Below are 53,641 nucleotides of genomic sequence, written 5' to 3' on the forward strand. Positions count from 1 at the left end.
GGGGGGAGGCAGGGCACCGGGGGCCGGAACATCCGGGCCGATAGAATTCATGACGATTTTAAGGGCCGCCGCGCCCTTCACCATGAACCCCCTATTTGTGCCCACCTTGCCACGGCTGCCGCCCGCTTCGCTCCAGGGATGAAGCAGCTCGTGCTCGACATCGGTCTTTCGACCGTCCCCAGTCTGTCCGGCTTCTTCGCCGGACCGAATGAGGCGGCCGTGCGTCACCTGCGTGTCTGGCTTGGCGAGGCGCATGTGCCGACCCTGCATTCCCCGGTGCCGACCTACCTGTGGGGCGAAAGTGGCAGCGGCAAGACCCACCTGCTCGAATCGGTGCACAGCGCCTTGCGCGAGCAGGGCGCGCTGGTCGGCTGGATGAGCGCGACCACGCTGCATCCGCCCGAGTTCGACGAGCGCTGGGGCGCGGTGGTGCTCGACGACGTGCACCTCTACACCGCGGTGCAGCAGCATGCGGCCTTCAACTGGTTCGTGAATGCGCAGTCCCTGCAGCGGGGCGTGGTGGCGGCCGGGGCGCTGCCGCCGGCCGACCTGGCGCTGCGCGAAGACCTGCGCACCCGGCTCGGCTGGGGCCACGTGTTCCACTTGCAGCTGCTCGACGAGGCCGAACGCCGCTCCGTGCTGCGCCAGGCCGCCGATGCGCGCGGCGTGCTGCTGAGCGACGAGGTGCTGGATTACATGCTGCACCGCTTCAGCCGCGATCTGGGCAGCCTGATGGAGCTGCTCGATCATCTCGACGGCTATGCGCTGCAGACGCAGCGCGCGGTGACGATCCCGTTGATCCGATCGATGCTCGAAAACGAATGAAGCCAACTGGGGCGCCATCCCGCGCCCGGACCCTCTCCCCATGATCAAGACATTCATCGACAAACTGCTGGGCAAGTCGGCCGGCGCGGGCGCCAGCGCCAAGTCGCGCTTCGGCAAGCGGCAGGAAGTGCCGGCCAGCGTGCACGGCATCGACCCGGCGCTGGTCGACGAGCGCGCCAAGAACGTGGTCACCACGCTGCAGCAGGCCGGCTACGAGGCCTATGTGGTGGGTGGCGCGGTGCGCGACCTGCTGCTGGGCCTGCGGCCCAAGGACTTCGACGTGGCGACCAACGCCACGCCCGAACAGGTCAAGGGCCTGTTCCGCCGCGCCTTCATCATCGGCCGGCGCTTCCGCATCGTGCACGTGGTCTACGGCCGCGGCCGCGAACACGAGGTGATCGAGGTCTCGACCTTCCGCGCCTACATGGACAACGCGGCGGCCGAGCAGGTCAAGGGCAACGAGCGCACCAGCAAGGGCGAGCTCGCGGGCATGACCCACGCGGTCGATTCGAGCGGCCGGGTGCTGCGCGACAACGTCTGGGGCCCGCAGGAGGAAGACGCGGCGCGCCGCGACTTCAGCGTGAACGCCATGTACTACGACCCGGCCAGCCAGATCGTGGTCGACTATCACAACGGCATCAAGGACGCCAAGAAGCTGGTGCTGCGCATGATCGGCGACCCGGTCACGCGCTACCGCGAAGACCCGGTGCGCATCATTCGCGCGATCCGCTTCTCGGCCAAGCTGGCCGCGCTGGGCTTCGAGATCGAGCCCAAGACGGCCGCGCCGCTGATCGCCTCGAGCAAGCTCTTGGCCGACGTGCCGCAGAGCCGCCTGTTCGACGAGATGCTCAAGCTGCTGCAGACCGGCCATGCCATCGCCACCATCGCCCAGCTGCGCAAGCTGGGCCTGGCCACCGGCATCTACCCGCTGCTCGACGTGGTGGTGGAGCGCGCCGACCAGCCCTTCGTCAAGGCGGCCCTGGCCGACACCGACCGCCGCGTGGCCGAAGGCAAGCCGGTGGCGCCCAGCTTCCTGCTGGCCTGCGTGCTGTGGGCCGACGTGCGCGACGGCTGGGCCCAGCGCCTCGAGGGCCGCCATGGCCAGCGCGGCCAGCCGGCCTTCCCGGCGCTGCAGGACGCGATCGACGACGTGTTCAACACCCGCATCGGCGACGTCTCGGGCCGCGGCAAGCTCGGCGGCGACATGCGCGAGATCTGGATGATGCAGCCGCGCTTCGACAAGCGCGTGGGCTCCACGCCCTACAGCCTGGTCGAGCAGGCGCGCTTCCGCGCCGCCTTCGACTTCATGCGGCTGCGCGCCGACGTGGGCGAGGTCGGCGAGGCGATTGCCGAGTGGTGGCAGGAATTCAGCACCGCCGACGACCTGCGCCGCCAGGACCTGCTCGACCAGGTGCGCGAGGAGGCCAAGGCGCCGGTGCGCACCCGCGTGCGGGCCCGCGCGCCGGCCGCGGCCGATGCACCGGCCCCGCGCGAGGCGCCGGAGGCCGACGAGGCCGAGGCCGATGAGCGCTCGGCCGTGCCGCCCGATGGCGAGGCGCCGCGCAAGCGCCGCCGCCGCCGCAAGCCGCGTCCCGCCGGCGCGGGCGAAGGCGGCTCGGGCGCCGCCGACGCATGACCCTGGCCTTCGTCGCCATCGGTGCCAACCTGGGCGACGCGCAGGCCACGGTGCGCCAGGCGATGGCCGATCTCGCGGGCCTGCCGCACAGCCGTGTGAGCGCCCGCTCCTCGCTCTACCGCAGCGCGCCAGTCGACGCTAGCGGTCCGGACTTCATCAACGCGGTCGTGGCGCTCGAGACCGACCTGGCGCCCGAGGCGCTGCTGGACGCGCTCCAGCAGCTGGAGCTGCGCGCCGGGCGCGAGCGCCCCTACCGCAACGCCCCGCGCACGCTCGACCTGGACCTGCTGCGCCATGGCGACACCGTGATGCACAGCGCCACGCTGACGCTGCCGCATCCCCGCCTCGAGGAGCGCGCCTTCGTGCTGCTGCCGCTGGCCGAGGTGGCGCCAGGGCAGGTGAGCGCGGCCGCGCTGGCCCGGGTGGCCGACCAGGCGATCCAGCGGCTCTGAAGCGTTTCGTGCACGTCCGTGCACAGCTGCACAGTGACTTACGCCACTTTCTAGTCCGAAAGTTCGCAAGCTGTTCAGGTAGCGTTAAGATAAGTAACCACAGACCGCGCGATCGGCAGTCAGGGCCCGCCCTTGACTTTGAAGTATTCCTAAAACAGTTGTCGAGCAGTTGCGTACGGGGTGCCAGGCAACCAGGAATAACTGTCGAATGAAGATCTTGATTTACAGCTCGGTGTTTCATCCTGCCATCGGCGGCATCGAGAACCTCACGCTGTCGCTGGCCCAGGAGTTCGTGAAGTCCGGCCACGAGGTCAAGGTGGTCACCGAACAGGTCCAGAAGAAGAATGCCCCGCTGCCGGGCATCGAGGTCGTGCATGCTTCCAGCAAGTGGGCGCAGCTCAAGCTTTTCTTCTGGAGCGACGTGGTCTACATGCCCAACATCACCCTCAAGGGGGTCTGGCTGTTCCTGTTCAACCCCTTCAAGAAGTGGGTGGTGTCGCACAACGACTTCCACCTGATCAACTCCCATGGCCCCAAGGCCCGCCTGAAGAACATCGCGATCAAGGCCGCGGCGACCAACATCGCGGTGAGCCACAGCGTGGCGCGCGCCCTGACCGTCGATTCGACGGTGGTCTACAACTGCTACAAGGACGAGGTGTTCCGCCTCTACCCCGACGAGCCCCGGAACATCGACTTCCTGTTCGTGGGCCGCCTGGTCTCGCAGAAGGGCTGCGAAATGCTGATCGAGGCCTGCAGCCGACTGCGCAAGCCTTTCCGGCTGAACATCGTCGGCCATGGCTTCGAGTACGAGGCACTGAACGCCAAGGTCCAGCGCCTGGGCCTGGACGACAGCATCGGCTTCCTGGGCTTCATGCGGGACGAGGAACTGGCCAGGACCATGAACCGCCACCGCGTGATGATCGTGCCGTCGATGGGACCGGAAGGCTTCGGCATCGTCGCGCTCGAGGGCCTGGCCTGCGGCTGCAAGATGGTGGTGGCCGATGCGGGCGGGCTGGCGGAAGCGGTCGACGGCTTCGGCGAGGTCTTCCCCATGGGCGACGTCGATGCGCTCACCAAGCTTTTGCAGCAGGCGCTGGACGAGCGCGACAGCGACCCGATGTCGAACGCCAAGGCCGCGTACCTGCGCGACCGTTCCACCCGGAACGTGGCGCAGAAGTACCTGAACCTGTTCGCCTGAGCGGCGCCGCCGCGCTGCTCGTCACCCGGGACACGGACACATGTTTGCGCTCAAGAGCATCGAGGGCCTCCGCCTGCCGGAGAAGACGCTGTGCCTGACCTACGACGACGGCCCCGGGCCCGACAGCGCCGAGATCGGGCACTTCCTCCACGAACGGGGCGTTCGCGCGACCTTCTTCGTGGTGGGCAAGTTCGCGGTCGAGCACCCGGAGATCCTGGACCGGCTGCATGCCGACGGCCATCTGATCGGCAACCACACCTACGAGCATCCCGACCTGCCGTACTACGTCTCGGTGAACGGCGACGTGCGCGACCAGATCATCCGCACCAACACCGTCATCCAGAAGTACAACGCGGGCAAGCCGATCTATTTCCGGGCCACCTACGGCAAATGGTCGCCCGAGGTGGCGAAGGAGCTCAACGTCGACATCCGCAGTTCGTATCGGCACGTGGGCCCCATCTACTGGGACATCGCAGGCATCGACTGCCATTACTGGAACCTGGGCAAATCGGTGGAGGAGACCGCCGAGGCCTACCTGGCGGACATCCAACAGAAGGGCCGGGGCGTGGTCGTGATGCACGACGGCACGGCCGACATGGACACCGTCGCGGCCAAGAGCCGCACGCTGGCGCTGACGCGGCTGCTCATCCCGCAGTTGCAGGCGCTGGGCTACCGCTTCGTCGGCCTCGACGAGATCGACGATCCGCAGCTGACCTCGCCGGCCGCCGACACCTTCGGCCTCAAGGGGCAGAACGGCCGCTTCCTGCACTACGAGGATGCGGACACGGCCACCCTGAGCTGGTCGGGCGGCAGCGCCGGCGCGGACGGCAGCCAGTTCGTGCTCGAGCAGCGGCCCCGCGGCAAGGTGGCACTGCGCACGGCCCAGGGCCGCTACCTGCGTGTGGACCCCGATGCCGACGAGACGGTGCGGCTCAGCGAGAAGGCCGACGTCTATGCGCTGTTCGACAGCATTCCGGTCAGCGCGTCGGAGCTGATGCTGCGCTCCCACAACGGCAACTACCTGGCGGCGGAGAACCAGCGCGGCGGCCTGCTGCGGGCGAACGCGCCCTTCATGCGCCAGGCCTGGCGCATGGCCTACGTGCCCGGCACCGGCGCGCACATCCCGCCGGTGAGCCTGGCGCGCAGGCTGCAGAACTTCAAGAAGGCGGCCCTGTTCGTCAAGTCCAAAGTGCTCCAGTCCTGAGCCTGCGGTGCGCCTGCAACAGGCCTCCCGGCGCGGCCCTTACACTCCCGGGTGTCACAAAATCGTCATCACAGTGACATCCGTACTGTTTAAGGAGCCAACGTCATGTTCGGCAAGCTGCTGCCCCGAGAGGGCAATTTTTTTGAGATGTTCAACCAGCACGCCGAGCGCATCGTCGAGGCCGCGCGTGCATTCGAGAACCTGGTCACCAACTACAACGACGTCCATCTGCGCGAGCAGTACAACCGCGACGTGGACAACGCCGAGCGCGCGGCCGACCGCGTCACGCACGACGTCAACCGGCTGATCCACAAGACCTTCATCACGCCCATCGACCGCGAGCAGATCCACAAGCTCATCAACACGATGGACGACGTGGCCGACCTGATCCAGGACTCGGCCGAGACCATGGCGCTGTACGACGTCCGCCACATGACCGACGAGATCGTGCGCCTCACCACGCTGAGCGTGAAGTGCTGCGACCGCCTCAAGGACGCCGTCAAGTTCCTCGGCAAGATCGCCGATCCGGCGGTGGCCGAGGCCGTGCTCAAGACCTGCGAGGAGATCGACCGCCTCGAGTCCGATGCCGACCGCGTGATGCGCAGCGCCATGAGCAAGCTGTTCCGCGAGGAGCCCGACGTGCGCGAGGTCATCAAGCTCAAGGCCATCTACGAGCTGCTCGAGACCATCACCGACAAGTGCGAGGACGTCGCCAACGTGATCGAGGGCATCGTCCTCGAGAACTCCTGACACGCGGGGGCTCATGGCAACCGTACAGGTAGGCCTGTGGGTCGTGGTGCTGCTGGTGCTGCTGGCAATCGCCTTCGACTTCATGAACGGCTTCCACGACGCGGCGAACTCGATCGCCACCGTGGTCTCGACAGGGGTGCTCAAACCCGCGCAGGCGGTGGCTTTCGCCGCCTTCTTCAATCTGCTGGCGATCTTCGTCTTCCACCTGAGCGTGGCGGCGACCGTGGGCAAGGGCATCGTGCAGCCGGGCGTCGTCGACGTGCACGTGGTGTTCGGCGCGCTCATCGGCGCGATCACCTGGAACCTCGTGACCTGGTACTACGGCATCCCCAGCAGCTCCTCGCATGCGCTGATCGGCGGCATCGTGGGCGCGGTGATGGCCAAGTCCGGCGCCAGCGCGCTGGTGGCCGGCGGCATCTGGAAGACCGTGGCCTTCATCTTCGTGTCGCCACTGCTGGGCTTCCTGCTCGGCTCGCTGATGATGGTGGTGGTGGCCTGGGTCTGCCGGCGCGCCACGCCCTCGCGCGTGGACCGCTGGTTCCGCCGGCTGCAGCTGGTGTCCGCGGGGGCCTACAGCCTGGGCCACGGCGGCAACGACGCGCAGAAGACCATCGGCATCATCTGGATGCTGCTGATCGCGACCGGCCATTCGGCCACCGACGCGCCGCCCACCTGGACCATCATCAGCTGCTATGCGGCGATCGCGCTGGGCACCATGTTCGGCGGCTGGCGCATCGTGAAGACCATGGGCCAGAAGATCACCAAGCTCAAGCCCGTGGGCGGCTTCTGTGCCGAGACCGGCGGCGCGCTGACGCTGTTCCTGGCCACCGGCCTGGGCATCCCGGTGTCGACCACCCACACCATCACCGGCGCCATCGTCGGCGTGGGCTCGGTGCAGCGCGCGAGCGCGGTGCGCTGGGGCGTGGCGGGCAACATCGTCTGGGCCTGGATCTTCACCATCCCGGCCGCGGCCTTCGTGGCGGCGATCGCCTACTGGGTGAGCCTGCAGATCTTCTGAGGCCCGTCCGCGCCGCGCCGACCGCCGCGTCGGCGCGATGCGCCTTCAGCCCTTCGCGCCGCGCAAGGACCTGAACCCCGCGCGCAACTCCGCCGCGAAGACCGCCGGCTGCTCCCACGCGGCGAAGTGGCCGCCCTTGCCGAGCCTGTTGTAGTAGGCGAGCCGGGGGTAGGCGCGCTCGGTCCAGCTGCGCGGCGCGGTGTAGATCTCGTCGGGGAAGGCGCTCACCGCGACGGGAATGGCGACCCCCTTCGGCGCGAAGAAGGGCAGCTTGCTTTCCCAGTACAGGCGCGCGGAGGACACGCCGGTGTTCGTGAACCAGTAGAGCGAGATGTTGTCCAGGATGTCGTTGCGCGTCAGCCCTTCGGACTGGCCCGCGAAGACGCGCGAGATGAGGCCGTAGCTGCGCGCATCGTGGTCCAGCATCCAGGCCGCGAGGCCGATCGGCGAATCGTCGATGGCATAGAGCGTCTGCGGGCGCTTGCTCATCTCCTGCGCATAGGCCAGGCCGTGCTGGTAGAAGAAGGCGAGCTGCTCGTAGGCATTGCGCTCGTCGGCCGACAGGCCCGCCGGCGCGGGCGCCGCGGCCTGCAGCGCCGCGGCGATCTCTTCCGGGATCGTGGCGGGCATGTTGGTGTGGATGCCGGCCAGCGCCGGCGGCGCCAGCAAGGCCATCTGCTCGGTGACCGCATTGCCCCAGTCGCCACCCTGCGCCGCATAGCGCGTGTAGCCCAGTCGCTCCATCAGCACGATCCAGGCGCGCGCGATGCGGACCGGGTCCCAGCCGAGGGTGGTCGGCTTGCCCGAGAAGCCATGGCCGGGCAGCGAGGGGATCACCACGTCGAACGCGTCCGAGGCCTCGCCGCCGTGCGCGGTCGGGTCGGTCAACGGGCCGATGATCTTCAACTGCTCGACGATCGAGCCAGGCCACCCGTGCGTGACGATGACCGGCAACGCGTTCGGATGCTTCGAGCGCACGTGGATGAAATGGATGTCCACCCCGTCGATCGTGGTCATGAACTGGGGCAGGGCGTTGAGCTTCGCCTCGAACTGGCGCCAGTCGTGGTTGGCGTGCCAATGGCGCGCGAGTTCGCGCATGGTCGCGAGCTGCACGCCCTGCGTCGCATCCGCCACCAGTTCCGGCGAAGGCCACTTGGTCGCGGCGATCCGGCGGTGCAGGTCGGCGATCTCGGCCTGCGGAACATGCACGCTGAACGGGCGGATGCGCGCATCGGCGCCGGCTTCCCGGTGGGCATAGGCACCGGCCGAGGCCGTTGCCTGTGCCGGAAGGGCGAAGGCCGCGGGGCCGGCGGCAAGCACGGACGCGGCAAGGAAACGGCGCCGGGACGGCACGGACGTTTGCGGATGATCGAGGGGCATGGCGAGCTTCCTGTCTGGAGATACGGTGGGAATGCATGGATTAGATGCAGTCGATGTATCTGCCATGTGTGAAAACCCGGCCGATTTGCGTTCGCGTGTACCCCGGCCGCCATGCGATACGCGGCGACACAAATCCGCAGGCCGGTCGACCGGCCGCTTCAGTCGACGCGGATGTTCTTGGCCTTGACGATGCGGCTGTAGATCTCGCTGTCGCGGCGCACCATGGCCGTCATCCCGGCCTGCGTGAGGCCCAGCGGTTCGCTGTTGAGGTCGCGGATGCGCTTCTGGAGCTCCGGGTCCCGGCTCGCCTGGATCATCAGTGCGTTGAGGCGCGTGACGACCGGTGCCGGCGTCGCGGCCGGAGCCCACAGGCCGTGCCAGGACATCATCGTCAGCCCCGGCACCACCTCCGACAGCGTCGGCACGTCGGGCATGGCGGGGTGGCGGGTCTCGCCGGAGTAGGCCAGCGCCCGCACGCGGCCGCCGCTGATCAACGGGTACCCGGTGGCGATGGGTTCCATCAAGGTGTCGACCTGGCCGCCGATCAGGTCGGCCACCGGGCTGGCGCGGTAGGGCACGTGCAGCATCTCGGTGTGGGTCTCGTCCTTGAGCCACTCGACGATCAGGTGCGAGGGGCTGCCGGCGCCGTACGACGCGTGCGAGATGGTGCCGGGCTTGGCCTTGGCCGCGTCCACCAGCTCCTTCACCGACTTCGCCGGAAAGGTCGGCGGGGCGATGAGCACCAGCCCCTGCCGCATCGTGGTGGCGACCGGCACGAAGTCCTTCTGCGGGTCGTACGGCAGCTTGCCGTAGATGTACGGGTTGATGGTGAAGCCGGTCGACAGGTTGTAGAGGTAGGTGTAGCCGTCGGCCGGGGCCTTGGCCACGGTATCGGCGGCCAGGTTGCCCGCGGTGCCCGGCTTGTTGTCGATCACGACCGGCACGCCCAGCTGCCCCGACACGTAGTTGCCGTAGAGCCGCGCGAAGATGTCCGGTGGCGTGCCCGGCGCGAAGCCGACCACGATCCGGATGGGCTTGCTCGGCCAGGCCGCGCCCTGCGCCGCCGCGAGGCTGCACGCCAGGCCCAGGCAGAGGCCCGCCAAAGCTTGAATTCTTGAACGCATGTCTGTCTCCTTTTGCAGGCGCTGCCTGCTTGTTTGAAAAGTCACTTCGGCGCGTGGCCGGCCGGATCCGCTGCGTGGGTGTGCGGGCTCCTTTCCGTCACGGCATCGCCGGCTGGCCGGTCGTGTCCATGGGCATCGCGGGCCGCGCCTCAGTCGACCTGCGCGCCGGAGCGCTGCACCGCTTCGCCCCACTTGGCGATCTCCGCGCTGGCGAAAGCCGAGAGTTCGGCGGCGTTCATGTCGGTGCGCTCGATGCCTTGGAGCGACAGCTTCTCGCGCACCTCGGGCTGTGCCAGCACGAGGCGGGTGGCTTCGCGCAGGCGATCCTGTTGCTCGGCCGGCATGGTGGCCGGCGCGTAGAGCATGAACCAGGCGACGAGGTCGAAGCCGGGCACGCCCTGCTCGATCAGCGTGGGGACCTCCGGTGCCGCGAGGCTGCGCCGGGCGCTGGACGCGCCCAGCGCGCGCAGCCGGCCCGCGCGCACATGCGGCAGCACGGCGGCCGGGTGGTAGAACATGAACTGCACGTTGCCCGCGACCAGTTCGGTCAGCGCCTGCGCGCCGTCGCGGTAGGGCACGTGCACGAAGCGCTTAGACAGGCGCACGTTGAGCAGTTCGCCCGCCAGGTGGCCGGAGGTGCCGTTGCCGGCGGAAGCGAAGTTGACCGAGGCGTCGGCCGCCTGCCGCAGGTCGGCCACGCGGGTCCAGGGCGAGGCGGCCGGCACCACCAGCAGCGTGGGCGTGGCGCCGACGAAGCCCAGCGGCGCGAAGTCGCGCAGCGGCTGGTAGCCGAGGCGCTTGTAGAGCGAGGGATTGATCGCATGCGTGCCCACGGTGCCCAGCAGCAGGGTCTGGCCGTCGCTGCCGGACTTGGCGACCTGTTCGCTGCCGATGGCGCCGCCGGCACCGGGCTTGTTCTCGACGATCACGACCTGGCCGAGCTGCCGGCCCAGCGCGTCCGCCACGATGCGCCCGACGATGTCGGTCGAGGTGCCCGCGCCGAAGGGCACGACCAGCTTGAGCGGGCGCGACGAGGTCTGCGCGAGCGCCGCGCCGGCCGCCATCAGCAGGCCGGCGAGCAGCACGCGCCGCGTGAGGTCGCGCTTCATGCCGCGCTCTCGAAGCCCGCGGGCACGTCGCCTTCGTACTGCAGTTCGCGCGTGGCCTGGTAGGACAGCGCGAAGCCGCTCGGCGCTTCGGCCTCTTCCGCCAGGTGCGCGATCAGGCCCGCGGTGCGCGCGAGGATCGGCACCCCGCGCAGCGACGCGACCGGGAAGCCCACGCCCAGCAGCACGGCCGGGATCGCGGCCGAGACGTTGAGCCGAAGCGCCTTGCCGACGATGTCGGGAATGACGCGTTCGATCGCCTGCGCGATGTGCACGTAGCGCAGGTCGGCGCCGGCTTCGGTCGCGACCGCGATCAGGCGGTCGACCCGCGGGTCGTTGCGCTTGTGCAGCGGATGGCCGTAGCCCGGGATGGCGCGCCGGTTTTCCTTCAGCGTGCGGATGGCATCGGCCGCCACGTCGTCGAGCGCCTCGCCCGCGTCGACGCGGGCCGCGACCTCGCTGAAGAGCCGGCCGGCGGTTTCCGACGCGCCGAGGATGACCGAGCCGCAGCCCAGGATGCCCGCGGCCACCGCGCCCTGCAGGGCGTCCGGCGCAGCGGCGTAGGTCATGCGCGCCGCCTGCACGCTGGGCACGAGGCCGTGCTCGGCGATGGCGACCAGCGTGGCGTTGAGCACGGCACTGCAGGCCCGGTCGGGGCGCTTGCCGGTGAGCAGCAGGAAGAAGTAGTCGGCGAAGGACACGTGGCCGATCAGGTCCTGGCACAGGTCCTCCCCGCGCACGACGATGGTCTCTTCGTTCGACGTGCAGATGGCGGTGCGCGGGACGGTGGATTTTCCGATTTTCATGGTGCGTGCGGGCTCAGGCGGCCGTGGGTTGCAGGTGGAAGTCGTAGTGCGCGGACCAGTAGGGCTGGTCCATGACGCGGCCGTCCGGCGCGCGGCCGGCGGGGTGCGGCTCGAAGGCGACGATCAGGCTCGGGCGCACCCCGTACACCACGTCGGAATCGATGTAGGGCGTGCCGGCCACGAACAGGTGCGTGGTGACCGGCGCATGCGCCGGGGCCGACACCATCATGTGGATGTGGCCCGGCCGGTTCGGGTGGTGGCGGATGCCGGCCAGCATGCGGCCCACCGGGCCGTCCACCGGCACCGGGTAGTAAGACGGCTTGATGGACCAGAACCAGTAGCGGCCTTCGGCGTCGGTGCGGATGCGTGCGCGTGCCGACATGCCGGCGCCTTCGACCTGCATGTCGTATACGCCCTCGCCGTCGCCGGACCAGATGTCGAGCAGCGCGCCCGCGAGGGGTTGGCCCTGCGTGTCGGTGACCCGCCCGCTGTAGAAGGTCGGCTCGCCCGGCGTGCCCGGCGCGATGTCGGCGCCACACGGCAGCTCCGGCGCGCCGGCCCAGTAGTACGGGCCCTGGACCGTGGCCTCGGTGGCCGGCGTCACCGAACGCCCGTCGGGCCGGCCCGGTGGGCCGCCGCGGCCCGACGCGCGCAACTGGTCGAGCATCACCACCATCATCGACGCGCCGAGCGTGTCCGACAGCAGGATGAACTCCTGGCGTTTGTCGGTGCAGGTCTGGCCGGTCGCGGTGAGGAACTCGATGCCGGCCATCCATTCCTCGGGCCGCAGGTCCACTTCGCGGACGAAGGCATGCAGGTGCGTGATCAGCGAACGCATGATCTGCGCGAAGCGGGGATCGGGGGCGCCGTCGAGCCGCTGCAGCGCGGCCTGGGTCAGTTCGTCTTCGTTCGATGGGGTCATGGGCCTTGTCTCCTTCGTTGTTTTGGGATGCCGATCGGTCGCGGGCTCAGCCGCGCAATCGGCGCCGCAGCGGCTCGACGATGGCGTCGTTGTCGGCCCCCAGCGTGGGGGGCGCCGTGACCTGCAGCGAGCGCTCGCCGTCGAAGCTCACGGGCGAGCGGATGGTGCGCCATTCACCGCCTTGCGGATGCGGCGCGCTCACCTCCAGCTCGAGATGGCGGGCCTGCGGATCGGCCATCGCTTCGCGCGTGTCGTACATCGGGGCGTGCGGCACGTCCTCGGCCTCCAGCCGTGCGCACCAGTCGGCGCGGGCGCGCCCGCGAAACAGGGTGTCGAGCAGCGCGATCAGCGCGTCCTGGTGGGCGATGCGGCCTTCGCGGCTCGCGAAGCGCGGGTCGTCGAACATGTCGGGCCGTTCGATGGCGTTGGCCAGCCCCTGCCAGAACTTCTCGGGCGAGGACATGTGCAGCGCGATCCAAAGCCCGTCGGCGCACTCGAGCACGTACGACTGCGACACGCTGGGCCGGCTGAAGGGGCCCATGATCTCGTTCTCGGAGAAGTAGTGCGTGAAGGCGTCGAGGTTGAAGTGGCACATGGCCTCGAGCATCGACACCTCGACCGTGCGGCCGACGCCGGTGCGGCCACGCTCCACCAGTGCGCCCATCACGCCATAGGCCGCATAGAAGCCGGTCATCGCATCGGCCACCGCCGGGCCGACCACGCGCGGGTTGGCCGGGTTCACCAGCAACTTGAGAAACGCGCTGGCCGCCTGGGCCACGGTGTCGTAGGCCGGACGGCCCGCCGCCGGGCCGGTCTGGCCGAAGCCGCTGATGGCGCAGTACACCAGGCGCGGGTTCAGGCCGCGCAGCCGCGCGGCGCCCGCGCCCAGGCGCTCGGCGGCGCCGGGCCGGAAGTTCTGGATGTACACGTCAGAGTCCCTGACCAGCTCGTCGAACACCGCGGCGTCCTCGGGCAGCTTCGGATTGAGGGTGATGCTGCGCTTGTTGCGGTTGTAGGTCTGGAAATGCGGGCTGTAGAGGCCGCCGCGGAAGGAACGGAACGGGTCGCCGCTGCCGGGCTGCTCGACCTTGATCACCTCGGCCCCGAGGTCTGCGAGGTACATGCCCGCGGCCGGCCCCGTGATGAACGTGCCTTGCTCCAGCACCTTGATGCCGCTGAGGACTTTTTGCACCGTGTCGTCTCCTGCTCGTGGTCGTTGTCGCCCTGCACATGCCGGGCTGGATGCGAACTCTAGGGTTCCTCAACGATTCCTCACAATGATGGTTTCTCATGGATACCATCGACAGCATCGATCGATCATCTGGACGAGGGCTTCATGGAACTTCGGCATCTGCGCTACTTCAGCGCGCTGGCGGACTCGCTCAACTTCACCCGTGCCGCGGAGCGGCTGCATGTCACGCAATCCACGCTGTCGCACCAGATCAAGCAGCTGGAGGACGAGGTCGGCACCCTGCTGTTCGACCGCACCGGCAAGCGCGTGGCGCTGACCGAGGCGGGCGAGGCCTTCCTGCACCACGCGACCCGCGCGCTGCGCGAGATCGACCGCGGCCTGGGGGCGCTGCGAGAGAACCCTCAGGAGGCCGTGGGCGAACTGCGCATCGGCTCGACGCCCACCTTCAACGTCGCCTTCATCCCCGACTGCATCGCGAGCTTCCAGACGCGCTACCCGGGCGTGCGCGTGGTGGTGGAGGAACTGGCGGCGGACCTGATCGTCGCGCGGCTCCAGGACGGCTCGCTCGACCTCGGCATCGCCTACCGCCCCGGCGAGCCCGGGCCCTTGCAGTTCGAGCCGCTGTACAACGAGGAGATGGTGCTGGTGGTGGCGCACGGCCATCCGCTGGCGCGACGCAAGCGGGTGCGGATGGTGGAGCTGCACCGTCTGCCGATGGTGCTGCTGCCCGCCAGCTTCGCCACCCGGCAGATGCTCGACGAGTGCTTTCGCACCTGCGGCGCCGAGCCCTATGTCGCGGCCGAGATCAACGCGCTGGCACCGATCATGGGCCTGGTCGCCAAGACCCAGCTCGCGTCCATCGTGGCGGCCAATGCGGTGCTGCCGAACTCGGGGCTGGACATCGTGCGGCTCGAAAGCCCGACGCCCGTGCGCACGCCGGGCATGCTGTGGTCGCCGCCAGCGCGTGAGTCCGAGGCGACGCGCGCCTTCTCGTCGATCGTGCGCAAGGTGGCGTTCCGGACCCGCATGCTCGAGCGAGACGACGGAAAGCCGAGAGCGGCCACAGCGGCGAAAGCGCGTGCGTAGGCCGCAGGCGATGGGCGCCTGCCGCCGCGGCGCCGACGCGCGCGCCCATGAGGTGGGCGCCGCATCGGCGGCCGTTCAGCGCACGTCGGTCGAATGGATCTGCAACGCCTCGAGGAAGCGCGAGACCATGTTGTAGGCGGCGATGGTCGCGGTCAGCTCCACCAACTGCTGCGGCGCGTAGGCCTCGGCCACGCTGGCGAAGACCGCGTCGTCGACCTGCACGTCGCGGGTCATGGCGTCGGTATAGGCCAGCACCGCGCGCTCGGTGGCGTCGAACAGCGGGCTGTCGGCCCAGTGTTCCAGCGCGTCCAGCTTCTCGGCGGGTACGCCTTCCTTCAGCGCGATCGGGATGTGCTGGTCGGCTTCGTAAGGTGCGCGGTTGATCTGCGCCACCCGGATAATGACCATCTCGCGGACCGCGCCCGACAGCGTGGACTGCTGCCGGATCGCGGTCAGGTAGCCCAGCCAGCCTTGCGCCACGGGCGGGCTGTGCAGCAGCATCTGGTAGAGATGGAGGATGCTGCCGCGCTCGGCCACGATGCGCTGGGCCAGCGGGCGCGTGGCCTCGTTGTCTGTGTCGGCGTAGGGGATGCGTGCCATGGGGGTCTTTCGGTGGAGGGGTCAGTCGGCCGAGACGATCTTGCGTTTCACGAGGTCGGCCATGATGTCCGAATCCTTGCGCACGCGCGCGGCGAAGGCCTCGGGGCTGCTGTTGACGATGTCGAAGGCGTTGTCGGCGAAGCGGCGCTCCACCTGCGGGTCGTGCATCACCTCGCGCATCGCCTTGAGGATCTTCTCGCGCACCGGCTCGGGCAGGCCCTTGGGGCCGACCAGGCCGATCCAGGTCGGGAACTCGAAGCCCGGGATCGATTCGTTCATCGCCGGCACCTCGGGCAGCTGCTTCGACCGGCCGGGCGAGCTGACCGCGATGGCCTTGACCTTGCCCGCCTTGACGTGCGGCAGCATCACCGACAGGCCGGCGAAGGCGAAGTCGATGTGCCCGCCCAGCAGGTCGGTCAGCAGCGGCGCGGCGCCCTTGTACGGGATGTGCGTGGTCTGCAACTGCTTGAGGATCGACAGCTGGGCGCTGTTGACGTGGCCGGCCGAGGCGGTGCCCGCCGAACCGTAGGCCGTGCCCGGATGGGTTTTCAGGTAGGTCACGAACGCGTCGAGCGTCTTGGGCGGCAGGTCGTTGCGCGTGACCAGGATCTGCGGCGTGGTCACCAGCAGGCTCAGGTAGTCGAAGTCCTTGAAGGTGTCGAAGGACAGGTTCTTCACCGTGTGGTGGTTCACCGCCTGCGAATCGAGCGCCAGCATCAGCGTGTAGCCGTCGGGCTTGGCGCGGTAGAGCTCGCCCGCGCCCAGCGTGCCGCTGGCGCCCGGCTTGTTCTCCACCACGATGGCCTGGCCGAGCCGCTCGCCCAGCGCGTTGCTGATGGTGCGTGCGGTCTGGTCGACCGCGCCGCCTGGCGCGAAGGGCACGATCAGGCGGATCGGCTGGCTGGGGTAGGGCGCTTGCGCCCAGCCCGGGAGCGGTGCGGCCAGGGTGGTGGCCATGGCGGCGGCGATGAGCAGTCTGCGGTGGATCATGTGTTGTCTCTGGTGAATCTTGTTTTGTGCAAAGGGGGCGTCGTGCTTCAGCGCGTGGCGGCCACCAGGCCGCCGTCCACGACGATTTCGGTGCCGGTGATGTAGCGGCTCTCGTCCGCGGCGAGGAACAGCGTGGCGTGGGCCGTGTCCCAGCCGGTGCCCATGTGCTTCATCGGCACCTGGTTGTCGCGGTGCGCGGCGAAGCCCACGGCATCGCCCTGGGCGTACTTCGCGGCCAGGCCCTCGAACAGCGGCGTGTGCATCAGGCCCGGCACCACGCAGTTCATGCGGATGCGTTCGGGCGCATGGATGACCGCGCTGGTGCGCGTGAAGTGCATCAGCGCCGCCTTGGCCGCCGCATAGCCGACCTGCGGCTTGCCCACGTAGCGCAGGCCCGCCACCGAGGAGATGCTGACGATCGAGCCGCCGCCCTGGCGCTGCATGTGCGGGATCACGTGCTTGCAGGCGAGGAAGGCGCCTTTGACGTTGACCTGGAACTGCGCGTCCCACACGTCCTCGTCCATGTCGACCGGCCCGCCCGGCTGCGACACGCCCACGTTGTTGACCAGGATGTCGATACGGCCGAAGCGCGCGATACAGTCGGCCACGGCCTGCGCCACCTGGTCCGAGCGGGTGGCATCGCAGGCCTGCACCACGCCTTCGTGGCCTTCGGCTTCGATGATGTCCAGCGTGGCCTGCGCGGCCGCCAGCTTGAGGTCGGTGCCGAACACCTTGGCGCCCTGGCGCGCGAACAGCACCGCGGTGGCGCGCCCATTGCCCCAGCCTTCGGCCACGGCCCCGCAGCCCATCACCAGGGCCACCTTGTTCTTCAGATCCAGCACGTCGTCTCCTTGTCGGTCCGCGGGGCGGCATTGCCCCGCGCCGGGCCATCCTAGGGAGCCCGCATTGATCTGTGAAATTCTTTCGATCTATGGATTGATAGACTGAAGGAATGAATGTCTCTCCCCGGCAGCTGCGCATGTTCCTGGCGCTCACGGCCTCGCTGAACTTCAGCCGGACCGCCGAGCAGTTCTTCGTCACCCAGCCCTCGCTGAGCAAGGCCATCCGCGATCTCGAAGAAGAGCTGGGTTTGCGCCTGTTCGAGCGCAGCACCCGCAGCGTCAAGCTGACCGAGAGCGGGGAGCGGCTGGCGGGGTTGGCGCGCGGCGTGATCGGGGAGTTCGATGCGGGACTGGAGCGCCTGCGCACGAGCGCCGAGCGCGCGTCGAAGCAGGTGGCCATCGCATCGCTGCCCTCGCTGGCCAACGTGCTGCTGCCCGCTGCCTGCAGCGCGCTCGAGGCGCGCTATGGCGACCCGCGGATCACCATCCACGACTGCTCCAACGCCGCCTCGATCGAGCGGCTGATCGACGGCCAGGTCGACTTCTCGATCGCCTCGGTGGCGCCTTCGCACCCCGACGTGCGCTACGAGGAGATCCTGCGCGACCGCTTCGTGCTGCTGTCCTCGGCGCGCTGGCATGCCCGGGTGGCCGAGCGCATGCGCCTGGACGACCTGGTCGAGCTGCCGCTGATCAGCATGACCGACTCCAGCACCGCGATGCGCTACATGAGCGCGGCCTACCTGCAGCGCGGCATCGAGTTCCGTCCCAAGATGCAGTTCGACCAGGTCGGCACCATCGCCGGCTTCGTCAAGCAGGGCCTGGGCATCGCGGTGCTGCCCTACCTGGGCACCACGCCGCTGCTCACCCTGCGCGGCCTGCGCGTCAGCGAGATCGTCGACGGGCCGGTGCGCTCCGTGGGCATCGTCACGCGCCGCGCCGGCACCTCGACGGCCATCGCGCAGCAGGCGATGCAGGAGGTGCGCACCGTGGCGGGCGCGCTGATCGCGCGGCAGGCCGAATGGGTGCTGCCGCCGTCGGCGCGCCGCACGCGCCCCAGGTCGCCCTGATGGCGCTTGCGGCGTTCGATGCCTTGCCGTAGAGTGAAAAGTCGATCGGCACCGTGGCCAAGGGGCGTGCGGAATCCGCCCGCCGGCCGAGATGCCCACACGCATCTGGCATTTGCATTGCGACATGCCTTTGGAGGAGATCGCATGATCACCGTCACCGCCATGAAGTGGGCCCCGCCCTTCGCGTCCGGCCAGGTTCGCGACCACCGCGTCCGCTGGATCCTGAACGAGGTCGGCTGGCCTTACGAGGTCCGGCTGGTCGATGCACCGACGATGAAGTCGCCGCCCTACCTGGGCAGCCTGCAGCCCTTCGGACAGCTGCCCGTGCTCGAAGAGGAAGGCCGGCCGCCGATGTTCGAGAGCGGCGCCATCGTGCTCGACGTCGCCATGCGTTCCGGGCGCTGCATCGGTGGCGAAGGAACGCCGGAGCGTGCAGCGGCCATCCAATGGGTCGTCGCCGGCCTGAACTCCGTCGAGCCGTTTCTCTTCAACGTCGCGGAGGTCGAGTACTTCATGGAGGACGAGGCCGCGAAGGCCACCCGAAAACCCGTCGTCGTGGCGCTGGCGAAGGAGCGCCTTGCGATGCTGGACAAGGCGCGAAACGGACGCGCGTGCTTCGTCGGCGACGCGTTCTCGGTCGCCGATCTCATGTTCGCCTCCATCCTCAAGATCGCCCACAGGCTCGAGCTGTTGGGCGAACTGCCGGCGCTGGCCGCATGGCAGCAGTCGGTCCTGGCCCGCCCGGCCCATGCCAAGGCCGAGCAGGACCAGATGGCAGAAATCGCCCGCCACTCGGCAGCCGACATGCGCTACGACGCGCTGCGGCGCTGAGGCCGTCAAGGGCTACCGCGGAACCGGCTTCGCCGGGCCGCTGGTAGCGCCCCCGGTAGGGGGGGAGGAGCGACACGCAGTGCGCGGAGCCTGGGGGCGAGCCCGACTACTGCGAGATCTTGCGGCCCTCTTCGACCTGGTGCTCGAAGTAGCGCTGGAAGCTGAAGGCGATGCTGGCCATCAGCACCGTGCTGCCGATCAGCAGCGAGATCACCACCGCGCCGATGGTGACCCAGCCGGTGCGGCCGGGCGCGGCGTCGGCCGGGGCCGCGGCGTTGAAGCGGGTGTTCCACTTCTCCGGCGTCGTCAGGCCGTAGACGATGGCCGTGAGCGCACAGCCGGCGATGGTGAAGCCCAGCAGCGGCACCAGCGCCCAGCTCAGGCCGTCGTCCAGGCCGTACATGCGCGCCCGCTCGATGCCGTAGAGGCCCAGCGCGGTCGGGATCGGCAGCAGCCAGCCCAGGGTGTCGCCCAGCCCGTGCAGGTAGAAGCGGTGCAGGCCGAAGGGCCCGCCCAGGAAGGCGAGCCAGGCGGCCAGGGTCTTGTTCTTCATTCGGTCTTTCGTTTATTCGGGTGCGGTGCTGCTGCCCAGGCCCAGCGACTTTTCCATCAGCACCACGTCCAGCCAGCGGCCGAACTTCCAGCCGCAGTCCTTGAGCACGCCCACCTGGGTGAAGCCCTGCGCGCGGTGCACGCCGATCGAGCCGGCGTTGGCCGAGTCGCCGATCACCGCGATCAGCTTGCGCACGCCCACGGCCTCGGCCGCCTGCGACAGCGCGGTCAGCAGCTGCGAGCCCACGCCCTGGCCGCGCGCGGCCTCGGCCAGGTAGATCGAGTCCTCGGCCGAGAAGCGGTAGGCGGGGCGCGGCTTGAACCAGTTGCAGTAGGCGAAGCCCAGCACCTGGCCTTCGCGTTCGGCGACCAGGTAGGGCAGGCCCTTGGCCAGCACGTCGGCGCGGCGCGCGGCCATGTCGGCCTCGCTCGGGGCTTCGGTCTCGAAGGTGCCGGTGCCGGTGAGCACGTGGTGGGCGTAGATGGCGGCGATGGCGGCGACGTCTTCGTCGCGGCTGGGGCGGAGGATCAGGGTCATGGGGAGGCGCGGGCGTTGCGCGGACGGGACGGGAAGGGCGAAAGCATACGCAAAAGCACCTGACTGCAGCCCATGGGCACAGATAACTGCCGGCAAAAAAAGCCTGCGCGCTATAATCGTGGGCTTTTCAGCGTGTCGCTGGCCGGGTGGCCATGTCGCGTGTCTCGACGCTGGAAGAACTCTGTGGGCGACCCTTTCGGGTTTGCTGCACCACCCGAAGGATAAATCATGGTCGTCATTCGACTCTCCCGCGGCGGCTCCAAGGGCCGTCCGTTCTTCAACATCGTCGTGTCGGACAAGCGCGTTCGCCGCGATGGCCGTTTCATCGAGCGTCTGGGTTTCTACAACCCGACCGCGAAGGAAAACGAAGAAAGCATCCGTATCGCTCAGGACCGCCTGACGTACTGGAAGAGCGTTGGCGCCCAAGCGTCGCCGACGGTCGACCGCCTGATCAAGCAAGCTGCTGCCGCGGCGCCCAAGGCTGCGGCCTAAGCTGCAAGCCAAGGCGATGCTGCCCACACTCGAAGCCGCCGATCTGCCGGCGGATGCGATCGAGGTCGGACGCATCGCCGATGCCTGGGGCATCAAGGGCTGGTTCAAGGTCCTGCCCCACAGCGCCCAACCCGAGGCGCTCTTCTCTTCGAAGCGCTGGTTCATCCAGCCTTCCGGACCGGTGAATGCGCCTGCGCGCGCCGGCGCCTTCCGCCTCGCGATCCGCGAGGCCAAGGAACATTCCGACTGCATCGTCGCGACCTCGCCCGACGTGCCCGACCGCAATGCGGCCGAGGCGCTGCGCGGCGCGCGCGTGTTCGTTCCGCGTTCGAGCTTCCCCTCGGCCGGTGACGACGAGTACTACTGGGTCGACCTGATCGGCCTGGACGTGGTCAACCGCGAAGGCGTGGCGCTGGGCACGGTGCGCGAGCTGCTCTCGGGCGGATCGCAGACCACGCTGGTGCTCGAGTACGAGCAAGACGGCAAGCCCGTCGAGCGCATGGTGCCTTTCGTCTCCGCCTTCGTCGACAAGGTCGACCTGGCGGGTCGTCTGATCACGGTCGACTGGCAGCCCGACTACTGAGTGCGTCGTCGCCATGCGCTTCGACATCCTCACGCTGTTCCCCGAACTGTTCGCGCCGCTGCTCACCAGCGGCGTGACGCGGCGCGCCTACGAATCGAAGCAGGTCGAGGTGGTGTTCTGGAACCCGCGCGACTTCGCCGAAGGCAACTACCGCCGTGTCGACGACCGTCCCTTCGGCGGCGGCCCGGGCATGGTGATGATGGCCGAGCCCCTGTCGGCCTGCCTCGACGCGGCGCTGGCCGCGCGCGGCGCGCCCGCGCCGGTCGTGCTGTTCTCGCCCATCGGCGAGACGCTGCGCCACGCGGCCGTCGAGACCTGGGCGGCGGGCGAGGGCGCGGTGCTGGTGTGCGGGCGCTACGAAGGCATCGACCAGCGCTTCATCGACGCCCGCGTCACCCACCAGATCAGCCTCGGCGACTTCGTGCTCTCGGGTGGCGAGATCGCCGCGATGGCGCTGCTGGATGCGGTTACGCGGCTGCAGCCGGGCGTGCTGGGCGACCAGGCCAGCCATGTGCAGGACAGCTTCAATCCCGCGCTCGACGGCCTGCTCGACTGCCCGCACTACACGCGGCCCGAGCACTGGAACGGCCAGGCCGTGCCGGCTCCGTTGCTGTCGGGCCACCACCTGCAGATCGAGCGCTGGCGGCGCGACCAGCGGCTGGCCATCACGTCGGCGCGGCGGCCCGAACTGGTCGAGGCGGCGCGCGATGCCGGCCGGCTGAGCAAGGCCGATTTGGCAGCGCTGCAAAAAAAGCTATAATCCGCGGTTCCCCGATCCTCTGTCTGGCCGCGCTTCGGCATTCATCCGGTTCCTTCGTGAATCCGCGACAGCCAAAAGCGCCTTTTGTGCAGCCCACACGATCGACTATCAGGAAATCATGAACCTCATCGAAACCCTCGAGCAGGAAGAGATTGCCCGCCTCGGCAAGACCATTCCTTCCTTCATGCCCGGTGACACGGTCATCGTCAGCGTCAACGTCGTCGAAGGCAGCCGCAAGCGCGTGCAGGCTTACGAAGGCGTCGTGATCGCCAAGCGCAACCGCGGCCTCAACAGCGGCTTCACGGTGCGCAAGATCTCCAGCGGCGAAGGCGTGGAACGTACGTTCCAGACCTACAGCCCGCTGATCGCCGGCATCGAAGTCAAGCGTCGCGGCGACGTCCGTCGTGCGAAGCTGTACTACCTGCGCGAGCGCAGCGGTCGTTCGGCACGCATCAAGGAAAAGCTGCCGGGCAAGCGCAACACGCCGGCCGCTGCTGCACAGTAAGCAGTCGCCTTGTCGTGAGAAAAGCCGCCATTCCTGGCGGCTTTTTGCATTGGCGCGCGGCTTGCATGCAGTACATGGCCTATGTTCGATGGACGCACCTCCATCGCCTCTTTCGTCCCGTCCCGGAGAAGCTTTTTGACCCCTCCCTCAGTCGCCCTGGAAACCGTCGATCCCGTCGAGCCGATCAATGCCGTGTCGCGGGCCGCCTTCGAGCCCCGTGATGTGCCGGTGATCCGCGTCGACCGGGATCTGCCGGCGGTGGCGGCGGAGCGGTTCACGGCGCAGGCGCTGCGCGCACGCTTCGCGCGCCCGCCGGTCTGGGAGCCCGAGCTGCGCCGCGAGCCGCGCATGGGCAACCGCGCGCCCGCGCAGGCGGCCGTGCTGGTGCCGATCGTGATGCGCGAGAAGGAGCCCATGGTGCTGCTGACCGAGCGCGCGACGCAGATGTCCACGCACTCGGGTCAGGTGGCGTTTCCGGGCGGCCGGGTCGATCCGGAAGACGCCAACATCGCGGCCGCGGCCTTGCGCGAGGCCTGGGAAGAGGTGGGCCTGTCGGCCGACTACATCGAGGTCCTGGGCAGCCTGCCGACCTACACCACCGTCACCTCCTTCATCGTCACGCCGGTGATCGCGCTGGTGCAGCCGGGCTTCCAGCTCACGCTGAGCCCGTCGGAAGTGGCCGATGCCTTCGAGGTGCCGCTGTCGCACCTGATGAACCCGGCCAACCACCGGCGCCATGCGATGGTGGGCGAAGGCCTGAATGCACGCCAGTGGTTCTCGATGCCCTACCAGGACGGTGCGCAGGAGCGCTTCGTCTGGGGCGCGACGGCGGGCATGCTGCGCAACCTCTATCGCTTCCTCGTGGCTTGAGCTCGGGGAGCGCAACAAGCCTTCAGAACGCGTGAAGGAACCGTCGCGAGCGCCCCGAGCCTGCATTGAGGAGCGGAGCCGCACTCGCGTGCGGTGAGCACCGCAGATGCGGGATCGGGGTGCGCAGCAGGTTCATGCATGCGTTCTCAGCCTTGTTTGGCCTGGTGGAAGCGCTCGAGGAACGAAACCAGCTTCGCGTCCTGCGGCCGGTTCATGATGGCTTCGGCCGGGCCGATCTCCGCCATCACGCCGTCGCGCATGAAGCCGATGCGGTCCGACACGTTGGCCGCGAAGGCCATCTCGTGCGTGACCAGCACCATCGTCATGCCCTCGGCCGCGAGTTCGCGGATCACCGACAGCACCTCGCCGACCAGTTCGGGGTCGAGTGCCGAGGTGGGTTCGTCGAACAGCATCACGGCCGGCTGCATCGCCAGCGCGCGGGCGATCGCCACGCGCTGCTTCTGCCCGCCCGACAGCCGCGCCGGATGCTGCTGCGCCTTCTCGGCCAGGCCCACCTTGCCCAGCAAGGTCATGGCCAGGGCCTTGGCCTCTTCGACGCTCTTGCCCTGCACCTGCACCGGGCCTTCGATGATGTTCTGCAGCACCGTCATGTGCGGGAACAGGTTGAAGTGCTGGAACACCATGCCGATGTTGGCGCGCAGCGCCGCCAGCTGCTCGTCCTTGGGCGGGCGGGCGCCGCCGGTGAAGGCGAAGCGGTGGCCGCTCACCTCGAGCTGCCCGTCCTCGGGCATCTCGAGCAGGTTCATGCAGCGCAGGAAGGTCGACTTGCCCGAGCCGCTGGCGCCGATCAGCGTGACCACTTCGCCCGGCTGCACCGCGAGCGACACGCCCTTGAGCACATGGTGGTCGCCGAAGGACTTGTGGATCGCCGTGGCCTGCAGGATCGGCGAGCCGCCGGTGGAGGAGGGTGGGTGCATTTTCGACATCACTTGGAGGCGCCCAGGCGGCGCTCGACGCGGGTGGCGATCAGGGTCAGCGGGAACAGCACCGCGAAGTAGATGACCGCGATGGTGGTGTAGACCTCGAGCGGCCGGTAGCTCGCGCCGGTGATGACCGAGCCCTGGTAGAGCAGATCGCCCACCGCCACGGCCGACACCAGCGAGGTGTTCTTGAGCTGCATGATGGTCTGGTTGATCAGCGACGGGATCATCAGCGGGAAGGCCTGCGGCAGGATGATGCGGCGGAAGATCTTGCCGCGGCGCATGCCGATCGCGCGGCCGGCTTCCCACTGGCCGCGGTCCACGGCCTCGATGCCGCCGCGGAAGATCTCGCTGTAGAAGGCGCCCGCATAGAAGGACAGCGCCAGGAAGCAGGCGGTGGTCGCCGACATGTCGACGCCGATCAACACCGGCAGCGCGTAGTAGGCCCAGACCAGCTGCACCAGCAGCGGCGTGCAGCGGAAGATCTCGGTCCAGATCTGCAGCGGCACCGTGACCCAGCGCGTCATGGTCGGGTTGCGCAGCACGCCGGTGATCAGGCCCAGCACGAGGCCGACCAGCACCGTGCTCACGGTGAAGGCCAGCGTCACGCCCAGGCCGCGCCAGATCAGCGGCAGGTACGGAACGAGGGACCCGAAGTCCCAGGCGTAGGAAGCGTTGTCCATGCGGTCGCGCTCAGAACTGGATTTCGCTCGGGATGTCTTCTGGCTTGATGTTCAGCGCCTGGAAGCCCTTGAGCATCCACTCGCGCGTCTGGCCGCTGAAGCGGTTGTTGTCGGCCCACACGCTCAGGAAGTTCTTGAAGCGCGGATCGGTTTCCATGCGGATGCCCAGGTTGGTCGGCATCGTCAGCGTGGGCTTGGGGATCACCAGCGTGCCCAGCGTCGGGTTCTTCTTCATGGTCGAGATCGCCAGCACGGCCAGCACCACGGTGCAGTCGGCGCGGCCCGTGGCCACGGCCAGCACCGCTTCGTCGCGGGTCTTGAAGCCCAGGATGTTGGCCTTGGGGCAGTAGCGGCGGGCGATGGTTTCGTGGGTCGAGCCGATGTCCACGGCGATCTTCACGCTCGGCTTGTTGAGCTCTTCCCAGGTGGTGGTCTTGGCGAAGCCCTTGCGCGTGATCGCGGTGTACGAGTGCACCAGGATGGGCGTGGAGAAGTCGATCACCAGCGCGCGCTGCGGCGTCGGGCTGACGGCAAACGCCAGGTCCACCTTGCCGGACTGCAGGTCCAGGATCTGGTTGCCCCAGCTCGACTCGACCGTCTCCACCTTGGCGCGCAGCAGCGTCGCGATGTCGGTCGCCATGTCGATGCAGGCGCCGGTCCAGGCGTTGGTCACCAGGTCCTTGTGGAAGTAGGGCTCCTGGCCGGGGATCACGGCCACGCGCAGCACGCCGCTCTTCTGGACCTTGTCCAGCGTGGAGCCGCTCGCGGGCGTCGATGCAGCGGGTTGGGCCAGCGCCTGGGTGGCGGTGGCTGCGGTAACGGCGACGGCGGCGCCGGCGACGGCCAATTGATTGAACATGGCTCTGCGTTGCATGAAGAACTCCTTCGGGGACGAATTAAAGAGAGCGTGTCCCCGCTAAAAAGGAACAGCGCAGCACATCGGCAATTCAGCCGAATTGAATTGAATGAATGAGCGTAGAAATCTATGGGCACCCGCCACGGCGGACCGTGGATCATAAACGTCGAACGCTGGGTTGCAACTATTTTCCGGGCGTTTCTACCTAGGGGTTGCACCTATTGTTCAGGTCCATTGTTGTGCGGATTCGACGATTCACGCCAATGGATGCACGGTACTGGTGCATCTCGAGGCTGGGGCAACAGAAATGGGCGGATGGCGAAGGTCATGACCGAAGTTGAGTGCAATAAGCAGGCCAGGTTTTCTGGTGGTCGATGCCAAAGGTGCAACCGTGAATGGCGACGAGGGATGGGTTGCACCTTTTAATTGCAAAAGCGGTTGCGCCTCATCCGGCGTTGATTTAACATCCGCCGCAATTCAATCTCCTAGCCTTAAAGCGATTCAATGTCCCTGACCACACTCGGCGTGAAGCTGGACGACAGCGTGCGTGAGCGCCTCAAGAAGGCCGCGCTCAAGGTCGACCGCACCACCCACTGGCTGATCAAGCAGTCCATCTATGCGCACCTCGAACGTCTCGAGCGCGGCCTGCCGCTCGACGAGGTGTTCGGCGCCGCGCCATCCGCGCTCAACGGCGCGGAGCACCCGTCCGTCGCGGCCGAGCCCGAAGCCGCGCACCAGCCCTTCCTCGATTTCGCCGAGAACGTGCTGCCGCAGAGCGTGCTGCGTGCCGCCATCACCGCGGCCTACCGCCGGCCCGAGGCCGAACAGGTCGCGATGCTGCTGCCGCAGGCGCGCCTGCCCGACGACATGGCCGCCGCCACGCACCGCCTGGCCTGCCAGCTGTCGGAGAAGCTGCGCGGCCACCAGGCCGGCGGCCGCGCGGGCGTGGTGCAGAACCTGCTGCAGGAGTTCTCGCTGTCCTCGCAGGAAGGGGTGGCGCTGATGTGCCTGGCCGAGGCGCTGCTGCGCATTCCCGACAAGGGCACGCGCGATGCGCTCATCCGCGACAAGATCAGCAACGGCAACTGGCAGCCGCACCTGGGCAAGAGCACCTCGTTGTTCGTCAACGCCGCGACCTGGGGGCTGATGCTCACCGGCAAGCTGGTGTCCACGCACAACGAATCGGGCCTGAGCCATTCGCTGGGCCGGGTGCTCACGCGCGGCGGCGAGCCCGTGGTGCGCAAGGGCGTGGACATGGCGATGCGCCTGATGGGCGAGCAGTTCGTCACCGGCGAGACCATCGGCAAGGCGCTGGCCAACGCGGGCAAGCTCGAGGCGCGCGGCTTCCGCTACTCCTACGACATGCTGGGCGAGGCCGCGCTCACCGACGCCGATGCGCTGCGCTACATGGCCTCCTACGAGCAGGCCATCCACGCCATCGGCATGGCGGCTTCGGGCGCGGGCATCTACCGCGGCCCGGGCATTTCGATCAAGCTGTCGGCGCTGCATCCGCGCTACAGCCGCGCGCAGTACCCGCGCGTGATGGACGAGCTCTACCCGCGCCTGCTCACGCTCACGCTGCTGGCGCGCAAGTACGACATCGGCCTCAACATCGACGCCGAGGAGGCCGACCGGCTCGAGCTCTCGCTCGACCTGCTCGAGCGCCTGTGCCACGAGCCCGGCCTGGCCGGCTGGAACGGCATCGGCTTCGTGATCCAGGCCTACCAGAAGCGCTGCGCGGGCGTGATCGCCTACCTGATCGACCTGGCACGCCGCAGCCGCCACCGGCTGATGATCCGGCTGGTCAAGGGCGCCTACTGGGACAGCGAGATCAAGCGCGCCCAGATCGACGGCCTCGAAGACTACCCGGTCTATACGCGCAAGGTGCACACCGACGTGTCCTACCTGGCCTGCGCGCGCCAGCTGCTGGCCGCGCCCGAGGCGGTGTACCCGCAGTTCGCCACCCACAACGCGCACACGCTGGCCGCGATCTACCACCTCGCGGGACAGAACTACTACGAAGGCCAGTACGAGTTCCAGTGCCTGCACGGCATGGGCGAGCCGCTGTACGACCAGGTCGTGGGCCCGCTCGACGAGGGCCGTCTCGGCCGCCCCTGCCGCATCTACGCGCCCGTGGGCAGCCACCAGACGCTGCTGGCCTACCTGGTGCGCCGGCTGCTGGAGAACGGCGCCAACACCTCCTTCGTCAACCGCATCGCCGACAAGAGCCTGTCGATCGAAGCGCTGGTCGCCGATCCGGTGAAGGCGGTCGAGGCACAGGGCAAGGCCGATGGCTGCACCGGCCTGCCGCACCCGCGCATCCCGCTGCCGCGCGACCTCTACCCGGGCCGCGCCAACGCACCCGGACTCGACCTGTCGAACGAACAGCGCCTGGCCTCGCTCTCGAGCGCGCTGCTGCACACGGCCAACGGCGACTGGCTCGCGCAGCCGATGCTCGCGCAACCGGTGGCGCCCGCAGTGCGCCAGCCGGTGCGCAACCCGGCGCGCCACGACGACGTGGTGGGCCAGGTGCAAGAGGCCACGGCCGAGGACGTGGAGCGCGCGCTGCAGGCTGCGCAGGACGCCTTCCAGATCTGGCAGGCCACGCCCGCCATCGAGCGCGCCGACATGCTCGAGCGCAGCGCCGAGATGCTCGAAGGCCGCATGCAGCCGCTGCTGGGCCTGCTGGTGCGCGAGTCCGGCAAGACCTTGCCCAACGCCATCGCCGAGGTGCGCGAGGCGGTCGACTTCCTGCGCTATTACGCGGCCCAGGTGCGCACCGGCTTCAGCAACAAGACCCACCGCCCGCTGGGCCCGGTGGTCTGCATCAGCCCCTGGAATTTCCCGCTGGCCATCTTCATCGGCCAGATCGCCGCGGCGCTGGCCGCCGGCAACACGGTGCTGGCCAAGCCGGCCGAGCAGACCCCGCTGATCGCGGCGCAGGCGGTGCAGATCCTGCACGCGGCCGGCCTGCCGCCGGGCGTGCTGCAGCTGCTGCCGGGCACGGGCGAAATCGTCGGTGCCGCGCTGGTGGCCGATGCGCGGGTGCAGGCGGTGCTGTTCACCGGCTCCACGCAGGTCGCGCGCATCCTGCAGCGCGTGATCGCCGGGCGCCTCGACGCGCTGGGCCATCCGATCCCGCTGATCGCCGAGACCGGCGGTCAGAACGCGATGATCGTGGACTCGTCCGCGCTGGTCGAGCAGGTCGTGACCGACGTGGTCGCCTCGGCCTTCGACAGCGCCGGCCAGCGCTGTTCGGCGCTGCGCATCCTGTGCGTGCAGGAGGACATCGCCGAGCGCACCATCGAGATGCTGCAGGGCGCGATGAGCGAATGCACGCTGGGCAACCCCGAGCACTTCAGCGTCGACATCGGCCCGGTGATCGACCGCGAGGCGCAGCAGTCGCTGCTGCAGCACATCGAGGCCATGCGGGCCAAGGGCCGGCCGGTGTCCCAGGTCGCGCGCGCCCATGGCGACGACGCGGCGCGCGGCACCTTCGTCACGCCCACGCTGATCGAGATCGAGCGCATCGACGAGCTCGAGCGCGAGGTCTTCGGCCCGGTGCTGCACGTGCTGCGCTACGCCCGCAACGAGCTCGACGCGCTGCTCGAGCAGGTCAACGCCAGCGGCTACGGCCTGACGCTGGGCGTGCACTCGCGCATCGACGAGACCATCCAGAAGATCGTGGCGCGGGCCAAGGTCGGCAACCTCTACGTCAACCGCAACATGGTGGGCGCGGTGGTGGGCGTGCAGCCCTTCGGCGGCGAAGGCCTGTCGGGCACCGGCCCCAAGGCCGGCGGCCCGCTCTACCTCTACCGGCTGCTGTCGAGCGCCCCCGCGCAGTCGGCGCTGGCGAGCCTGCGCCCGGCCGCGGGCACCGCGGTCGAAGGCCATGCGGCCGATGCCGTGCGCAGCCCGTTGCTGGCGGCCTTGGCGCAATGGCGCGACCCGGCCCAGCCTGAACTCGCCGCGCTCTGCGCGCAGTACGCGGCCCAGTCGCTGGCCGGCACCGAGCTGCTGCTCGACGGCCCGACCGGCGAGCGCAACGCCTACCGGCTGTCGGCGCGCGAAGCGGTGCTGTGCCTGGCCGCTTCCGAGGCCGACCTGCTGTGCCAGCTCGCGGCCGTGCTGGCCGTGGGTGCGCGCCCCGTCTGGCCCGACACGGCGGCCGCGCGTGCCCTGGCCGCGCGCCTGCCGAAGCCGGTGCGCGAGGCGATCGACTGGCGCAGCGACTGGACCCGCGGCGGCGAGAGCGAAGGCGACTTCAGCGCCGTGATCTACCACGGCGACTCCGACCAGCTGCGCGGCGTGAGCGAGCAGCTGGCGCAACGCGCGGGCCCGATCGTCAACCTGCAGGGCCTGGCGCCCGGCGAGACCGAGATCGTGCTCGAGCGCCTGTTGATCGAGCGCAGCCTGAGCGTCAACACAGCGGCGGCGGGCGGCAATGCCAGCCTGATGAGCGTCGGCTGACGCACGCACCGTCCATCCCTTCTTCCACCACATCACCGAAGAGAAGAGTTCAAAGCATGAAAGTCCTGTTCCTGGGCTACGGCCACATGGGCGGCGCACTGGGCGAAGCCTGGAAGCGCAGCGGCCTCGCCACGCAGGTGCTGGCGGTCGATCCGGCCAGCACGTCCGACCAAGCGGACCGCTACCCGAGCGTCGATGCGCTGGTCGCGGCCGGTGCCGCCGACGGCATCGCGCTGATCGTGCTGGCCGTCAAGCCGGCCAAGGCGCTCGACGCATTGCGCGCGCTGCCGCCGGCGGTGCTGGCCGGCGCGGCCGTGGTCTCGATCGCGGCCGGCGTGCCGATCGCCGCCTTGTCGTCCGCGCTGCCCGCCGGCACGCCCGTGGTGCGCGCCATGCCCAACACGCCGGTGATCCTCGATGCCGGCTGCACCGGCCTGTTCGCGGGCGCCACCGTCGATGCGGCGCTGCGCGCCAGCGTCGACCGCCTGTTCGCCACCGTGGGCTCGGCCCACTGGGTCGATGCCGAGCCCCTGCTCGACGCCGTGACCGCGCTCAGCGGCAGCGGCCCGGCCTACTACCACCTGTTCAGTGAAGCCCTGGCCGCGGCCGGCGTCGCGCTGGGCCTGGACGCCGCGCTGGCGCGCAAGCTCGCGGCCGACACCGCCTGGGGCGCGGCCGCGCTGCAGCACGCGCCCGGGGCCGACTTCGCCGCGCTGCGCCAGGCCGTGACCTCGCCCAACGGCACCACCGCCGCCGCCATCGCGGTGTTCGAGGAAGAGGGCGCGCTGCGCACGCTGATCGAACGCGCCGCACTCGCCGCGCGCGACCGCGCGGTCGAACTCTCCACCTCCTGATCGTCTCCCACCTCCCTCCCTTTGTTGACAAGGATTCGCCATGTCGGAACCCACCCCCGCCCCCGCCAGCACCACCTACTTCGACGCCAGGAAGGTCGATGAGGCCTACATCCCCGTGATCGACATCTCGGGCCTGATCGACGACCGCCCCGGCGCGCTCGAAGACGTGGCGGCGCGCATCATGGACGCCTCGCAGCGCATCGGCTTCTTCTACATCCAGGGCCACGGCATTCCGCAGGCCGTGATCGACGGCGCGAGCCGCGCGATGCGCGACTACTTCGCGCTGCCGCCCGAGGTCAAGGGCCTGCACCCGGTCAACACCAGCCAGCGCGGCTGGATGGCCACCGGCATGACGCGCCTCGAAGGCTCGAAGACGCACGACCTCAAGGAGATCTTCTTCTGGGGCCCCGAGCAGTGGTCGGAGCACCTGGCCGCGCAGAAGGGCGCCGACTCGCTGATCGCCGACAACGTCTGGCCCGACGCCGAGTTCCCGGCCCTGCGCGCCGACCTGCTGCCCTACTACGACGCGGTCTGCCGCATCGGCCATCGGCTGCTGTCGGCCGTGGCCCTGGGCCTCAAGCGCGACCCGGCCTTCTTCGCCAGCAAGTACACCAGCCCGATGGCGCGCGGCCAGCTCGTCTACTACCCGGTGTCGAGCGCCAAGGACGAGAGCGAAGAGCGCTTCGGCTCGGCCCCGCACACCGACTTCGGCGTGCTCACGCTGCTGCTGCAGGACTCGAACGGCGGCCTGCAGGTGCGCAACCGCGAAGGCGAATGGGTGGCGGCGCAGCCGATTCCCGGCACGCTGGTCTGCAACATCGGCGACCTGCTCCACCGCTGGTCGAACGAGACGCTGAGCTCCAACCTGCACCGCGTGATCAACCGCTCGGGCAACGAGCGCCATTCGATCGCCATCTTCTTCGACCCAACCCCGGACGCCGTGATCGACCCGACCGACCTCGGCTTCCCCGAGGGCGTCGAGAAGTACCCGCCGATCACCGCATCGGGCTACATCCACGGCAAGAACAAGAAGAACTTCTCGCAGTACAAGTAGCCGAACGACGAAGGCCGATCCTCGAGCGCAGAGGTCGGCCCTCGGCAGGTCGGGGGGGCGCGGGCGGCGCGCGGCACAGGGCGCCACCGCAGCCGCCTGTGCTGCTTCCGCGTCCTGTCCGCGCACCGATCTTTTGCGGTTTGCATCACGCTGCGGACTGACATGTGGCGCCCGGATCCTGGGCCGCATGCGCCTCTGCCCTAGACTCGGCCGGCCCTCCATGCCGTCCTGATGTCCACCCATCTGCACCAAATGCCACGCCGCGTCTATCCGCTGCGGGTGCTGGGCATGGGGCTGGGGGGCGTGGTCACGGCGGTGGTCCTGCAAAGCAGGGACGCGTCTCTTGCTGCCTGGCTCGGCGTGCTGCTGCCCGCCTTTGTCTGGCCCCACGTGGCCTACTGGATTGCCGTCCGCAGCGCCGATCCCTATCGCGCCGAGATCCGCAACCTGCTCGTCGATTCGGCGATCACCGGCGCCTGGGTGCCGCTGATGCACTACGGCCTGTTGCCCTCCGTCCTGCTGTGCACCTTGACCATGGTCGACAAGATCACGACCGGCATCAAGGGCCTGTGGGCCCGCTCGGTGCCCGGGATGCTCGGCGCGGGCCTGGTCACCGGCCTGATCACCGGCGCCCCGGTCGTCCTGGAGAGTTCGCTGACGGTGGTAATCGCCTGCATGCCGGTGCTCATGCTGCACACCCTGTCGGTGAGCGTGGTCAGCTACCGGCTGATCCGCAAGGTGTCGCGCCAGAACCAGGAACTGGAGGTGCTGCGGCGCATCGATGCCGTGACGGGGCTCTACGACCGCGCACACTGGGAGGCCCAGGCGCAGGAAGCGTTGCGCCGGCACGTGTCCACCGGCGCGCCGGCCAGTTTGCTGATGCTCGATATCGACCAATTCAAGATGGTGAACGATTCGCGCGGTCACACGACCGGTGACGAGGTGATTCGCGTCGTGGCCGCGGTCGTGCGCGACTGCTTGCGTGCGGGCGACTGCGCGGGCCGCTACGGTGGTGACGAGTTCGCCGTCGTGCTGCCTGGCGCGTCGGGGGAGGAGGCCGCGCAGCTGGCAACGCGCATCCGGGAAAAGGTGGAGCACAGCCGCTTCCGCGATTTTGCGGATCTGCGCGTGACCAGCAGCATCGGCGTGGCTGCGCTGGACAGCCGTCATGCGACCTTGCTGGACTGGCTGAATTCCGCCGACGCGGCCCTGTACGAAGCCAAGGCCACCGGCCGCAACCGGGTCGTCACGGCGAAATGAGATCAATGCGGTGTTGGGCTGACGCCTCGTCCGGCCGTTCAAGGATGCCGTGGGCAGACGGGGCAGCAGGGCGCGCTTGGGGCCAGCCTGATTTCGCCCAGGTATGAGCCTTGATAACCCTTAGATCTGGTCTCGTCGGCGTGTGATCGTCGCCCCTGTATTCGCTGCCGACAACGTTGGGCGTCGACGCGGTGACTGCGAAGCCGCGCCTCGTTGCACCGCAGGCGCAACGTCGGCGCAAGGGTTGCACGGAAGTGCGCGAGACGTCCGTCCGGCGGATGCAGCCGGAGCGGACGGGCATGACTGTTAAGAGGCTGCGAGTCCATCAGGGGCCCATCTGTTGTTGCCGTGCGTGAGCGCGGTCGACCCGGCGCGCGCATGAACGTCCCGTACGAACGTTTCATCAATGTGGTGCGCCATCGGATTTGGTCGCATGAGAATTCCTCGCTTGCAGTGGCGTCGATCCTGCCTCGACTTTCGATCAGCCTGTGGAAGGGACGCAACGCGGAAGTTTTGGCAGGCCGCTTCTGGGGGAGGGGCGACGTTTGCGTCCGCTAGGCGTAGGCTTTTGCCGGCAGAGTGCTCAGGCGATTACTTGCCGATTCGCTGGTTGTAGCTCCACACGACACACATGCTGGTAGGTGCATGGTGACCTTCCGTTAACGAAAGGAGACCTTGATGGCTGATACCAGAGACAACGATTCGAAAACTGCGGCGACGGGCGTTGGCGCCGTAATTGGCGGTGCTGCGGGGGGCGTCGCCGGCGGTGCCGCAGCGGGCGCCGCCGTCGGCGGCATGACAGGGCCGGTCGGCGCGGCAGTGGGTGCAGCAGTGGGGGCTGTGGTAGGCGCGGTTGCCGGGCGGAGCGTGACCAAAGCTGACCCTGCTGTGGAGGATGCTTACTGGCGCGACAACTACTCGGGCCGCCCATACATTGCGAGCGATGCAACGTTCGACGACTATGGGCCGGCCTACCGCCACGGCGTTGAAGCGTATTCGCGAAACCCCAATCGCTCCTTCGACGACGCAGAAACCGAGCTCAGCCGCGATTGGGGCACGGCGCGCGGTAGCTCAAGGCTAGATTGGGAGAGGGCTAAGCATGCGTCACGTGATGCCTGGGACCGCCTAAGCAACTCTGTCGAGCGTGCCATCCCGGGTGACTCGGACCGCGACGGCCGTTGACGTATCGCGGTACGTGGCCCGCAGGCTAGGCTCCGCGGGCCCGCGCGAGTGATGCAGATCGATGCCCGCAGGATCTGCGAAAGCTTCGGTCTCAGCAATCGCGTTCATGCCAATCCCCGCGTGGCATGACCTGCGAGCCGTCCGTCATTGCGCTTCGTGCTGGGACGGCCTGCCGACCTATTGCAAATGTCCTTGTGTAGACACACAGTGATGGAAATGAAGCAGGTGATGATTATTCGAAAGATCGTTGAGCTCTCGAACCGCGGTGGCGGTCCGTCGGCCGATGAGGCAATGGTCCGGCTCGCTGCAGTGATTGACCGTCTCGATAGGAGCAGCGTCAGTTATGAAGCCGATGTCGATGCCCTGATAAGTGTGGGTTCGGCAGTGTGGACACTGAGCAATGCGCAGGCCGGCGCGAACCTTCGGTAGACGCTACGTCTGTAAAAGCGCAGCTCGAGTCGACGCCGAGCGTGGTTGTAGCACCACACATTGATTTCCTGCGGCGTGGCGTCAGCAGATCAGCGCGCCTGGCGCGGTGCCGTCAATCTCGATCGGGACACACATGAAACACGCGTGCTCAATGTGGGCGCCTCAGCCTCTTCCTTTGTCATGCGCCGTGGGCGTCCAGTGGGTTTGTTCTCATTCGGTTTCCAGTGTGCAGATAAAGCTGTGGTGATTGCGTCGCAGATGTGGCGCAGTCGGAATTGCCGAGGGCGGTTACGCGTGCCAGTGTGGGAGGAGGGCCACCGGCCCTTTGAGCGGAAGCGTGCTCTTGAGATTCTGTGAATGTCGTGCTCGCCCGCGACTCCATTCTGGCGCGCGGTCACAGGCGACGGTCACCGAACCCAAGCACCTTCATCGGCTTGGCCAAACCTTGAGACGACTTCCCGTATCCTTCCCACGGACCATTTCCTTGATCGAGCCGTGTGTGGATGTTCTGCAAGGTCCAGTGTGCCCCGCTCGAGATTCGGGACAGTTCCTCCCACCCGATCGGTACAGATACGCCCAGGCCCGGCCGAGCGCGAACCGACCAAGCGCAAGCTGTCGTCGCACCAAAGCCGTTGCGCAGGTAGTCGATGAAGATCTTGCCGACGCGATTGCGCGGGCCGCTTTTGGCCACGAAGAACCGCGGTAACGTGCGCGCCATGTGCTGCACGATGGCCTGAGAGAAATCCTTGACCGTGTCCCACCCGTACTGCCGCTTGAGCGGCACCACCACGTGCAGGCCCTTGCCCCCGCTGGTCTTGCAGAATGAGACAAGACCAAGCTGCTCGAGAAACACCCTCATGAGTTCTGCAGCCTGTTGCATCGCCGACCATGCCACCCCGTCTCCGGGGTCCAGATCGAAGGTCATGCGGTCAGGCTTGCCGATGAGCGTCTTGAGCGCGTTCCACGTGTGGAACTCGATCACATTCATCTGCGCAGCCGAGAGCAGTCCTTGCGCGTTCGCCACCTCGAGCATCTGCGGATGACCGGGATAGAGCGCTGGGTCGAGTTGCCGAATGCCCTCCATTTTTCCCTTGTCCAGGTGCTTCTGGAAGAAGAGATCGCCGCCGATACCTTCGGGTGCGCGGACAAGCGCTACGGGACGCGCCTTGAGGTGCTCCATCATCAGCGGCGCCACCAAGGCGTAGAAGCGCACGACTTCGACCTTCGTCACACCTGTCGATGGATCGATCACCCGCTCCGGGTTGGATACCTTCAGCTTGCCCGGAAGCGTGTGCGTTGTTGCCTGCTCGAGATCAGCGCCCGTCGGATGAATGGGCTTCTCGCGCACGATGGCCTTCGCAGGCTTGTCACTGCGCAGCGCGTGGAACACCGCGTGTCGGATGCTCCCAGAGCTGGTCCATTCGGCGAAAGTGACCTCGGCCAGGAGCTGGGGCTTGACCCAGTGGGTCTGGCGCTCCTTCTCGATGCGTGCCGCAAAGGGCCGCTTGTCGGTCACAAGGGGCTGTAACTTCTCGAGCAGCGCAGCCAGCGATCGATCGTCGAAGCCCGTGCCCACGTTGCCGGCATAGATCAGTTGCCCCTGGTCGTCGTGAACACCGAGTACGAGCGCGCCGATACCCACCCTCGAGCCCTTCGGATCGGTGTAGCCGCAAATGACGAACTCCTGCCGGTGGCTGCACTTGAGCTTGAGCCAATCTCCCGACCGGCGGAACACGTAGCTGCTGTCCTTGCGCTTGGCGATGATGCCTTCCAAGCCGATCTTGCAGGCCGAGGCCACGATGTCGCGCGGTGGCGCCTCGAAGGTCTCGCTGAAGCGCAGCGGCGGTTGCGCTCCAGCGAGCAGGGACTGCAGCAGGGCCCGGCGCTCGATCAACGGCACCGCGGTCAGGTCATGGCCGGCGTAGAACGGGATGTCGAACAGGAAATACACGATATCCTGCGTGCGGGCACTGTCGAACGCGTTCTGCAGCGCCTGGAAATCCGTCGTTCCCCGGTCGTTCAGCACGACGATCTCGCCGTCGAGCCAACCCGGCCTGAGCTTCATGCGCTCGATCGCCTTGGCCAGATGCGGCATGCGGTCGGTCCAGTCGTGTCCATTGCGCGTGACCAGACGTGCACGTCCACCCTCAACACGCGTCAAGATCCGATAGCCGTCGAACTTGATCTCGTAGATCCATTCGTCTGGGCGTGGAGGCGGGCCTTCGGCGAGCGTCGCGAGCAAGGGGGCTAGCTTCTCGGGGAGCGGCGCCTCGACAGCAGCAGCGGGGAGGTCGGAAAGGGTGGCCTTGCGGACTTTGGTTCGCTTCGCACGGACTTCGCGCGCCTCGTCCGCCCGGGGCGGCGTTGCCCCCGCGGTGGGCCCGGCCGGCATCGCGAGCTGCGCAACGCTGTCCGAGAACTCATCGACGACGCTGAACTCGGCCGCCGGTCGTTCGAAGGCGTCGTGCTCCTTGATCAGCAGCCAGGTGTTCTGCTTGCTGTCTCTGCTGCGAATGCGGATCAAAGCCCACTTGCCGCGCATCTTGTGCCCATGCAGCTCGAACTTGAGGTTGCCGTCCTCGTAGCCCGTGTGCGGATCACCGATGGGCACCCAGACCCCCTTGTCCCAGATGATGACCTTACCTGCGCCGTACTGTTTGGCGGGGATCTCACCTTCGAAGCTGTTGTACGAGATCGGGTGGTCTTCGACGTGCACCGCCATGCGCTTGTCATGCGGGTCGTAGCTGGGACCCTTGGGCACCGCCCAGCTCTTCATCACGCCATCGAGCTCGATGCGGAAGTCGTAGTGCAGCCGGCTCGCCCAGTGCTTCTGGATCACGAACTGCAGCGCTTCGGGGCTCTCTGTGCCTCCCTCCGCCGGCTCTGAGGTGATGGAGAAATTGCGCTTGGCCTTGTAGTGGGTGAGCTTGTCGGTGGTGGCCATGAGCGCCTCGTGAGGGATCTTCAATCGGCGAGTTCGACCCATGCCGGCGCATGGTCGCTCGAGCCTTCCATGCCGCGCACGGCCTTGTCGACGCCCGCGGCGATCACACGCGGGCGCACGGACGAGCTCACGAGGAGGTGGTCGATTCGCATGCCTGCGTCCCGCGCCCAGCGGTTGCGCAGATAACTCCAGAAGGTGTACGGCACCTGCTTCGGGTGCAGTTCGCGGATCACGTCGCTCCAGCCCTGCTTGAGCAGCTTGCGGTACGCGGCCCGTGCGAGCGGGTGGAGGAGCGCGTTGTCCTTCCACGATGCCGTCGAGTAGATGTCCTCATCGGTCGGCACCACGTTGTAGTCGCCTGCGAGCACGACCGGGTGGCCGGTCTTCATCAGCGATGCCGCGTGGCGGTGAAGGCGCGTGAACCAGGCCAACTTGTAGTCGAACTTCGGCCCGGGCTGTGGATTGCCGTTGGGAAGGTAGAGGCAGCCGATCACAATACCCCCGACGGCTGCTTCCAGGTAGCGCGCCTGCTTGTCCGCCGCATCACCGGGCAGGCCCCGCCGGATCTCCAGCGGCTCGGTGCCGCGCGCCAGGATGGCAACGCCGTTCCAGGTCTTCTGCCCATGCACGAGCGATGCGTAGCCCGAGGCGAGCAGCTCCGCGCGCGGGAACGTCGCGTCGGTCGCCTTCAGCTCCTGCAGGCACACGACATCCGGGCGCGTGACGTCGAGCCAGGCAAGCAGCTGCGGCAGCCTGCTTACGACGTTGTTCACGTTGAAGGTGGCGATGCGCATTGCAGCGGCGAATCAGGCTGCCTTGCGTTCCTTCGGGGCAGCGGTCTTCTTGGCAGGCGCCTTGGTCTTCGCCGAGGCCTTCTTTGCTGCAGGCTTCCCCGCAGCTGCACTGCTGCCAGAAGCCTTCTTGGCGCCCCCCTTGAGGCTCCGTGCCAGCAACTCCGTCAGATCGATCACCTCTGCTCCTTGGCTGAGTGCCTCTTCCTCGGGCTGGATGACGGTCTCTGTCTTGCCAGCCTTCACCTTCTTGTCGACCAGCTTCATCACTGCATGCTTGAACTCGTCCTTGAAGTCCTCAGGCTCCCATTTGCCGCTCATTTCTTCGACCAGTTGTGTGGCCATCTTCATCTCTGCCGGGGCGATCTTCGGCGCCTTGGCGCCTGCGGCCGGAAGATCCAGGCCTTCCGCGGCCTTGACCTCGTCCCCCCAGCGCATCAGGTTCAACACAAGCACCGGGCCTGACGGCACCAGGGCAGCCAGGTGCTGCTTCGTCGCGATCACCACCTTGGCCACGCCGACCTTGCCCGTCTTGACCAGCGTGTCGCGCAGCAACGCGTAGACCTTGTGCCCTTTGTTGATCGGCGCGACGTAGTAGGGGCGCTCCAGGTACAGAAAAGGGATCTCGGAGGCGTCGACGAACATCTGGATCTCGATCGTCTGCGTGGTCCGTGGGAACGCGGTCTCGATCTCTTCGGGCGAGATGATCACGTAGTGACCATCCTCGTACTCGAACCCCTTGACGATGTTCTCCTTGTCGATTTCTTTGCCGGTCTTCTTGTTGACCCGCTTGTAGCCCACCGGGTCCATGCTGCGCTTGTCGAGCCAGTCGAAGTCGATGCCCTGCTCGGTACTGGCCGTATGCAGGCCTACGGGGATGTGGACGAGGCCAAACGTGATGGCGCCCTTCCAGAGGGTTCGGCTACCGGTGGCCATTGGTGCGCCCTTGGGAGGTTGTGCGTTGATCGGTTCGCCGCACAGCTGACAAGCGTGCAGAAGGACTCGAAGGGGAAATACGTCGCATGGCGCCTCCTGTGTGGGGAGGACGAGGGTCGCTGCGCATCGGTGAATGCGATGACAGACGGTGACGCGTCAGCTCGCGGGAATTTGCGACGGCGAGGTCCTGCCCCTCACCTTCAGAGCTTGAAACGTGTACTGCTGCCTAGGCCGGAGGAGATGCAAAAAGCCGAGGCTTTCCTACATGCGACCCCTGGCATCGGCCTCACAACGTCTGATCGCAAACAGGAGACGCCATGAGCAAAACCACCGATCAAGGGCGGAGAGTCGATAACCCCGCCGCCGTCACCGGCGACACGCCTGTCCGCCCCGAAAAAGATGAACAAGCCCTTAAGGAGGAAATGCGCAAGGCGGAGAGCGGCTCGGACGCCAAACTTCGCAGGGCCGAACAAGATGCAGCAGAGAACGTTCGAACGGTCCAACCCGACCACCGCCAGAACGACGCCGGCCAGTAGATGAGCATTCTGCGCATCTCTCACCGCCTGAAGGGGATCAACATGGGCAAAGGCATACGACAACAGGTCGGGGACCGGAAAGACAACAATCGGATCTTCGCCTGGGGCATCGTAGTCGTCATCCTTTTGGTGGTTGCGGCCGTGGTGATCAATGCGTTCTTCTGGCGCTCCGATCCGACGCCTGCCATTGCTGACACGGTGATTCAGCGTACCAACCCCGGTCCGGTGGACAACCAGGCGCCTAAGTGACTTTCGACCTATGGAACAACGAAAGAACCGTCGCGTCGGTGGTCGGCCATTTCGGTGGATGCTGATCTTTTTGGTCGGGCTTGTGCTTGCAATCCTCGCCGTAGTTACGGTGTTTCACTTGGAACCTGAGCACTTTGGCGACCCGCCCGCGGCTCCGAAGCCGCCCATGCACAACGCTCCGAACTAGCTTTTCAAAACCCTCCGGTCACTTACGGCGGGGTATCGCGTCACCAGCGGCCCGCGGATTGACGCTACCAACCAGAACCGAAGCGGTGTCCGGCGCGGCCGGCGACAACGTCTCGGCGGTTGGCGCTCTTGCGGCCAGGTTTCACCGATACCACCGAGGCCGCGATGGGCAACGGCGCTAAGGTGGTGGCCACCGGCGAGGTCGCGCTGGGCAGCCTTATCCACACGGGCGCCACCTCGCTGGCCGCCGCAGCTTCACTGGGCGGCAAGGTCGATGTGACTTCCTCACCGTCGAAGCCATGGTGCGTCGTGCGGTCCGTAGGCATCCTGTGCCAGGGCCGCGGTCGGCGGTCAACTGCGCCGTCAGCTATTGTCTCTGAGTGACTAAGGTGTACCCGGCGAGCATGAACGTGCTGTTTGAGTCTTTCATCCGTGTGGAGCGCCTCGAGCCGTCCGACATCGACTTCGAGAATCAGCGGCGCGAAGAGGTCATGCATGGGCGGCACCGTGCGGCCATCACTGAAGTGGTGACCTCCTGCCGTACCAAGCCGCCCTGCGCGAAGTGGGCAAGGCCTTGGGGCTTCCCGATCGAACTCGTGGACCGGTTGTCGAGCACCGCCTACGGGATCGGCGGGCAGTGGATCTGCGGTGCCTGCCTCCGGGACATTGTTAGAGGGCCTAAAGGTCTCGAGCAGGGACTTCCGGTGCGCCTCCGGCGGCCGAATTCTTTGCTTCCTAGGGTCTGCCTGAGCACTCAGACTCGCATTGACGGCGCCTGCTCCTCGAGCGTGCGGCGCAGATCAAGCAACGCGCTCTCCGCCGTGTCGAGCATCAAAGTTACGTCGTCTGGGTTCAATTCAGGATGGTCGGGTGTCCCGTGGAGGAAGTGGTCGAGCTTCTCGCAGGCGGCCATCCACTCCAGGGCGGCAACACGTTGATCGGGCGACAGTTTCGGGTTCTTTGCTGGCATGTGGCCCTTGTCGCAAGCCTTTGGCGAGGGGTGAATCTAGCGCCGCTTAATAGCTTGCGTCGGATCAGGTTGCGTGTCCGCAGCCGGTGCGGTGTGATCGGCTGGGTAGCGGAGCTGGTTGCCCACTCGGCTGGGGTATTTCAGCGCGTCCATTGAACCCGCGCGCCCTGTGAAAGGGTGCATCTCGGTCCCAGTGTACGTTTCTCTGCGCAGAGGTGGTCTCGGGCCAGTCGTAGGACCGGGAGCGGAGTCGCTTGGCCGGTCATGACTTTGCAGTGCCTCGCGACCCTTTGACGTGATCGTATACAGGTGGTTCGGAGTGCCATCTTTACGTGGGCTGGCAACTTCCCGAACGTAGCCGTCGGCGCGCAATGCCGCTAGATCTGCAGAAGCCGATCGACCCAGGCTCTGGCCGATGGCTATGCCGTGTGAAAGATCCATGCGGGCAACGGCGCGCAAAGCGGCGAGGTGGTCGGGGGAAAGGGAGGCGAAGGGTGGTGCAGTCATTTCACATTCTGCATCCCGCCGTACACGGGTCACTCGGTGATTTGGTGGGACCGCCGAGCAGGCCCATGGACCGATGCGCCTTGCGCCGGCTGAGGTGTTCGATGCCGGACCGAACAGCCAGAGCAGCCGATCCTGGTGTAGAGGGACGTCTCGGCATGCCTGGGCCAGTCGCCGAACCCGGCCGCCCGAACGAGGAGTGCGGCCGAAACGTTCAGCCTACGAAGGCAAAGCTGAGAAGCAAGGTGAGTGCGATCACTGCGACAAAGACCGCGAGTTCCTTTGCGGCGGCTCCCGGCGCCTCTTCGCCAAATCGTCTTCTTTCTCGCGTCCGAAGCTTCATGTGAAACCTTTTTGCTTAACATGTTGCAATGCTAGGTAGCCTCTTTAGAACCGTCCTCCCATGTTCATGGGAGCCGGCTCGGTGTCAGGGGCCCTGACGGCAACCTATGATTCGCAGACGTCTTCGGGGTGTGTTGCGCAGGGTGTTGCGCCTTCGCGCGACCCCACGAACAGGAGAATCCGCCGTGAGATTTGTCGTCATTCCTGAGGCGAAGAACCGCTGGGTCTGGGAGCTCCGGAGCGCGCAGGATTTCCTTGTGCTGAGAAGCCCCGCAAGTTTCACCGCAAAGTCCCTGGCCCTGGCCCAAATCGAAGCACTCAGGCGAGCTGTCAACATTGCTGGGGTCTACGACCTCCTAGGCGCCCGACTGGATCATCCAAACAATCGATTCTCGTCCTAACAAGCGCTGCGATGAATCAACGGGTGCAATATCGGCCAACGGCCTAGCTCGAGGGCAGCCGCAGCCCTGGTGATCTTGGTGTCCTGAGCTTGTAGACGTTTTTGAACTGGAGAAGAGCCGCCGCGTTGCGCTCCGCGGTCTGCGAGGCGACAAGGTCGCTCGGTACGACGACATCCAAGTCCCGCATGCGTGCCTCGGCCACGCTGGTCATGATGCACTGGTCGCTCGCGACGCCGGCCATGCACACCGTGCGCACTTGAAGATGCGCCAGCAGCAGCGACAGCGGCGTCGCATGGAAGGCCGAGTGCTTCGGCTTTAGAACGAAATAGTCATCATCCTGAGGCCGAATCGCCGAGGTGATGTCGGCCGCCTCCCCGCCGCACTCGAGCGACCACGCGACCAGAGCGTTGAAGTCGGATCTCCAGCGCCCGAGGTTGTCATTCGCATAGATCACCGGCACGCCCGCGCGCCGGCAGCGGTCGCTGAACGCCGCGATGGCCGGTGCGATCGCAGCAGCCTCGGGCAGCAGCTTCTGAGCGTCTTGAAAGTCCCAGCAACTGATCATATCTACGACCAGCAAGGCCATTCCGCCAGCGGCGCGCTCTGGCGCGATCGACCTGCTGCGCGGCTTGGCTGCGTGCTCCCGCCCAACCAGTCCTCGTGTCGGCGAGGAGTACAAGCCTGCGTTTCGAGACATCCTGGGGTGTCAATCTGTTGCTGCGGAAGGGTGCATCGAGCTTGCACGTTGACGGGGTGGCATCAATTCGAACGTTTGCCTTAGATGAAGCAAGGCTGCCTCCACGTCCTCGAAGAGCAGGGGGATCTCGTGAGGTGTCAAAGCAGGATGCCCTGGAGCCCCGCGGAGAAAGTTCGAGAGCTTCTCGGAATGCGCCTCCCATTCGACGGCGGCAATCCGTTGGTCGACGGTCAGTCTTTTGTTGCTGGATGGCATTGCGGTCCTCTCCTATAGAACATCGTCACAGTCGAACAAGGCCTGTATGGCTCTGTGGAGCTTTTCACGAATATTAGGACTGTCGCCAAGAAATTTCTATCAGGTCGGGGCCGGAAGTGCCAGAGAATTGTGAGAGCGAACGGCCTCCAATGTCTTAAGACTTGCCGCTCCTGCCTCTCAGATCTGCCGCTACGCTCGTCGCAGGCGAATGGGCTGTCGCGCTTGGAGCCGGCCGACGTGTTCGAAGCAGCGCCGACGAAACCAATGCCACATTGGCGCCCGAACTCTTCTGACGGCACGTGCGCCGTTTCGCTGGCACGCGGCGGGTTTCGGTGTCTGCATCATCCGGACCTTTCACTGGAGAGCGCCATGGCAGACGACAAGAGCATCCGCGGCCCGGCAGATGCCGCCCGTATCAATGTCAACGAGGAACACGAGTTGCGCTACTGGACAAAGACTCTCGGCGTTTCTGAGGCAAAGCTCCGCTCGGCGATTGCCGCAGCCGGCGTGATGGCCAAGGACGTGCGCACCTACCTCGGTCAGCCGGAGCGCTAAGCTGTGGGCCCTCTCCGTGCGATTTGCCGTGACCGGCGAGGGTCCGGAGCAGCGGGCGTATGTCTGGGTGCTGTTGAAGCAGGGACTTGAGTGGAAGCAGCTGTCGCGCGCTGACAATCCCTCGGAGCGCTACGCTAAAGCTATTGCAAGCGGCTTGTCGGGGCTGCGCTATTGAACATAGTGGATTTCATAGAAAGCCTGTTCCAGCGGCCTGCCTTTTGAATCAACGATGTGGGCGAAGAGCATGCCCGACTTAGCAGACGAAAAGGCCTGCAAGGCCAGCGGCGCGGTGTGAAAGCTCTGGCAGCTCGAACAGATAGTTCTGCCTTGAAGATCTAGCAGCCGCCATCTCCAACCCTCTCCGTCAGAAAGAACAACGAGCTTCATCTGATCCTCCAACGCCACCGAGACGCCAAGGAGCCGAGACTACCGGCTGAAGGAAACCGTTCCCGTATCGTGGCTATGAGTCAGTCGGAGTACCAAGCGAATCGAACACTTTCGCCTGCCTTACCGTTTCTCTGATCTCCTGAATGGCTTGGATCGCACGCTCACGCGTTCCGAAGGTCGACTCACTTTGGCAGACCGCGTCTCCATTCGTATCTCGAAGCACCCACAGCCATCGACCACCGACCTCCGGAACCAAAACGAATCGCATGATGATTTCTCGCATCTTTAGTGAGTAAGACGGGCAACGCAGAGGAAGCCTTAGACGGGATTTTGCTGGGGCGGACTGGCTGACCTGTAGGACTAGGTCGGCTCTTCTTCAAAAGCAAGGATGGCATGGCAGTACGCCTCGAACTTCCGGAGGACCTTCATCCATCCGGCTTTCGCCGTGCCGACCCGACCGCGTGTGAAAAACGAGTGAAAAAGGCGGGCGCTCGCTTGTCTGTTCGCGGCTCGCGAGCCATCGACGCCGATATGAGCCTTGGCGGCTCTGCAGAGGAATAGAAATCAGCATATTCCGAACCGTTAAGCCCATGCGATGCAGCTGCCTGCTGGGCGCTTTGTAGCCCTAGGTAAGCGCGGACATCCGACGCCATGACGCCTGCGAATGCAACTGCTACGAGCAGCCGCAACTCCGATACGCCAAGCAACTTGGTCCAGTAGTGCATTTCGTGCTCGTCACTGAGGTTGATCCGACCCGGATCAGCTGGACCACGAATGTACTGAGCTTCTTCCATGCTGTTCTCCGCTAGAGCGAAAACAGTGCGACAGTCGAAATAGGAGACGAGCCAGCGGTGGATGGCAACACACGTCAGACAGCACCCGCCAGCGGCAGACGATTGCTCGGCAGGACAGTGGCGCGCGCGGAGTGTCGCTGCGAGGATGGCCTGTGGACGGTCCCAGCGGCGCGGATGAAACGTGTGGCCGAGCAGAAGCTCAACGGACAGGCCCATCTCGTGCCGCTCGCGAAACAAACCGTACAATTGCTTCGCGAGCTTCAGCCGCTGGCTGGATCAAAGGGTGAGGGCGCGTTTGTGTTCCCGGGCGCGCGCGGATCAAGCCGTCCACTGAGCGAAAACTCGGTGCGGATGGCTCAGCTGACGAGAGGCTGACCGCAGGTCCTGGCTGTAATTCAGGATGAGCCGCTGTGCGCGATGTAGCGCGAGACGAGCTTGGCCCATCGGAGAAAGCGGCAAACTCCTCGTCGCTTACGGGATCTTGCCGCTGCCGGCGGAAGCGCGACAGCCGACATAACCCTCGTTCTGCTCACGACCTGCTCTGCGGGAGTGGAAAGTGCTTATCGAGCTTGGAAAGTTCGCTGACGCCAGTCACATCGCTGGCAGGACCTGCGAGCGCATCGCCGACCAGCTACAACCAGCTGCCCAGTACCGGGCTGTCCCGCTGAGCGCTACGCGTCAATCCCCACCGGCGTGCCGTCGACAGAGATCAGCGCGCCCGGCGCTGCATCGTCGATCTCGATCGCCACGCCCATGAAACGTGCGGGGTCGACCTGGGCCGCCTCGGTCTCGGTCTTCGTCATCGTCCGCCGGCGCATCAGGTCCGCGTGCTGTGAGGTCGACAGGACGAGCTTCTGCGGGTTCTTGTTGGCGTGCGCTTTCCAGTGCGCAGACAGGGCCTTAGTGATTGCGTCGTGGATGTTGCTCATTCCGAATTTCGGGCCTGCATGTTCAGGTCGCCCTGACTGCCTTGCTGTTCGAAAGTGCGTCGCAGTTCAAACAAAGCGTTTTCAGTCGTGTCCATCGTCTGTGTCACTTCTTCTGGACTCAGGCAGGGATAGCCCGGCGTTGCCCCAAGGAAGTGGTCAAGCTTCTCGCAAGCAGCACACCACGCAAGGGCGGCGCTCTTCTGTTCGGACGTGAGGCGAGGGTTGTTCTCCGGCATATGAATATCGTAGCGCGCACATTACATGTAGCTACAAATCCCCAAAATTGGATGGCGTTTTGCTCAGTGCAACGTGGGGGCCGCAGCACTCGGGTCCTCTTCGGCGATCAGCTCGAAGTACTCGCATCTGGCCCTGAACTTCCCGTCATCGGCGGGAGTGAAGGTGTCGGGGCACTCGTAGACCCCGCGCGCCAGGAACTCATTCGCCGACTGGTAGAAGGCGGCTTCGTTCGGAAATTCCACCGACCGGGCGCCCAGGTACTTGAAGGTCAGCGTCGCCGGGGTGTCGGCCGGCGCTTCACCGAAGAAAGAGTGCGTGCTGGTGAGCATCAGCGGGCCACGGACAGCGGCCAGCGCACTCACGAGCGAATCAAACGGCTGCAGCGGCCCTTCCAGCTCTTCTTTCGAGATGTCGACGAGGCCGATGGAGATCTGGCCGGCAGCGGTTTCGAGGTAGGCGATGAGCATGATCAGGTCTCCTGAGTCTCAGCGACTCACCAGTTTAGAGGCGCGCCGACCCGACGGAATCCCTCGATCAAACGAAGGTGTAACGCTGCTTGCGGCCGGCAGTTGGGGTGACGAATACTGTATGTATGAACAGTATCTTGCCGGAGCCGCCACCATTCGCGGAGCTCTACTGCCGATCGAACTTCACGTTCCTCGTCGGCGCCTCACAGCCGGAAGATCTCGTGGAGCGGGCCGCGGCGAAGATGTATTCGGCCCTCGCCCTGACCGATGAGTGCTCGGTGTCGGGCGTCGTTCGCGCCCATCTGGAGGCCCGCGAGTGCGGTCTGCACTTCATCGTCGGCAGCGAGATCCTGTTGAGAACGACCGCGGGCACGCCGTTCGCGCGGGTGGTGCTTCTGGCCCAGGACCGCGAGGGCTATGGGAATCTGTGTGAGCTGATCACGCTGGCGCGCCGGCGCGCGGCGAAGGGCAGCTATGTCGCGCACGTGGCCGATGTCGAGGGCAAGACCACGAAGGCCGCGCACCTGGCTGGCCTGCTGGGCTGCTTGGTGCTGCTGCTGCCCGACCGCGAGGTCAGCCTCGAGGCGCTATTTGCGCAGGCCATGTGGGCACGCACCTGGTTTCCCGATCGTGCCTGGCTGCTGGCGCCTCGCACGCTGGCCATGAACGAGGAGCACTACCTTTACGTGATCGAGGAGGCTGCCGCGCGAGCGGGCTTGCGAATCGTCGCGAGCTGCAGCCCGCTCATGCACACGCGCGGCTCGAAGCCGATCCAGGACACCCTTACCGCCGTGCGCCTGGGATGCACCGTGGCCACGGCCGGCTTCGGCCTCCTGCCCAACGCGCAGAACTACCTTCGAGGGCGCGCCATGTTGGCGGAGGAGTTTCCCGAGGCCTGGTTGCGCGAGACGGTTGCAGTCGCTGCGCGCTGCACGTTCTCGCTCGAGGAGCTGCGCTACGAGTACCCGCAGGAGATCGTGCCTGCCGGGGAAACGCCGGCGTCGCATCTGCGCAAGCTGACCTACGAAGGCGCGGCCGTTCGCTTTCCGGCCGGCATCCCGGACAAGGTGCGCGACCAGATCGAACACGAGCTCACCACGATCGCGCTGCTGAGCTACGAGGCGTATTTCCTCACCGTCGAGGACATCGTCCGCTTCGCGCGGTCGGTGGGCATCCTGTGCCAGGGCCGCGGGTCGGCGGCCAACTCGGCCGTCTGCTACTGCCTTTACGTGACCGAGGTCGACCCGGCGCGCATGAACGTGCTGTTCGAGCGCTTCATTAGCGTGGAGCGCCGCGAGCCGCCCGACATCGACATCGACTTCGAGCACCAGCGGCGCGAGGAGGTCATGCAGTACATCTACAACAAGTACGGGCGGCACCGCGCGGCCCTCACGGGCGTGGTGACGTCCTACCGCACCAAGTCCGCCCTGCGCGATGTGGGCAAGGCCCTGGGCTTCCCAATCGAGCTCGTGGACCGGCTATCGAGCGCCGCCTACGGGATCGAGGGCCAGTGGATCTGCGATGCCTGCCTTCTGGAGAGCGGCCTCGATCCCGCCGACCAGAAGGTCCGCCGGTGGCTAGCGATCGCCAACGTGATCCGGGGCTTCCCGCGTCACCTGAGCCAGCACACCGGTGGCTTCGTGATCGCGCGCGACAAGCTCAGCCGTCTCGTGCCGGTCGAGAACGCCGCGATGGACGATCGCACGGTGATCCAGTGGGACAAGGACGACCTGGACGCGCTGGGCTTGATCAAGGTCGACGTGCTGGCCCTCGGCATGCTGACCGCCATTCACCGCGGGCTCGACTTCATCGCGCAGAAGCGGGGCGTGCCGATGCGCATGCAGGACGTGCCGGCCGAATGCGCTGTCACCTACGCCATGATCCAGAAGGCCGACACAGTGGGCGTGTTCCAGATCGAGAGCCGCGCGCAGATGACGATGTTGCCGCGCTTGAAGCCCGAGCGCTTCTACGACCTGGTGGTGCAGGTGGCGATCGTGCGGCCCGGGCCGATCCAGGGCGGTATGGTGCATCCGTACCTGCGCCGCCGTGCGGGTGAGGAAGCCGTGGAGTACCCGAGCGAGGACATCAAGACGGCCACCGAGCGCACTCTGGGGGTGCCGCTGTTTCAGGAGCAGGTGATGCAGATTGCCATGCTGGCAGCGGACTTCACTGCCGGCGAGGCCGATCAACTGCGGCGCGCCATGGGCGCTTGGCGCAAGCGCGGCGGCTTGGCCGAGCACCAGGCCAAGCTGATCCGCAGAATGCTGGCTAAGGGCTACGAGCCGGAGTTTGCCGACCGCATCGCCAAGCAGGTCGAGGGCTTCGGCAGCTATGGCTTCCCCGAGAGCCACGCCGCCAGCTTCGGCCTGCTGGTCTACGTGTCGTGCTGGCTCAAGCGGCACCATCCGGACGCACTGCTCGCCGGCCTGCTCAACAGCCAGCCCATGGGCTTCTACGCGCCCGCGCAGCTGGTGCGCGACGCGCGAGAGCACGGCGTGGTGGTGCGGCCGGTCGACGTGATGGTGAGCGACTGGCTGACCACCCTCGAGGAGCCCGCGCAGTCAACAACCGCAGCTTCGCCGCGGTGGGACACGACGTTCGAAGAGCCGCTGCGCGCCGTCCGGCTGGGGATGGCGCTCGTCTTGGGCATGCGAGAGGTGGCCGCGCAGCGCCTCATCGCGGCGCGCGCGGTCGAGCCTTTCCATAGCGTGGAGGACATGGCCATGCGGGCCGGGCTCGACGCGCACGACCTGCGCTGCCTGGCCGGCGCGGACGCATTGGCCACGCTGGCAGGCCACCGGCCTGAAGCGGTCTGGGAGGCAGCGGGCATCGACACCAGGCCGACCGAGATGCTGCGAGAGGCTCGGACCTTCGAGGACCCTGTGGCGTTTGCGGAGCCGGAGGAGGGTGCCCAGGTCGCGGACGACTATGCGTCCACGGGCTTGACCCTGCGCCGACACCCGTTGGCGCTCATCCGCGAGAAGTTGAACGTGCACCGGATCTGGACGGCTGAAGCCCTGCGCCAACGGGCGAAGAACGGGCAGACGGTGCGGGCGAGCGGCATCGTGACGCACCGCCAGCAGCCGAGCACTGCCAGCGGCGTGATCTTCGCCACGCTGGAAGACGAGACCGGAACCGTGAACATCATCGTCTGGCCCAGCGTGGCGGAGGAGCAGCGGGCCGCGCTGCGCGGCTCGAAGCTGCTCACCGTGCAAGGCACGTGGCAATCGGAGAAGGGCGTGCACTCGCTGGTGGCGCTGAAGCTGCGCGACCATACCAATCTCCTGGAGGGCCTGAGGGTTAGAAGCAGGGATTTTCGATAGGGCTTTGACCGGTCGACGGGGACCGGCTGGATCAGCATCTCGCCCTCGACGATGCCCGCCGCGGCGACAGCTAATCTCGCTTCGTGGACTGCCAAACCGAGTACAAGGCCTCTACGCCGGCTCGCCATTCGCGCACGGCCTCGTCATGCGCTTCATCCGCGGCTACCTGTTCCGCCGACCGCCGACCATCGTCACAGATCGTGCCGGTACGAGGCGGCAACCGCCGGAGAGGGAAAGGCGCGATAGTGATCCCAGATTTCCGTAGGATCGCTTCCTTCTGACTAAAAGATGGCATTTGCGACCTCCGAGCCCTCGCGATTGGGCCGCCACTTTAGGATAGTTTTACTAGCCCATGCAAGGCATAGCTGCCCATCCGACAGGGTGGCGAGCCGGTCGAATCAAGCCAGGGAGCGGGATGTCCGCAGCGTGAGAAAGGCGGATTTCCACTGTCCAGTTTCTCAGATCCTTGGCCGCTCCCTCGACTCGATCCAGTGTGTGCCGGGACCGTGAATGGCGTTACCGGCTTTGACCATCGACTCGAGCAGTGAAACGCTGAAGTTCGAACGGTCTTGCCATTCGAGCAGGCTGAGGATCTCTTGGCGGACGTGCAGGATCTCGGGCTTCCAACGCAGGCGTACTTCCATACTCTGTACGCATTTTCCTACGCCCGCATAGCATCCTCCCATGTCTTAGAACCATGGAGTGCGCGGCTCTGCGCCACGTCCCGCGGCAGCTTATTGCCCGCCTTGGGCAGGACCTAGACGACGCATTGCGTTACCACTTAGGAAGGCACGTCGGAGCTTCGTAGTCCGAACTCGGGAGGCTGGGCGGGCTCCTCGGCTCGCGCGGCTTCCAGCTGGTCGGCGTCTTCGTCCGCGTCGCCCGGATTAGAGGTCATCGTGATACTCGCCGGCTTCGAGATACTGGCGTCGTGCGACTGCTGCCGGATCTTCGTCGCCGTGCTTCTCGGCCACGGCCGGGCCGAAGACATTGAAGCCTGCCATGCGCAGGTCTTCGGGGTCGTGCTCGAACTCCTGCCAGGTGTTCGCGAACACGAAAACCCAGGCTTCTAGTTCGGACAGTTCACGGCCGCGGTACGAAATTGGGGGTGGGGGATTGCCACATGCGGATCTCCTGAAGTGGCCCTCAACTTTAGCCGGATACTGTATGTACATCCAGTGATTTGCTAAGATCGATCCATGGACACCGATCACGGAACCGGCATCCTGGACACTGTGCCCGGTCAGTTCCTGGTGCGCGCCATGTACTCGCTGACGCCGGCGGGTGAGGCCCAGCCGCCCGAGGCATCGGTGGAGATGTTCGTGCCCCGAGTGGGCCGCGTGTGCTTCACCTTCGAGCTCGCCGGACCGGTTCCGCACAAGCGCGCACATTGGTCCTGGCAGGCGAAGTCCGCCGACTTGCTGCCGGGCAGGGCCTGAGTAAGCTGCGTCCATGTGCACTCGCTACATCCCTCCCGAGGTGGCTGAGATCGAACGCTTCTGGAGCCTGCCCCGGGCGCACCAGCCCGATCTCTGGCCGCGCGAGATCTTCCCGCGGGCGCCGGGCCCGTTCATCCGCCGCCGGCGCGACGCCACGGGCTGCGAGCGCGAGATGGTGGTCGGGCGGTGGGGCCTGATCCCTGAGCGCTCGGAGACGTCGACACCGCGCAAGAAGGACGGCAAGCTCTTGAGTACGGAGAATGCGCGTGGGGAGGAGGTCCACTGGAAGGACAGCTACAAGGGGCCCTGGGCCGTTGGCCAGCGCTGCATCATCCCGGCCGCCACCTTCGACGAACCGAACTGGGAGACGGGCAAGAACGTGTGGTGGCGCTTTCGCCGCGCCGACGGCGCGCCGTGGGGCCTGGCCGGTCTCTGGAATGCCTGGACCGACAAAGAGACCGGCGAAATGCACGAGAGCTACACAATGCTCACGCTCCATGCCAACGCGCACCCGTTGATGAGCCGCATGCACCGGCCGGTAGTGGACCCCGTCACCAAGCAGTCTCTACCGCTCGAGAAGCAGGACAAGCGCAGCGTGATCCCGTTGGACACCAGCGACTTCGATCAGTGGCTCGAGGGGACGGTCGAACAGGCAAGGGCGCTGATGCGCCTGGCGCCTGCTGAGGGGTTCGATGCAGACCCGATGGAGCCAACGCAGCCTTCAGAGCCAGAACTCCTCTGACGGCGAGTTAATGGTGGGTCTGCGAGAATGGAGCTTTGCTGCACAGGCATCATTGATGCGCTCCTTATCCGATCTCCGCCAGCTTGCTCATGATGCATCCCGCCTCGCGACGTTTGCGCGCGGCTCGGTTGTGTTGCAAGGGCCTGACATCGAAGCCACAGCACCTGGGCGAGCTATGCGTGATGTATCAGTTGGGCTGGGGCATCTTGAGCGAAAAGCGTGGGCGGCCTACCACCTGCGTCTCCACTCACGCAACGGCTAGCGAAGGCTCTAAGCAGATCGTGCAGTCGTGAAAAAGCCCGCGCGAGGCGGGCTTCGGTGTCTGGTCGTGAACTCTTACGCGGTCCACGCTACGTGCTTGCTATGCAGTGTCGCCCTGTTGTTTTTTTGTCGGTGGCGACATTGATCGACTTTCCGCCGTATGGAAACGGTGACTTGCTCGGTCGTGAACAGGCAAGTCATTGTACAGCGCTAGAGAGACCACCCCGGGGTGAGAGCGCCGCGCCCTCATGTGGAGCCTGACCTCGAGGTAGGCCTCGTCGGCGTCGCCTAGTGAGCGTGATCCGGCCTCCTTCGCTTTGGAGTAGGCGCTCGTGCAGCTAGTGCGTGCCGAATCGTTCAGCCGATGAAGGCAAAGCTGAGCAGTAAGGTCAGTGCGATCACTGTGAAAAAGACCGCAAGTTCCTTTAAGGCCGCCCCCGGCGCCGCTCCCCCGAGTCGCCTTTTTTCTGATGCCTGGGGTTTCATGCGAGACCTTTTTTCTTACCAAATGCGATCGTAGGCAGTCCCTTGAGGCCCGTCCTCCTATGTTCATGGGAGGCAACTAATTCTCACAGTGATCAGCAGAACTTATGATTCGTAGACGTCTTCGGGCGCGTTGCGCAGCGCTCTTTTCATGT

Annotated in this window: 58 protein-coding genes and 1 pseudogene; 29 read left to right on the forward strand and 30 right to left on the reverse strand. The window is 66.6% G+C overall.

Going from position 1 to position 53,641, the window contains the following annotated elements:
- On the reverse strand, positions 1-255 hold a 255-nt coding region (locus tag A9977_RS34065), incomplete at its 3' end, for a hypothetical protein (RefSeq protein WP_220811693.1).
- Here A9977_RS34065 and hda point away from each other — a divergent pair.
- The 7 genes from hda to A9977_RS10205 all read left to right on the forward strand — a co-directional run bounded on the left by hda (position 139) and on the right by A9977_RS10205 (position 7,083).
- Positions 139-825 (forward strand): DnaA regulatory inactivator Hda, encoded by a 687-nt coding sequence (gene hda / locus A9977_RS10175; protein ID WP_183024724.1) that lies wholly within the window; start codon positions 139-141, stop codon positions 823-825. The two genes, A9977_RS34065 and hda, sit on opposite strands and share 117 nt — an antisense overlap.
- Positions 826-865: 40 nt before the next feature.
- Positions 866-2,461: a polynucleotide adenylyltransferase PcnB gene (pcnB, locus tag A9977_RS10180; protein ID WP_183024725.1), complete on the forward strand. Its 1,596-nt coding sequence runs from the start codon at positions 866-868 to the stop codon at positions 2,459-2,461.
- The gene (gene folK, locus A9977_RS10185; RefSeq protein WP_183024726.1) at positions 2,458-2,913 is read left to right on the forward strand and encodes a 2-amino-4-hydroxy-6-hydroxymethyldihydropteridine diphosphokinase; all 456 of its coding nucleotides are present in this window, start codon (positions 2,458-2,460) and stop codon (positions 2,911-2,913) included. The genes pcnB and folK overlap by 4 nt, the downstream gene beginning before the upstream one ends.
- A 208-nt stretch (positions 2,914-3,121) precedes the next feature.
- On the forward strand, positions 3,122-4,111 hold the full coding sequence (locus A9977_RS10190) for a glycosyltransferase family 4 protein (RefSeq protein WP_183024727.1): 990 nt from the start codon (positions 3,122-3,124) through the stop codon (positions 4,109-4,111).
- A 40-nt stretch (positions 4,112-4,151) separates the two neighbouring features.
- Positions 4,152-5,315, forward strand: coding sequence for a polysaccharide deacetylase family protein (locus A9977_RS10195; protein ID WP_183024728.1), 1,164 nt, complete (start codon positions 4,152-4,154; stop codon positions 5,313-5,315).
- A gap of 105 nt (positions 5,316-5,420) precedes the next feature.
- Positions 5,421-6,065, forward strand: a complete 645-nt coding sequence (locus A9977_RS10200; protein WP_183024729.1) for a DUF47 domain-containing protein — start codon at positions 5,421-5,423, stop codon at positions 6,063-6,065.
- A 13-nt stretch (positions 6,066-6,078) separates the two neighbouring features.
- Complete coding sequence (locus A9977_RS10205) at positions 6,079-7,083, forward strand: inorganic phosphate transporter (protein ID WP_183024730.1); 1,005 nt, start codon at positions 6,079-6,081, stop codon at positions 7,081-7,083.
- A 45-nt stretch (positions 7,084-7,128) separates the two neighbouring features.
- On the opposite strand, the gene A9977_RS10210 is transcribed toward A9977_RS10205, so the two are convergent.
- The 6 genes from A9977_RS10210 to A9977_RS10235 all read right to left on the reverse strand — a co-directional run bounded on the left by A9977_RS10210 (position 7,129) and on the right by A9977_RS10235 (position 13,613).
- Positions 7,129-8,463 (reverse strand): epoxide hydrolase family protein, encoded by a 1,335-nt coding sequence (locus A9977_RS10210; protein ID WP_183024731.1) that lies wholly within the window; start codon positions 8,461-8,463, stop codon positions 7,129-7,131.
- A gap of 158 nt (positions 8,464-8,621) precedes the next feature.
- Positions 8,622-9,587, reverse strand: coding sequence for a tripartite tricarboxylate transporter substrate binding protein (locus A9977_RS10215; protein ID WP_183024732.1), 966 nt, complete (start codon positions 9,585-9,587; stop codon positions 8,622-8,624).
- A gap of 149 nt (positions 9,588-9,736) precedes the next feature.
- Positions 9,737-10,696 (reverse strand): tripartite tricarboxylate transporter substrate binding protein, encoded by a 960-nt coding sequence (locus A9977_RS10220; RefSeq protein ID WP_183024733.1) that lies wholly within the window; start codon positions 10,694-10,696, stop codon positions 9,737-9,739.
- Entirely contained in the window at positions 10,693-11,499 is an 807-nt protein-coding gene (locus tag A9977_RS10225) for a citryl-CoA lyase (protein WP_183024734.1), read from the reverse strand. Before A9977_RS10225 ends, A9977_RS10220 begins: the two co-directional genes overlap by 4 nt.
- A gap of 13 nt (positions 11,500-11,512) precedes the next feature.
- Positions 11,513-12,421: a dioxygenase gene (locus tag A9977_RS10230; RefSeq protein WP_183024735.1), complete on the reverse strand. Its 909-nt coding sequence runs from the start codon at positions 12,419-12,421 to the stop codon at positions 11,513-11,515.
- Positions 12,422-12,467: 46 nt separating this feature from the next.
- Positions 12,468-13,613, reverse strand: a complete 1,146-nt coding sequence (locus tag A9977_RS10235) for a CaiB/BaiF CoA-transferase family protein (protein WP_183024736.1) — start codon at positions 13,611-13,613, stop codon at positions 12,468-12,470.
- A gap of 144 nt (positions 13,614-13,757) precedes the next feature.
- Between A9977_RS10235 and A9977_RS10240 the strand changes: the two genes are divergently transcribed.
- The gene (locus tag A9977_RS10240; protein WP_183024737.1) at positions 13,758-14,699 is read left to right on the forward strand and encodes a LysR substrate-binding domain-containing protein; all 942 of its coding nucleotides are present in this window, start codon (positions 13,758-13,760) and stop codon (positions 14,697-14,699) included.
- 75 nt (positions 14,700-14,774) lie between these two features.
- Here A9977_RS10240 and A9977_RS10245 read toward each other — a convergent pair whose 3' ends face one another.
- From A9977_RS10245 to A9977_RS10255, 3 genes are read right to left on the reverse strand one after another with little or no spacing between them, the layout of a single operon-like run.
- Positions 14,775-15,299 (reverse strand): carboxymuconolactone decarboxylase family protein, encoded by a 525-nt coding sequence (locus tag A9977_RS10245; RefSeq protein WP_183024738.1) that lies wholly within the window; start codon positions 15,297-15,299, stop codon positions 14,775-14,777.
- Between the two features lie 21 nt (positions 15,300-15,320).
- Positions 15,321-16,289 carry a tripartite tricarboxylate transporter substrate binding protein gene (locus A9977_RS10250; protein WP_183024739.1) on the reverse strand — a complete coding sequence of 323 codons (969 nt, stop codon included), beginning with the start codon at positions 16,287-16,289 and terminating at the stop codon, positions 15,321-15,323.
- Positions 16,290-16,336: 47 nt separating this feature from the next.
- On the reverse strand, positions 16,337-17,131 hold the full coding sequence (locus A9977_RS10255; protein WP_310936111.1) for an SDR family NAD(P)-dependent oxidoreductase: 795 nt from the start codon (positions 17,129-17,131) through the stop codon (positions 16,337-16,339).
- A gap of 110 nt (positions 17,132-17,241) precedes the next feature.
- Here A9977_RS10255 and A9977_RS10260 point away from each other — a divergent pair, with 110 nt between their 5' ends.
- Both A9977_RS10260 and A9977_RS10265 read left to right on the forward strand, forming a co-directional pair.
- The gene (locus tag A9977_RS10260; RefSeq protein WP_183024740.1) at positions 17,242-18,198 is read left to right on the forward strand and encodes a LysR family transcriptional regulator; all 957 of its coding nucleotides are present in this window, start codon (positions 17,242-17,244) and stop codon (positions 18,196-18,198) included.
- Positions 18,199-18,342: 144 nt separating this feature from the next.
- Positions 18,343-19,029, forward strand: coding sequence for a glutathione S-transferase family protein (locus tag A9977_RS10265; RefSeq protein WP_183024741.1), 687 nt, complete (start codon positions 18,343-18,345; stop codon positions 19,027-19,029).
- Between the two features lie 106 nt (positions 19,030-19,135).
- On the opposite strand, the gene A9977_RS10270 is transcribed toward A9977_RS10265, so the two are convergent.
- Entirely contained in the window at positions 19,136-19,582 is a 447-nt protein-coding gene (locus A9977_RS10270) for a TM2 domain-containing protein (protein WP_183024742.1), read from the reverse strand.
- A 12-nt stretch (positions 19,583-19,594) separates the two neighbouring features.
- Positions 19,595-20,119 (reverse strand): GNAT family N-acetyltransferase, encoded by a 525-nt coding sequence (locus A9977_RS10275; protein ID WP_183024743.1) that lies wholly within the window; start codon positions 20,117-20,119, stop codon positions 19,595-19,597.
- Positions 20,120-20,347: 228 nt separating this feature from the next.
- Between A9977_RS10275 and rpsP the strand changes: the two genes are divergently transcribed.
- From rpsP to A9977_RS10300, 5 genes are all read left to right on the forward strand, one after another.
- A complete protein-coding gene (gene rpsP, locus A9977_RS10280; RefSeq protein WP_140843145.1) occupies positions 20,348-20,611 on the forward strand; it encodes a 30S ribosomal protein S16 in 264 nt (87 codons plus the stop codon).
- Between the two features lie 16 nt (positions 20,612-20,627).
- Positions 20,628-21,194 carry a ribosome maturation factor RimM gene (rimM, locus tag A9977_RS10285; protein ID WP_183024744.1) on the forward strand — a complete coding sequence of 189 codons (567 nt, stop codon included), beginning with the start codon at positions 20,628-20,630 and terminating at the stop codon, positions 21,192-21,194.
- A gap of 13 nt (positions 21,195-21,207) precedes the next feature.
- Positions 21,208-21,954, forward strand: a complete 747-nt coding sequence (trmD, locus tag A9977_RS10290; RefSeq protein ID WP_183024745.1) for a tRNA (guanosine(37)-N1)-methyltransferase TrmD — start codon at positions 21,208-21,210, stop codon at positions 21,952-21,954.
- 118 nt (positions 21,955-22,072) lie between these two features.
- Entirely contained in the window at positions 22,073-22,459 is a 387-nt protein-coding gene (gene rplS, locus A9977_RS10295) for a 50S ribosomal protein L19 (RefSeq protein ID WP_183024746.1), read from the forward strand.
- Between the two features lie 135 nt (positions 22,460-22,594).
- Positions 22,595-23,329: a CoA pyrophosphatase gene (locus tag A9977_RS10300; protein WP_259651893.1), complete on the forward strand. Its 735-nt coding sequence runs from the start codon at positions 22,595-22,597 to the stop codon at positions 23,327-23,329.
- A gap of 146 nt (positions 23,330-23,475) precedes the next feature.
- On the opposite strand, the gene A9977_RS10305 is transcribed toward A9977_RS10300, so the two are convergent.
- The 3 genes from A9977_RS10305 to A9977_RS10315 are packed head-to-tail and all read right to left on the reverse strand — an operon-like array spanning position 23,476 to position 25,827.
- Positions 23,476-24,267, reverse strand: coding sequence for an amino acid ABC transporter ATP-binding protein (locus A9977_RS10305; RefSeq protein WP_183024748.1), 792 nt, complete (start codon positions 24,265-24,267; stop codon positions 23,476-23,478).
- Between the two features lie 8 nt (positions 24,268-24,275).
- Positions 24,276-24,953 carry an amino acid ABC transporter permease gene (locus A9977_RS10310; protein WP_183024749.1) on the reverse strand — a complete coding sequence of 226 codons (678 nt, stop codon included), beginning with the start codon at positions 24,951-24,953 and terminating at the stop codon, positions 24,276-24,278.
- A 10-nt stretch (positions 24,954-24,963) separates the two neighbouring features.
- Positions 24,964-25,827 carry a transporter substrate-binding domain-containing protein gene (locus tag A9977_RS10315; RefSeq protein WP_183024750.1) on the reverse strand — a complete coding sequence of 288 codons (864 nt, stop codon included), beginning with the start codon at positions 25,825-25,827 and terminating at the stop codon, positions 24,964-24,966.
- 486 nt (positions 25,828-26,313) lie between these two features.
- Here A9977_RS10315 and putA point away from each other — a divergent pair, with 486 nt between their 5' ends.
- From putA to A9977_RS10345, 6 genes are all read left to right on the forward strand, one after another.
- The gene (gene putA / locus A9977_RS10320; protein WP_183024751.1) at positions 26,314-30,279 is read left to right on the forward strand and encodes a trifunctional transcriptional regulator/proline dehydrogenase/L-glutamate gamma-semialdehyde dehydrogenase; all 3,966 of its coding nucleotides are present in this window, start codon (positions 26,314-26,316) and stop codon (positions 30,277-30,279) included.
- 56 nt (positions 30,280-30,335) lie between these two features.
- On the forward strand, positions 30,336-31,133 hold the full coding sequence (gene proC / locus A9977_RS10325; protein ID WP_183024752.1) for a pyrroline-5-carboxylate reductase: 798 nt from the start codon (positions 30,336-30,338) through the stop codon (positions 31,131-31,133).
- A 40-nt stretch (positions 31,134-31,173) separates the two neighbouring features.
- Entirely contained in the window at positions 31,174-32,187 is a 1,014-nt protein-coding gene (locus tag A9977_RS10330) for an isopenicillin N synthase family oxygenase (protein ID WP_183024753.1), read from the forward strand.
- A 231-nt stretch (positions 32,188-32,418) separates the two neighbouring features.
- The gene (locus A9977_RS10335; protein ID WP_183024754.1) at positions 32,419-33,447 is read left to right on the forward strand and encodes a diguanylate cyclase; all 1,029 of its coding nucleotides are present in this window, start codon (positions 32,419-32,421) and stop codon (positions 33,445-33,447) included.
- A 678-nt stretch (positions 33,448-34,125) separates the two neighbouring features.
- Complete coding sequence (locus A9977_RS10340; RefSeq protein ID WP_183024755.1) at positions 34,126-34,629, forward strand: glycine zipper domain-containing protein; 504 nt, start codon at positions 34,126-34,128, stop codon at positions 34,627-34,629.
- Positions 34,630-34,839: 210 nt separating this feature from the next.
- Entirely contained in the window at positions 34,840-35,058 is a 219-nt protein-coding gene (locus tag A9977_RS10345; RefSeq protein WP_183024756.1) for a hypothetical protein, read from the forward strand.
- A 394-nt stretch (positions 35,059-35,452) separates the two neighbouring features.
- Here the strand turns inward: A9977_RS10345 and ligD are convergent, their stop codons facing one another.
- Genes ligD through A9977_RS10360 form a run of 3 tightly spaced genes read right to left on the reverse strand, consistent with a single transcriptional unit; the run spans position 35,453 to position 39,729 of the window.
- Positions 35,453-38,002 carry a DNA ligase D gene (gene ligD / locus A9977_RS10350; RefSeq protein WP_183024757.1) on the reverse strand — a complete coding sequence of 850 codons (2,550 nt, stop codon included), beginning with the start codon at positions 38,000-38,002 and terminating at the stop codon, positions 35,453-35,455.
- Between the two features lie 20 nt (positions 38,003-38,022).
- Positions 38,023-38,796 carry an exodeoxyribonuclease III gene (locus tag A9977_RS10355; RefSeq protein WP_183024758.1) on the reverse strand — a complete coding sequence of 258 codons (774 nt, stop codon included), beginning with the start codon at positions 38,794-38,796 and terminating at the stop codon, positions 38,023-38,025.
- 12 nt (positions 38,797-38,808) lie between these two features.
- Positions 38,809-39,729: a Ku protein gene (locus A9977_RS10360; protein ID WP_183024759.1), complete on the reverse strand. Its 921-nt coding sequence runs from the start codon at positions 39,727-39,729 to the stop codon at positions 38,809-38,811.
- A 317-nt stretch (positions 39,730-40,046) separates the two neighbouring features.
- Here A9977_RS10360 and A9977_RS10365 point away from each other — a divergent pair, with 317 nt between their 5' ends.
- The 3 genes and pseudogenes from A9977_RS10365 to A9977_RS34210 all read left to right on the forward strand — a co-directional run.
- Positions 40,047-40,265 carry a hypothetical protein gene (locus A9977_RS10365; protein WP_183024760.1) on the forward strand — a complete coding sequence of 73 codons (219 nt, stop codon included), beginning with the start codon at positions 40,047-40,049 and terminating at the stop codon, positions 40,263-40,265.
- Complete coding sequence (locus tag A9977_RS10370; protein ID WP_183024761.1) at positions 40,266-40,514, forward strand: hypothetical protein; 249 nt, start codon at positions 40,266-40,268, stop codon at positions 40,512-40,514.
- Positions 40,515-41,104: 590 nt separating this feature from the next.
- A pseudogene (locus A9977_RS34210) lies at positions 41,105-41,257 on the forward strand (hypothetical protein); the annotation flags it as partial.
- Between the two features lie 197 nt (positions 41,258-41,454).
- On the opposite strand, the gene A9977_RS34215 reads toward A9977_RS34210, so the two are convergent.
- The 3 genes from A9977_RS34215 to A9977_RS34070 form a co-directional block, all read right to left on the reverse strand.
- Entirely contained in the window at positions 41,455-41,670 is a 216-nt protein-coding gene (locus A9977_RS34215) for a hypothetical protein (RefSeq protein ID WP_259651920.1), read from the reverse strand.
- Between the two features lie 1,290 nt (positions 41,671-42,960).
- Positions 42,961-43,503: a cysteine hydrolase family protein gene (locus A9977_RS10380; RefSeq protein ID WP_259651894.1), complete on the reverse strand. Its 543-nt coding sequence runs from the start codon at positions 43,501-43,503 to the stop codon at positions 42,961-42,963.
- Between the two features lie 120 nt (positions 43,504-43,623).
- The gene (locus A9977_RS34070; protein ID WP_220811668.1) at positions 43,624-43,869 is read right to left on the reverse strand and encodes a hypothetical protein; all 246 of its coding nucleotides are present in this window, start codon (positions 43,867-43,869) and stop codon (positions 43,624-43,626) included.
- Between the two features lie 369 nt (positions 43,870-44,238).
- Between A9977_RS34070 and A9977_RS10385 the strand changes: the two genes are divergently transcribed.
- On the forward strand, positions 44,239-44,424 hold the full coding sequence (locus A9977_RS10385) for a DUF3606 domain-containing protein (protein ID WP_183024763.1): 186 nt from the start codon (positions 44,239-44,241) through the stop codon (positions 44,422-44,424).
- Between the two features lie 168 nt (positions 44,425-44,592).
- On the opposite strand, the gene A9977_RS10390 is transcribed toward A9977_RS10385, so the two are convergent.
- The 3 genes from A9977_RS10390 to A9977_RS34600 form a co-directional block, all read right to left on the reverse strand.
- A complete protein-coding gene (locus A9977_RS10390; protein WP_183024764.1) occupies positions 44,593-44,811 on the reverse strand; it encodes a hypothetical protein in 219 nt (72 codons plus the stop codon).
- A gap of 73 nt (positions 44,812-44,884) precedes the next feature.
- Positions 44,885-45,094: a DUF1508 domain-containing protein gene (locus A9977_RS34745; protein ID WP_405054680.1), complete on the reverse strand. Its 210-nt coding sequence runs from the start codon at positions 45,092-45,094 to the stop codon at positions 44,885-44,887.
- Positions 45,095-45,236: 142 nt separating this feature from the next.
- On the reverse strand, positions 45,237-45,605 hold the full coding sequence (locus A9977_RS34600; RefSeq protein ID WP_183024766.1) for a DUF3606 domain-containing protein: 369 nt from the start codon (positions 45,603-45,605) through the stop codon (positions 45,237-45,239).
- Between the two features lie 174 nt (positions 45,606-45,779).
- Between A9977_RS34600 and A9977_RS10405 the strand changes: the two genes are divergently transcribed.
- Positions 45,780-45,980, forward strand: coding sequence for a hypothetical protein (locus A9977_RS10405; RefSeq protein WP_220811670.1), 201 nt, complete (start codon positions 45,780-45,782; stop codon positions 45,978-45,980).
- A gap of 296 nt (positions 45,981-46,276) precedes the next feature.
- Here the strand turns inward: A9977_RS10405 and A9977_RS10410 are convergent, their stop codons facing one another.
- From A9977_RS10410 to A9977_RS10420, 3 genes are all read right to left on the reverse strand, one after another.
- Positions 46,277-46,534: a hypothetical protein gene (locus A9977_RS10410; RefSeq protein ID WP_183024768.1), complete on the reverse strand. Its 258-nt coding sequence runs from the start codon at positions 46,532-46,534 to the stop codon at positions 46,277-46,279.
- A complete protein-coding gene (locus tag A9977_RS10415; protein ID WP_183024769.1) occupies positions 46,531-46,770 on the reverse strand; it encodes a hypothetical protein in 240 nt (79 codons plus the stop codon). Before A9977_RS10415 ends, A9977_RS10410 begins: the two co-directional genes overlap by 4 nt.
- A gap of 63 nt (positions 46,771-46,833) precedes the next feature.
- Positions 46,834-47,238, reverse strand: a complete 405-nt coding sequence (locus A9977_RS10420) for a hypothetical protein (RefSeq protein WP_183024770.1) — start codon at positions 47,236-47,238, stop codon at positions 46,834-46,836.
- Between the two features lie 125 nt (positions 47,239-47,363).
- On the opposite strand from A9977_RS10420, the gene A9977_RS10425 reads away from it, so the two are divergent.
- A complete protein-coding gene (locus A9977_RS10425; protein WP_183024771.1) occupies positions 47,364-50,561 on the forward strand; it encodes an error-prone DNA polymerase in 3,198 nt (1,065 codons plus the stop codon).
- Positions 50,562-51,019: 458 nt separating this feature from the next.
- On the opposite strand, the gene A9977_RS10430 is transcribed toward A9977_RS10425, so the two are convergent.
- Both A9977_RS10430 and A9977_RS10435 read right to left on the reverse strand, forming a co-directional pair.
- Positions 51,020-51,205, reverse strand: a complete 186-nt coding sequence (locus A9977_RS10430) for a hypothetical protein (protein WP_183024772.1) — start codon at positions 51,203-51,205, stop codon at positions 51,020-51,022.
- Between the two features lie 243 nt (positions 51,206-51,448).
- The gene (locus tag A9977_RS10435) at positions 51,449-51,616 is read right to left on the reverse strand and encodes a hypothetical protein (protein ID WP_183024773.1); all 168 of its coding nucleotides are present in this window, start codon (positions 51,614-51,616) and stop codon (positions 51,449-51,451) included.
- Between the two features lie 144 nt (positions 51,617-51,760).
- Between A9977_RS10435 and A9977_RS10440 the strand changes: the two genes are divergently transcribed.
- Both A9977_RS10440 and A9977_RS10445 read left to right on the forward strand, forming a co-directional pair.
- Complete coding sequence (locus tag A9977_RS10440) at positions 51,761-52,000, forward strand: hypothetical protein (RefSeq protein WP_183024774.1); 240 nt, start codon at positions 51,761-51,763, stop codon at positions 51,998-52,000.
- Between the two features lie 13 nt (positions 52,001-52,013).
- Entirely contained in the window at positions 52,014-52,742 is a 729-nt protein-coding gene (locus A9977_RS10445) for an SOS response-associated peptidase (protein WP_183024775.1), read from the forward strand.
- A gap of 618 nt (positions 52,743-53,360) precedes the next feature.
- Here A9977_RS10445 and A9977_RS34225 read toward each other — a convergent pair.
- Complete coding sequence (locus tag A9977_RS34225) at positions 53,361-53,489, reverse strand: hypothetical protein (protein WP_259651895.1); 129 nt, start codon at positions 53,487-53,489, stop codon at positions 53,361-53,363.
- Positions 53,490-53,641 lie beyond the last annotated feature (152 nt).

The organism is Variovorax sp. UMC13 (assembly GCF_014170375.1).
GTDB lineage: Bacteria > Pseudomonadota > Gammaproteobacteria > Burkholderiales > Burkholderiaceae_C > Variovorax.

Excerpts from the sequence above, each read along its gene's own strand:
- hda (WP_183024724.1), top strand. The coding sequence starts at position 139 with ATGAAGCAGCTCGTGCTCGACATCGGTCTTTCGACCGTCCCCAGTCTG.
- pcnB (WP_183024725.1), top strand. The coding sequence starts at position 866 with ATGATCAAGACATTCATCGACAAACTGCTGGGCAAGTCGGCCGGCGCG.
- folK (WP_183024726.1), top strand. The coding sequence starts at position 2,458 with ATGACCCTGGCCTTCGTCGCCATCGGTGCCAACCTGGGCGACGCGCAG.
- A9977_RS10190 (WP_183024727.1), top strand. The coding sequence starts at position 3,122 with ATGAAGATCTTGATTTACAGCTCGGTGTTTCATCCTGCCATCGGCGGC.
- A9977_RS10195 (WP_183024728.1), top strand. The coding sequence starts at position 4,152 with ATGTTTGCGCTCAAGAGCATCGAGGGCCTCCGCCTGCCGGAGAAGACG.
- A9977_RS10200 (WP_183024729.1), top strand. The coding sequence starts at position 5,421 with ATGTTCGGCAAGCTGCTGCCCCGAGAGGGCAATTTTTTTGAGATGTTC.
- A9977_RS10205 (WP_183024730.1), top strand. The coding sequence starts at position 6,079 with ATGGCAACCGTACAGGTAGGCCTGTGGGTCGTGGTGCTGCTGGTGCTG.
- A9977_RS10210 (WP_183024731.1), bottom strand. The coding sequence starts at position 8,463 with ATGCCCCTCGATCATCCGCAAACGTCCGTGCCGTCCCGGCGCCGTTTC.
- A9977_RS10215 (WP_183024732.1), bottom strand. The coding sequence starts at position 9,587 with ATGCGTTCAAGAATTCAAGCTTTGGCGGGCCTCTGCCTGGGCCTGGCG.
- A9977_RS10220 (WP_183024733.1), bottom strand. The coding sequence starts at position 10,696 with ATGAAGCGCGACCTCACGCGGCGCGTGCTGCTCGCCGGCCTGCTGATG.
- A9977_RS10225 (WP_183024734.1), bottom strand. The coding sequence starts at position 11,499 with ATGAAAATCGGAAAATCCACCGTCCCGCGCACCGCCATCTGCACGTCG.
- A9977_RS10230 (WP_183024735.1), bottom strand. The coding sequence starts at position 12,421 with ATGACCCCATCGAACGAAGACGAACTGACCCAGGCCGCGCTGCAGCGG.
- A9977_RS10240 (WP_183024737.1), top strand. The coding sequence starts at position 13,758 with ATGGAACTTCGGCATCTGCGCTACTTCAGCGCGCTGGCGGACTCGCTC.
- A9977_RS10245 (WP_183024738.1), bottom strand. The coding sequence starts at position 15,299 with ATGGCACGCATCCCCTACGCCGACACAGACAACGAGGCCACGCGCCCG.
- A9977_RS10250 (WP_183024739.1), bottom strand. The coding sequence starts at position 16,289 with ATGATCCACCGCAGACTGCTCATCGCCGCCGCCATGGCCACCACCCTG.
- A9977_RS10260 (WP_183024740.1), top strand. The coding sequence starts at position 17,242 with ATGAATGTCTCTCCCCGGCAGCTGCGCATGTTCCTGGCGCTCACGGCC.
- A9977_RS10265 (WP_183024741.1), top strand. The coding sequence starts at position 18,343 with ATGATCACCGTCACCGCCATGAAGTGGGCCCCGCCCTTCGCGTCCGGC.
- A9977_RS10270 (WP_183024742.1), bottom strand. The coding sequence starts at position 19,582 with ATGAAGAACAAGACCCTGGCCGCCTGGCTCGCCTTCCTGGGCGGGCCC.
- A9977_RS10275 (WP_183024743.1), bottom strand. The coding sequence starts at position 20,119 with ATGACCCTGATCCTCCGCCCCAGCCGCGACGAAGACGTCGCCGCCATC.
- rpsP (WP_140843145.1), top strand. The coding sequence starts at position 20,348 with ATGGTCGTCATTCGACTCTCCCGCGGCGGCTCCAAGGGCCGTCCGTTC.
- rimM (WP_183024744.1), top strand. The coding sequence starts at position 20,628 with ATGCTGCCCACACTCGAAGCCGCCGATCTGCCGGCGGATGCGATCGAG.
- trmD (WP_183024745.1), top strand. The coding sequence starts at position 21,208 with ATGCGCTTCGACATCCTCACGCTGTTCCCCGAACTGTTCGCGCCGCTG.
- rplS (WP_183024746.1), top strand. The coding sequence starts at position 22,073 with ATGAACCTCATCGAAACCCTCGAGCAGGAAGAGATTGCCCGCCTCGGC.
- A9977_RS10305 (WP_183024748.1), bottom strand. The coding sequence starts at position 24,267 with ATGCACCCACCCTCCTCCACCGGCGGCTCGCCGATCCTGCAGGCCACG.
- A9977_RS10310 (WP_183024749.1), bottom strand. The coding sequence starts at position 24,953 with ATGGACAACGCTTCCTACGCCTGGGACTTCGGGTCCCTCGTTCCGTAC.
- A9977_RS10315 (WP_183024750.1), bottom strand. The coding sequence starts at position 25,827 with ATGCAACGCAGAGCCATGTTCAATCAATTGGCCGTCGCCGGCGCCGCC.
- putA (WP_183024751.1), top strand. The coding sequence starts at position 26,314 with ATGTCCCTGACCACACTCGGCGTGAAGCTGGACGACAGCGTGCGTGAG.
- proC (WP_183024752.1), top strand. The coding sequence starts at position 30,336 with ATGAAAGTCCTGTTCCTGGGCTACGGCCACATGGGCGGCGCACTGGGC.
- A9977_RS10330 (WP_183024753.1), top strand. The coding sequence starts at position 31,174 with ATGTCGGAACCCACCCCCGCCCCCGCCAGCACCACCTACTTCGACGCC.
- A9977_RS10335 (WP_183024754.1), top strand. The coding sequence starts at position 32,419 with ATGTCCACCCATCTGCACCAAATGCCACGCCGCGTCTATCCGCTGCGG.
- A9977_RS10340 (WP_183024755.1), top strand. The coding sequence starts at position 34,126 with ATGGCTGATACCAGAGACAACGATTCGAAAACTGCGGCGACGGGCGTT.
- A9977_RS10345 (WP_183024756.1), top strand. The coding sequence starts at position 34,840 with ATGGAAATGAAGCAGGTGATGATTATTCGAAAGATCGTTGAGCTCTCG.
- ligD (WP_183024757.1), bottom strand. The coding sequence starts at position 38,002 with ATGGCCACCACCGACAAGCTCACCCACTACAAGGCCAAGCGCAATTTC.
- A9977_RS10355 (WP_183024758.1), bottom strand. The coding sequence starts at position 38,796 with ATGCGCATCGCCACCTTCAACGTGAACAACGTCGTAAGCAGGCTGCCG.
- A9977_RS10360 (WP_183024759.1), bottom strand. The coding sequence starts at position 39,729 with ATGGCCACCGGTAGCCGAACCCTCTGGAAGGGCGCCATCACGTTTGGC.
- A9977_RS10365 (WP_183024760.1), top strand. The coding sequence starts at position 40,047 with ATGAGCAAAACCACCGATCAAGGGCGGAGAGTCGATAACCCCGCCGCC.
- A9977_RS10370 (WP_183024761.1), top strand. The coding sequence starts at position 40,266 with ATGAGCATTCTGCGCATCTCTCACCGCCTGAAGGGGATCAACATGGGC.
- A9977_RS34215 (WP_259651920.1), bottom strand. The coding sequence starts at position 41,670 with ATGCCAGCAAAGAACCCGAAACTGTCGCCCGATCAACGTGTTGCCGCC.
- A9977_RS10380 (WP_259651894.1), bottom strand. The coding sequence starts at position 43,503 with ATGGCCTTGCTGGTCGTAGATATGATCAGTTGCTGGGACTTTCAAGAC.
- A9977_RS34070 (WP_220811668.1), bottom strand. The coding sequence starts at position 43,869 with ATGCCATCCAGCAACAAAAGACTGACCGTCGACCAACGGATTGCCGCC.
- A9977_RS10385 (WP_183024763.1), top strand. The coding sequence starts at position 44,239 with ATGGCAGACGACAAGAGCATCCGCGGCCCGGCAGATGCCGCCCGTATC.
- A9977_RS10390 (WP_183024764.1), bottom strand. The coding sequence starts at position 44,811 with ATGAAGCTCGTTGTTCTTTCTGACGGAGAGGGTTGGAGATGGCGGCTG.
- A9977_RS34745 (WP_405054680.1), bottom strand. The coding sequence starts at position 45,094 with ATGCGAGAAATCATCATGCGATTCGTTTTGGTTCCGGAGGTCGGTGGT.
- A9977_RS34600 (WP_183024766.1), bottom strand. The coding sequence starts at position 45,605 with ATGGAAGAAGCTCAGTACATTCGTGGTCCAGCTGATCCGGGTCGGATC.
- A9977_RS10405 (WP_220811670.1), top strand. The coding sequence starts at position 45,780 with ATGAAACGTGTGGCCGAGCAGAAGCTCAACGGACAGGCCCATCTCGTG.
- A9977_RS10410 (WP_183024768.1), bottom strand. The coding sequence starts at position 46,534 with ATGAGCAACATCCACGACGCAATCACTAAGGCCCTGTCTGCGCACTGG.
- A9977_RS10415 (WP_183024769.1), bottom strand. The coding sequence starts at position 46,770 with ATGCCGGAGAACAACCCTCGCCTCACGTCCGAACAGAAGAGCGCCGCC.
- A9977_RS10420 (WP_183024770.1), bottom strand. The coding sequence starts at position 47,238 with ATGCTCATCGCCTACCTCGAAACCGCTGCCGGCCAGATCTCCATCGGC.
- A9977_RS10425 (WP_183024771.1), top strand. The coding sequence starts at position 47,364 with ATGAACAGTATCTTGCCGGAGCCGCCACCATTCGCGGAGCTCTACTGC.
- A9977_RS10430 (WP_183024772.1), bottom strand. The coding sequence starts at position 51,205 with ATGGAAGTACGCCTGCGTTGGAAGCCCGAGATCCTGCACGTCCGCCAA.
- A9977_RS10440 (WP_183024774.1), top strand. The coding sequence starts at position 51,761 with ATGGACACCGATCACGGAACCGGCATCCTGGACACTGTGCCCGGTCAG.
- A9977_RS10445 (WP_183024775.1), top strand. The coding sequence starts at position 52,014 with ATGTGCACTCGCTACATCCCTCCCGAGGTGGCTGAGATCGAACGCTTC.
- A9977_RS34225 (WP_259651895.1), bottom strand. The coding sequence starts at position 53,489 with ATGAAACCCCAGGCATCAGAAAAAAGGCGACTCGGGGGAGCGGCGCCG.